Source organism: Dactylosporangium sp. NPDC051485, assembly GCF_040682015.1.
In the GTDB taxonomy this organism is placed as follows: domain Bacteria; phylum Actinomycetota; class Actinomycetes; order Mycobacteriales; family Micromonosporaceae; genus Dactylosporangium.
Window position 1 is genome coordinate 57,672 of sequence record NZ_JBFAZW010000013.1, and the last position, 57,671, is coordinate 115,342.

At 72.1% G+C, this 57,671-nt stretch carries 48 protein-coding genes and 2 pseudogenes (2 of these 50 cut by a window edge); 32 read left to right on the plus strand and 18 right to left on the minus strand.

What is annotated here, in order from left to right; genetic code table 11:
• Positions 1–418, minus strand: the 5' portion of a protein-coding gene (locus tag AB0M46_RS09855; protein WP_363334341.1) for an SDR family oxidoreductase. Its footprint begins 344 nt before the window's first position; the window shows 418 of its 762 coding nt (coding positions 1–418); its start codon is at positions 416–418; the stop codon falls past the left edge of the window.
• 37 nt (positions 419–455) lie between these two features.
• The gene (locus AB0M46_RS09860; RefSeq protein WP_363334343.1) at positions 456–1,985 is read right to left on the minus strand and encodes an altronate dehydratase family protein; all 1,530 of its coding nucleotides are present in this window, start codon (positions 1,983–1,985) and stop codon (positions 456–458) included.
• Positions 1,986–2,388: 403 nt separating this feature from the next.
• Here AB0M46_RS09860 and AB0M46_RS09865 point away from each other — a divergent pair, with 403 nt between their 5' ends.
• From AB0M46_RS09865 to AB0M46_RS09885, 5 genes are all read left to right on the plus strand, one after another.
• On the plus strand, positions 2,389–3,858 hold the full coding sequence (locus AB0M46_RS09865) for a sugar ABC transporter ATP-binding protein (RefSeq protein WP_363334344.1): 1,470 nt from the start codon (positions 2,389–2,391) through the stop codon (positions 3,856–3,858).
• Positions 3,855–4,844 (plus strand): ABC transporter permease, encoded by a 990-nt coding sequence (locus AB0M46_RS09870; protein ID WP_363334346.1) that lies wholly within the window; start codon positions 3,855–3,857, stop codon positions 4,842–4,844. The genes AB0M46_RS09865 and AB0M46_RS09870 overlap by 4 nt, the downstream gene beginning before the upstream one ends.
• Positions 4,845–4,881: 37 nt before the next feature.
• Entirely contained in the window at positions 4,882–5,889 is a 1,008-nt protein-coding gene (locus AB0M46_RS09875) for a sugar ABC transporter substrate-binding protein (RefSeq protein ID WP_363334348.1), read from the plus strand.
• Positions 5,879–6,904 (plus strand): ABC transporter permease, encoded by a 1,026-nt coding sequence (locus AB0M46_RS09880; protein ID WP_363334350.1) that lies wholly within the window; start codon positions 5,879–5,881, stop codon positions 6,902–6,904. Before AB0M46_RS09875 ends, AB0M46_RS09880 begins: the two co-directional genes overlap by 11 nt.
• Before the next feature lie 333 nt (positions 6,905–7,237).
• Positions 7,238–8,146, plus strand: a complete 909-nt coding sequence (locus AB0M46_RS09885; protein ID WP_363334352.1) for an amidohydrolase family protein — start codon at positions 7,238–7,240, stop codon at positions 8,144–8,146.
• Here AB0M46_RS09885 and AB0M46_RS09890 read toward each other — a convergent pair.
• Positions 8,082–8,501, minus strand: a complete 420-nt coding sequence (locus tag AB0M46_RS09890) for a hypothetical protein (RefSeq protein ID WP_363334354.1) — start codon at positions 8,499–8,501, stop codon at positions 8,082–8,084. The two genes, AB0M46_RS09885 and AB0M46_RS09890, sit on opposite strands and share 65 nt — an antisense overlap.
• Before the next feature lie 416 nt (positions 8,502–8,917).
• Positions 8,918–9,901 (minus strand): zinc-dependent alcohol dehydrogenase family protein, encoded by a 984-nt coding sequence (locus AB0M46_RS09895; protein ID WP_363334356.1) that lies wholly within the window; start codon positions 9,899–9,901, stop codon positions 8,918–8,920.
• An 87-nt stretch (positions 9,902–9,988) separates the two neighbouring features.
• Here AB0M46_RS09895 and AB0M46_RS09900 point away from each other — a divergent pair, with 87 nt between their 5' ends.
• A complete protein-coding gene (locus tag AB0M46_RS09900) occupies positions 9,989–10,372 on the plus strand; it encodes a helix-turn-helix domain-containing protein (protein WP_363334358.1) in 384 nt (127 codons plus the stop codon).
• 133 nt (positions 10,373–10,505) lie between these two features.
• Here AB0M46_RS09900 and AB0M46_RS09905 read toward each other — a convergent pair whose 3' ends face one another.
• On the minus strand, positions 10,506–11,795 hold the full coding sequence (locus AB0M46_RS09905; RefSeq protein WP_363334360.1) for an MFS transporter: 1,290 nt from the start codon (positions 11,793–11,795) through the stop codon (positions 10,506–10,508).
• 321 nt (positions 11,796–12,116) lie between these two features.
• Here AB0M46_RS09905 and AB0M46_RS09910 point away from each other — a divergent pair, with 321 nt between their 5' ends.
• Together AB0M46_RS09910 and sigJ are read left to right on the plus strand one after the other, a co-directional pair.
• Positions 12,117–12,539, plus strand: coding sequence for a carboxymuconolactone decarboxylase family protein (locus AB0M46_RS09910; RefSeq protein WP_363334362.1), 423 nt, complete (start codon positions 12,117–12,119; stop codon positions 12,537–12,539).
• Entirely contained in the window at positions 12,536–13,447 is a 912-nt protein-coding gene (gene sigJ / locus AB0M46_RS09915; protein ID WP_363334364.1) for an RNA polymerase sigma factor SigJ, read from the plus strand. Before AB0M46_RS09910 ends, sigJ begins: the two co-directional genes overlap by 4 nt.
• A 40-nt stretch (positions 13,448–13,487) precedes the next feature.
• Here sigJ and AB0M46_RS09920 read toward each other — a convergent pair whose 3' ends face one another.
• Positions 13,488–14,303 (minus strand): DUF3050 domain-containing protein, encoded by an 816-nt coding sequence (locus tag AB0M46_RS09920; RefSeq protein WP_363334366.1) that lies wholly within the window; start codon positions 14,301–14,303, stop codon positions 13,488–13,490.
• 231 nt (positions 14,304–14,534) lie between these two features.
• Here AB0M46_RS09920 and AB0M46_RS09925 point away from each other — a divergent pair, with 231 nt between their 5' ends.
• From AB0M46_RS09925 to AB0M46_RS09955, 7 genes are all read left to right on the plus strand, one after another.
• The gene (locus tag AB0M46_RS09925) at positions 14,535–15,197 is read left to right on the plus strand and encodes a helix-turn-helix domain-containing protein (RefSeq protein ID WP_363334368.1); all 663 of its coding nucleotides are present in this window, start codon (positions 14,535–14,537) and stop codon (positions 15,195–15,197) included.
• A gap of 211 nt (positions 15,198–15,408) precedes the next feature.
• Entirely contained in the window at positions 15,409–16,227 is an 819-nt protein-coding gene (locus AB0M46_RS09930; RefSeq protein WP_363334369.1) for an ABC transporter ATP-binding protein, read from the plus strand.
• Complete coding sequence (locus AB0M46_RS09935; RefSeq protein WP_363334371.1) at positions 16,224–17,021, plus strand: ABC transporter permease; 798 nt, start codon at positions 16,224–16,226, stop codon at positions 17,019–17,021. The genes AB0M46_RS09930 and AB0M46_RS09935 overlap by 4 nt, the downstream gene beginning before the upstream one ends.
• Positions 17,018–18,163, plus strand: coding sequence for a sensor histidine kinase (locus tag AB0M46_RS09940; RefSeq protein WP_363334373.1), 1,146 nt, complete (start codon positions 17,018–17,020; stop codon positions 18,161–18,163). Before AB0M46_RS09935 ends, AB0M46_RS09940 begins: the two co-directional genes overlap by 4 nt.
• The gene (locus tag AB0M46_RS09945; protein WP_363334375.1) at positions 18,160–18,786 is read left to right on the plus strand and encodes a response regulator transcription factor; all 627 of its coding nucleotides are present in this window, start codon (positions 18,160–18,162) and stop codon (positions 18,784–18,786) included. Before AB0M46_RS09940 ends, AB0M46_RS09945 begins: the two co-directional genes overlap by 4 nt.
• A 390-nt stretch (positions 18,787–19,176) precedes the next feature.
• Complete coding sequence (locus AB0M46_RS09950) at positions 19,177–19,929, plus strand: DUF4118 domain-containing protein (RefSeq protein ID WP_363334377.1); 753 nt, start codon at positions 19,177–19,179, stop codon at positions 19,927–19,929.
• A gap of 306 nt (positions 19,930–20,235) precedes the next feature.
• A complete protein-coding gene (locus tag AB0M46_RS09955; RefSeq protein WP_363334379.1) occupies positions 20,236–20,751 on the plus strand; it encodes an SMI1/KNR4 family protein in 516 nt (171 codons plus the stop codon).
• 42 nt (positions 20,752–20,793) lie between these two features.
• Here AB0M46_RS09955 and AB0M46_RS09960 read toward each other — a convergent pair whose 3' ends face one another.
• A complete protein-coding gene (locus AB0M46_RS09960; RefSeq protein ID WP_363334381.1) occupies positions 20,794–21,324 on the minus strand; it encodes a hypothetical protein in 531 nt (176 codons plus the stop codon).
• Between the two features lie 319 nt (positions 21,325–21,643).
• On the opposite strand from AB0M46_RS09960, the gene AB0M46_RS09965 reads away from it, so the two are divergent.
• Together AB0M46_RS09965 and AB0M46_RS09970 are read left to right on the plus strand one after the other, a co-directional pair.
• Positions 21,644–21,916, plus strand: coding sequence for a helix-turn-helix transcriptional regulator (locus tag AB0M46_RS09965; RefSeq protein WP_363334476.1), 273 nt, complete (start codon positions 21,644–21,646; stop codon positions 21,914–21,916).
• A 136-nt stretch (positions 21,917–22,052) separates the two neighbouring features.
• On the plus strand, positions 22,053–22,691 hold the full coding sequence (locus AB0M46_RS09970) for an HD domain-containing protein (RefSeq protein ID WP_363334383.1): 639 nt from the start codon (positions 22,053–22,055) through the stop codon (positions 22,689–22,691).
• Between the two features lie 384 nt (positions 22,692–23,075).
• Here AB0M46_RS09970 and AB0M46_RS09975 read toward each other — a convergent pair whose 3' ends face one another.
• The 3 genes from AB0M46_RS09975 to AB0M46_RS09985 form a co-directional block, all read right to left on the minus strand.
• Positions 23,076–23,723 carry an ROK family protein gene (locus AB0M46_RS09975; RefSeq protein ID WP_363334385.1) on the minus strand — a complete coding sequence of 216 codons (648 nt, stop codon included), beginning with the start codon at positions 23,721–23,723 and terminating at the stop codon, positions 23,076–23,078.
• The gene (locus AB0M46_RS09980; RefSeq protein WP_363334387.1) at positions 23,633–24,256 is read right to left on the minus strand and encodes an ROK family transcriptional regulator; all 624 of its coding nucleotides are present in this window, start codon (positions 24,254–24,256) and stop codon (positions 23,633–23,635) included. Before AB0M46_RS09980 ends, AB0M46_RS09975 begins: the two co-directional genes overlap by 91 nt.
• A 183-nt stretch (positions 24,257–24,439) precedes the next feature.
• Positions 24,440–25,381, minus strand: coding sequence for a LysR family transcriptional regulator (locus AB0M46_RS09985; protein WP_363334389.1), 942 nt, complete (start codon positions 25,379–25,381; stop codon positions 24,440–24,442).
• Positions 25,382–25,645: 264 nt separating this feature from the next.
• Here AB0M46_RS09985 and AB0M46_RS09990 point away from each other — a divergent pair, with 264 nt between their 5' ends.
• The 11 genes from AB0M46_RS09990 (at position 25,646) to AB0M46_RS10040 (ending at position 38,331) form a co-directional block, all read left to right on the plus strand.
• Entirely contained in the window at positions 25,646–26,140 is a 495-nt protein-coding gene (locus tag AB0M46_RS09990; protein WP_363334390.1) for a flavin reductase family protein, read from the plus strand.
• On the plus strand, positions 26,137–27,303 hold the full coding sequence (locus AB0M46_RS09995) for an SfnB family sulfur acquisition oxidoreductase (RefSeq protein WP_363334392.1): 1,167 nt from the start codon (positions 26,137–26,139) through the stop codon (positions 27,301–27,303). Before AB0M46_RS09990 ends, AB0M46_RS09995 begins: the two co-directional genes overlap by 4 nt.
• Before the next feature lie 14 nt (positions 27,304–27,317).
• A complete protein-coding gene (locus AB0M46_RS10000; protein ID WP_363334394.1) occupies positions 27,318–28,493 on the plus strand; it encodes an LLM class flavin-dependent oxidoreductase in 1,176 nt (391 codons plus the stop codon).
• A 32-nt stretch (positions 28,494–28,525) separates the two neighbouring features.
• On the plus strand, positions 28,526–30,148 hold the full coding sequence (locus AB0M46_RS10005) for an ABC transporter substrate-binding protein (RefSeq protein ID WP_363334396.1): 1,623 nt from the start codon (positions 28,526–28,528) through the stop codon (positions 30,146–30,148).
• Entirely contained in the window at positions 30,148–31,101 is a 954-nt protein-coding gene (locus AB0M46_RS10010; RefSeq protein WP_363334397.1) for an ABC transporter permease, read from the plus strand. The genes AB0M46_RS10005 and AB0M46_RS10010 overlap by 1 nt, the downstream gene beginning before the upstream one ends.
• Positions 31,095–31,910 (plus strand): ABC transporter permease, encoded by an 816-nt coding sequence (locus tag AB0M46_RS10015; RefSeq protein WP_363334399.1) that lies wholly within the window; start codon positions 31,095–31,097, stop codon positions 31,908–31,910. The genes AB0M46_RS10010 and AB0M46_RS10015 overlap by 7 nt, the downstream gene beginning before the upstream one ends.
• 2 nt (positions 31,911–31,912) lie before the next feature.
• Positions 31,913–33,559: an ABC transporter ATP-binding protein gene (locus tag AB0M46_RS10020; RefSeq protein ID WP_363334401.1), complete on the plus strand. Its 1,647-nt coding sequence runs from the start codon at positions 31,913–31,915 to the stop codon at positions 33,557–33,559.
• Complete coding sequence (locus tag AB0M46_RS10025) at positions 33,556–34,914, plus strand: NtaA/DmoA family FMN-dependent monooxygenase (protein ID WP_363334403.1); 1,359 nt, start codon at positions 33,556–33,558, stop codon at positions 34,912–34,914. Before AB0M46_RS10020 ends, AB0M46_RS10025 begins: the two co-directional genes overlap by 4 nt.
• Positions 34,911–36,113, plus strand: a complete 1,203-nt coding sequence (locus tag AB0M46_RS10030) for an acyl-CoA dehydrogenase family protein (protein ID WP_363334405.1) — start codon at positions 34,911–34,913, stop codon at positions 36,111–36,113. Before AB0M46_RS10025 ends, AB0M46_RS10030 begins: the two co-directional genes overlap by 4 nt.
• Positions 36,110–37,321 (plus strand): acyl-CoA dehydrogenase family protein, encoded by a 1,212-nt coding sequence (locus AB0M46_RS10035; RefSeq protein WP_363334407.1) that lies wholly within the window; start codon positions 36,110–36,112, stop codon positions 37,319–37,321. Before AB0M46_RS10030 ends, AB0M46_RS10035 begins: the two co-directional genes overlap by 4 nt.
• 176 nt (positions 37,322–37,497) lie before the next feature.
• Positions 37,498–38,331, plus strand: a complete 834-nt coding sequence (locus AB0M46_RS10040) for a class I SAM-dependent methyltransferase (RefSeq protein ID WP_363334409.1) — start codon at positions 37,498–37,500, stop codon at positions 38,329–38,331.
• Positions 38,332–39,390: 1,059 nt separating this feature from the next.
• Here AB0M46_RS10040 and AB0M46_RS10045 read toward each other — a convergent pair.
• The 4 genes and pseudogenes from AB0M46_RS10045 to AB0M46_RS10060 all read right to left on the minus strand — a co-directional run bounded on the left by AB0M46_RS10045 (position 39,391) and on the right by AB0M46_RS10060 (position 40,685).
• Positions 39,391–39,999, minus strand: a complete 609-nt coding sequence (locus tag AB0M46_RS10045; RefSeq protein ID WP_363334410.1) for a hypothetical protein — start codon at positions 39,997–39,999, stop codon at positions 39,391–39,393.
• 141 nt (positions 40,000–40,140) lie between these two features.
• Positions 40,141–40,269, minus strand: a pseudogene (locus tag AB0M46_RS10050) (carbohydrate-binding protein); the annotation flags it as partial.
• 7 nt (positions 40,270–40,276) lie between these two features.
• A pseudogene (locus tag AB0M46_RS10055) lies at positions 40,277–40,357 on the minus strand (hypothetical protein); the annotation flags it as partial.
• Between the two features lie 34 nt (positions 40,358–40,391).
• Positions 40,392–40,685 (minus strand): hypothetical protein, encoded by a 294-nt coding sequence (locus AB0M46_RS10060; RefSeq protein WP_363334412.1) that lies wholly within the window; start codon positions 40,683–40,685, stop codon positions 40,392–40,394.
• 216 nt (positions 40,686–40,901) lie between these two features.
• On the opposite strand from AB0M46_RS10060, the gene AB0M46_RS10065 reads away from it, so the two are divergent.
• Positions 40,902–41,465 (plus strand): hypothetical protein, encoded by a 564-nt coding sequence (locus tag AB0M46_RS10065; protein ID WP_363334414.1) that lies wholly within the window; start codon positions 40,902–40,904, stop codon positions 41,463–41,465.
• Between the two features lie 226 nt (positions 41,466–41,691).
• Here the strand turns inward: AB0M46_RS10065 and AB0M46_RS10070 are convergent, their stop codons facing one another.
• The 4 genes from AB0M46_RS10070 to AB0M46_RS10085 form a co-directional block, all read right to left on the minus strand.
• Positions 41,692–42,672, minus strand: coding sequence for an AAA family ATPase (locus AB0M46_RS10070; protein ID WP_363334416.1), 981 nt, complete (start codon positions 42,670–42,672; stop codon positions 41,692–41,694).
• 139 nt (positions 42,673–42,811) lie between these two features.
• Entirely contained in the window at positions 42,812–43,603 is a 792-nt protein-coding gene (locus AB0M46_RS10075; RefSeq protein WP_363334418.1) for a methyltransferase domain-containing protein, read from the minus strand.
• A 92-nt stretch (positions 43,604–43,695) separates the two neighbouring features.
• Positions 43,696–44,205 carry a hypothetical protein gene (locus AB0M46_RS10080; RefSeq protein WP_363334420.1) on the minus strand — a complete coding sequence of 170 codons (510 nt, stop codon included), beginning with the start codon at positions 44,203–44,205 and terminating at the stop codon, positions 43,696–43,698.
• Between the two features lie 64 nt (positions 44,206–44,269).
• Positions 44,270–45,595, minus strand: coding sequence for a condensation domain-containing protein (locus AB0M46_RS10085; RefSeq protein WP_363334422.1), 1,326 nt, complete (start codon positions 45,593–45,595; stop codon positions 44,270–44,272).
• A 76-nt stretch (positions 45,596–45,671) separates the two neighbouring features.
• Between AB0M46_RS10085 and AB0M46_RS10090 the strand changes: the two genes are divergently transcribed.
• From AB0M46_RS10090 to AB0M46_RS10100, 3 genes are all read left to right on the plus strand, one after another.
• A complete protein-coding gene (locus AB0M46_RS10090; RefSeq protein ID WP_363334424.1) occupies positions 45,672–47,129 on the plus strand; it encodes a class I adenylate-forming enzyme family protein in 1,458 nt (485 codons plus the stop codon).
• 101 nt (positions 47,130–47,230) lie between these two features.
• Entirely contained in the window at positions 47,231–53,308 is a 6,078-nt protein-coding gene (locus AB0M46_RS10095) for an amino acid adenylation domain-containing protein (protein ID WP_363334426.1), read from the plus strand.
• Positions 53,305–57,671: the 5' portion of an amino acid adenylation domain-containing protein gene (locus AB0M46_RS10100; RefSeq protein WP_363334428.1), read on the plus strand. It continues 1,015 nt past the right edge of the window; the window shows 4,367 of its 5,382 coding nt (coding positions 1–4,367); the start codon lies at positions 53,305–53,307; its stop codon lies off the right edge, out of view. Before AB0M46_RS10095 ends, AB0M46_RS10100 begins: the two co-directional genes overlap by 4 nt.

Consider the following 57,671-nt stretch of genomic DNA (forward strand, 5'->3'; position numbering starts at 1 on the left):
CGTGCACCGACGAGACGTTCACGATGCGCCCCGCGACCGCCTGCTCGACCATGATGCGGGCGGCGGCCTGGCTCAGGAAGAAGACGCCGGTCAGGTTCACCGCGAGCACCCGGTCCCAGTCGGCCCGGCCGACCTCCAGGAACGGGGCGATGTGCAGGATGCCGGCGACGTTGCACAGCACGTCGACGCGCCCGGCCTCCTCGCGCAGCCGGGCCGCCAGCCGCTCGGGGGCGCCCGCGTCGGCGACGTCGAGGTCGAGCCGGCGCAGCCGCCCGTCGCCGGTGTCGGGCCACGGGTCGGTGTGCCGCACGTCGGCGGCGTAGACGGTGGCCCCCTCGGCCAGCAGCCGCGTGGCGGTGGCCCGGCCGATGCCGGAGTCGGCGCCGGTGACCACGGCGACCTTGTCGCTGAATCTCATCGTGTGACCTCTCGTGCGGTACAGAACGGTTCGGCGCTCAGACGACGGCGCCCAGCCGCCACGGAACGATCTCCTCGGTGCCGAAGCCGAGGGTCTCGGACTTGCTCGGCGTGCCGGACGCCATGTCCACCAGGGCCTCGAACATGCGCACGCCATGGTGGATCTGCTCGTCGCGCGACATCGCGGGGCCGGCGTCGAAGTCCATGTCGCCGCGCATGCGCTCGTACAGCCGGGAGGTCGTACTGATCTTGAAGCACGGGGTGGGGCGGGACCCGAACACCGAGCCCCGGCCGGTGGTGAACGCCAGCAGGTTCGCCCCGCCGGCCACCATGCCGGTCGCCGACACCGGGTCGTAGCCGGGGGTGTCCATGAAGGTCAGCCCGGCGGTGGTGACCGGCTCGGCGTAGCCCACGACGTCGTTGAGGGGGCTGGTGCCGCCCTTGAGGACCGCGCCGAGCGACTTCTCCCAGATCGTCGTGATGCCGCCGGCCTTGTTGCCCGCGGACGGATTGCTGTCCATCGCCGCGCCGTTGCGGGCCGTGTAGTCCTGCCACCACGCGATCAGTTCGTCGATGCGCCGGGCGACCCCGGGCGTGGCGGCCCGGTCGCGCAGCAGGTGCTCGGCGCCGTAGATCTCCGGGGTCTCGCCGAGGATGACCCGGCCGCCGGCCGCGACGAGCAGGTCGGCCGCCACGCCGAGGGTCGGGTTGGCGGTCAGGCCCGAGTAGGCGTCGCTGCCGCCGCACTGCAGCCCCAGCACCAGCTCGGCGACGTCGATGGGCTCGCGGCGCAGCGCCGCGAGCCCGGCGACCATCTCCGCGACCCGCTCCAGCGCGGCGTTGACGGTCGACACCGTCCCGCCGAGCTCCTGGATGCCGAGCGTCGCGGCCGGGGCCTGCCCGCCGAAGACGTGCTCGGGCTGGTTGACCTCGCAGCCCAGGCTGATCGTCAGCACCGCGGCGATGTTCGCGTGCTCGGCGTACCCGCGCAGGGTGCGTCGCAGGATGTCGTCGCCGGCGGTGCCCTCGGCCATGCCGCAGCCCAGGTCGTGGGTCAGCGCGATGACGCCGTCGAGCCCGGGCGCGCCCGCATACCGGGCGTTGGCGGCCTGGGCGACCATCCGGGCGACCGTCGCCGAGCAGTTGACGGTCGGCAGCACGGCGACGTAGTTGCGCGTCGCCGCCCGGCCGTCGGCGCGGCGGTAGCCCAGGAAGTGCTCGCGCGTCGGCGCGGCCGGCGGGCTCCACGCGGCCGGCGCCCGGAAGGCGGCGCCCCCCGCGGTGTGCGGGCCGACGCCGAGGTTGTGCAGGTGGACGTGGGCACCCGGCGCGATGTCCCGCCGGGCCGTGCCGATCACCTCGCCGTACTTGCGCACCGGCGCGCCCGCGGCGACGGCCCGGACGGCGACCTTGTGCCCGGCGGGGATGTCGTCGGCCGCGGCGAGCACGCCGGCCGAGGTGCGCACCGGCGTGCCGCGGGCGACGTCGGCGACGACCAGCCCGACGTCGTCCACCCCCGCCATCGGCACCAGCGGCTCCACGGCGCCGGACGGTGCGGTTGTCGTCATGAAAACGCCCGCCGGGCGCCGTGGAATGCGGCCGCCTCGATCCCGAGGGAGTTGCTTTCCTGCTCGCCCGGAAACTCGCCGGGAAATCGACCGGGCCCGAATTCGGTGCCGCGAAGCGGGTGTGTCATGGCACCGACCATAGGTGGCCGCGACGTACCGGCGAAGCGTGACTAACGAAACGCCACGATCCGTATCTCGAATAGTCGCGGGGACGCGATCGGCCGATCCGAATTTCGGATCGGCGCGGCCCGAAACATGCGCTTCACCGGCATGATCGCCGGGCGTAACGTCGGCTGCACCTCGGGCCCGGACGGCGGCCCCGACGCGCACTGGAGGCTGTGATGTCCGTGTCGATCATGACGGCGAGCTGACCGTGGCGCATCCGGCGATCGCGGTCGGCAGCGTGTCGAAGTCGTTTGGCGGGATCGCCGCCGTGGACGGCGTGTCGTTCACCGTCTCCGGCGGCGAGGTCGTCGGGCTGGTCGGGGAGAACGGCGCCGGCAAGTCCACCATCAAGAACATCATCGGCGGGGCCCTGCGCCCCGACGCCGGCCACGTGAGCTACGCCGGGGCGCCCGCCGTCCACGGCGTCGGCGGCGCCAAGCACTCCGGCGTGGCCACCGTGCACCAGGAGACGAGCCTGTTCCCGGACCTCACCGTGGCCGAGAACATCCTCATCGACCGGCTCCGCTCGCCCGGCCGCGCCACGGTCCGCCCCGGACAGCTGCGCCGGGCGGCCGCCCCCGTGCTGCAGCGGGTCGGGGCCGGCTTCGGTCCCGAGGCGCTCGTGCGCGACCTGTCGGCCGGGCAGCGCCAGCTGGTGGAGATCGCCAAGGCGCTCGCCGCGCAGCCGCGCGCGGTCGTGTTCGACGAGCCGACCGCGTCGCTCAACCTCGCCGAGCGCGAGCTGGTCATGGGGATCGTGGAGCAGCTGCGCGCCGACGGCGTCGCCGTGCTCTACATCTCGCACTACCTCGAGGAGATCGCCCGGCTCACGCAGCGGATCGTGGTCATGCGCGACGGGCGCGTCGTGGCGGACCGGCCGACCGCCGAGCTCGACCGGGCCGCGCTGGAGTCGCTGATGGTGGGCCGGGAGCTCGCCCAGGGCCACCCGCCGCTGGCGCCGCCGCGGGAGGCCACGACGCTGACCGTGCGCGACCTGGGCGACGGCGCCCGGGTCGCGGGCGTCTCGTTCGACATCGCCGAGGGGGAGATCTTCGGGCTGGCCGGGCTGATGGGCTCCGGGCGCACCGAGGTCGCCCGGGCGATCTTCGGGCTGGCCGGCGGCATCGGCCGGGTCGAGGTCGGCGGGCGGCGGCTGCGCCGCGGCAGCGTGCGCGCGTGCATCGCGGCCGGCATGGCGTTCGTCACCGAGGACCGGCGGCATGAGGGGCTGTTCCTGGACCGGCCGATCCGGGAGAGCCTGTCCATTGTGGAGCTCGACGCGGTCTGCCGGTCCCGGCGCACCGGCTGGCTCGACGACGGCCGCGAGCGGCGCCTGACCGAGGAGCTGGCCCGCCGGGTGCGCCTGGTCGCCCGCGGCGGCCTGGGCGCCGCCGGCGGGTCGCTGAGCGGGGGCAACCAGCAGAAGGTGGTCATCGGCAAGTGGCTGGCCGGCCGCCCGCGCCTGATCATCCTCGACGAGCCGACGCGCGGCATCGATGTGGGCGCCAAGGCCGAGATCTACCGGCTGCTCGCCGACCTCGCCCGGGAGGGCACGTCGATCCTGCTCATCAGCTCGGAGATGGAGGAGGTCCTCGGGCTCAGCCACCGGGTCGGGGTCATGCACGACGGCCGCCTCACCGGCATTCTCGACCGCGCGCACGCCACGCAGGAGGCCGTGATCCGGCTCGCCACCGGCGGCGCCGCGTGAACCCGCCGGCCGTCGCCACACGGCTGCGCGCGGCCGTGCGGCGCGAGCCGCTGCTGCCGGTGCTGCTGGTCCTGCTGCTGGGCCTCTCGGCCGCTTACCACGAGTTCGCCGCCGTCGCCAACCTCCGCAACATCGCCGTGCAGGCGAGCCCGCTCGTCATCGCCGCCGTCGGCATGGCCTACGTGATCATGACAGCCGGGATCGACCTGTCCGTCGGGTCGATGCTGTTCCTGGCCGCGGCGATCGAGTCCGCCCGGGCGGTCGCCGGCCTGCCCACCGCCGCGGTCTTCGCCGTCGTGTGCCTGGCGGGCGTCCTCATGGGCCTGCTCAACGGGCTCGCGGTCGCCTTCACCCGGGTGCCGGCGCTCATCGTCACCCTCGCGACGATGCAGATGTTCCGCGGCGCGGGCGGCCACGTCACCGGCCAGCAGAACATCGACCTGCCCGCGAAGCTGCGCGGCATCGGTACCGCCGCCCTGCTCGGCGTGCCCGCGCCGGTCCTGCTCGCGGCGGCGGTGGCGCTCGCCGGCGCGTTCGTCTTCCGCCGCACCACCTTCGGCCGCTACGTGCAGGCGGTCGGCTCCAGCCCCGACGCAGCGCGCAACGCCGGCCTGCCGGTGCGCGGGGTGCTCGTCGGGGCCTACGTGGCGGCCGGCCTGCTGGCCGCGGTCGCCTCGCTCACCCAGACCGCCCGCCTCGGGGCCGTGCAGCCGTCCATCGGCCAGGGCTACGAGCTGACGGTCATCACGGCGGTCGTGCTGGGCGGGACGACCCTGCTCGGCGGGCGGGGCAGCATCGGCGGCACCGTCCTGGGCGCCCTGGTGCTCACCACGGTCCAGACCGGCCTGGTCTTCTCCGGCGCCTCGCCGTACGTCTTCGACATCGTCCGCGGCGGCGTGCTGCTCGCCGCGGTCCTGGCCGCCGCGGCGCGGTGGCGAAATCTTGCGCAGGCGGCGCGGCTGACCGGCCGCGCGACGCCGGCGTGACCCACACCCCCAGATGCAGCAATCGAATGGAGTTGTCGTGCAACGGTTCGCTGTCGCCCGTGTACTGGCCGCGCTCGCCGCGGCGTCGCTGACGCTCACCGCCTGCAGCTCGACCGGGGGCTCGGACGCCGCAAACGGCTCGGGCTCCGGCAAGAAGCGCACGATCGGTGTGAGCTTCGACCTGCTCAACGCCATCCGCCAGGCGGAGAAGGCGGCCATCCAGAAGGCCGCCGACGCCGCCGGGTACTCGGTGGAGTTCGCCGTCGCCGACCAGGACGCCCAGAAGCAGGCCTCGCAGATCCAGGACCTGATCCAGACGAAGAAGGTCTCCGCGGTGATCGTCATCGCGCAGGACGGCCAGCAGATCGCCGCGTCGGCGAGCCTGGCCAAGGCGCGCAACGTGCCGTTCCTGGCGATCGACCGCGCGGTCGCCGACCAGGCGAACGTCACGTTCCAGATCACCGGCGACCCGGTCGCCGACGGCAAGGCGGTCGCGGCCGAGTTCCTCGCGGCGGCCAAGACCGCGCCGCTGAAGGTACTGGAGCTGGTCGGCGGGCTGACCGACCAGAACGCGATCGGGCGGCGCGACGGGTTCAACGCGGCGCTCGCGGGCCAGCCCGGCGTCACCATCGTCAGCCAGGTGCCCACCGACTGGAACCCGGCGCAGGCGCTCGACGGGACCTCGAACGCGCTGCAGAAGGACCCCACGATCAACGCGATCTACGTCCCGTCCGACTTCCTGCTGCCCTCCGTGCAGTCGGCGCTGACCGCGGCCGGCCGGCTCGCGCCGATCGGCGACCCCAAGCACGTGTTCCTGGTGACCATCGACGGGGACCAGAACGGCTGCAAGGCCATGCAGGCCAAGACCCTCGACGCCGACATCGCCACGCCCGTCGATGAGTTCGGCAAGCAGTCGATCGCCGCGGTCACCACGGCACTGGGCGGCCAGCCGGTCGCGCCGAAGGCGGTCCAGGCCAAGGGCCTGACGCTCAACCAGGCCAACTACGCCACGACCAGCTCGCAGGTGTGGGGCTGTGCGTCCTGAGCCCGCTCGCGCGGAGGGCTCCGTCACGGAGCCCTCCGCCGCTCCCCCCGCCGCCGGGCGGCCGGTGCGCCGCCCGGAGTGGCTCGCCGACCTCGCGATGCTGCCGGCGCTGGTCGCGCTGGTCGCGGTGCTCAGCGTCATGACCGACGGCCTGCTCACCGCGTCGAACCTGACCAACGTGCTGAGCCAGTCGGCGGTCGTCGCCATCGCGGCGATCGGCGCGACGTTCGTGATCCTCACCGGTGGCATCGACCTGTCGACCGGCAGCGTGATCGGGGCCAGCGGCGTCGCCGGCGCCTGGGTCCTCACCAGCAGCGGCAGCCTGGCCGCCGGCATCGCCGCGGGGCTGCTCGCCGGGACCGCGATCGGCCTGGCCGTCGGGGTCGTCGTGGCGCGGCTCAACGTGGTGCCGTTCGCCGTCACGCTCGCCGCGCTGTACGTCGTGAGCGGATGCACCACCCTGCTCAGCCACGGCCGCACGATCGCGCCGGTGCCCATCGGCTTCATCCGCTTCAGCATCGACGGCCCCGCCGGGGTGCCCTACGCCGTGTGGCTCGCCATCGCCCTCTACGTCGTCGCGCAGGTCGCGCTGACGCGCACCGCCTGGGGCCGGCGCGTCGTGCACGTGGGGGCCAGCGCCGAGGTCGCCCGGATCAGCGGCGTCGACGTGGCCCGCACCCGGGCGAGCGTCTACGCCGTGGCCGGGCTGTTCTCGGCGATCGCGGGCATGGTGCTCACCTCGGGGCTGGCCGGCGCCGGGGCGAGCATGGGCAGCCCGCTGCTGCTCAACATCGTCGGCGCCGTCGTGCTGGGCGGCACCCGCCTCACCGGCGGGCAGGGCAGCCTCGTGCGCACCGGCATCGGCGTGCTGTTCCTGGGCTTGCTGTCCAACGGGATGAGCCTGCTCGGGCTGGCGAGTTTCGACCAGCAGATCGTCACCGGCGCGTTCATTTTCCTGGCCGCCGCCGCGGACGGGCTGCTGCGCTGGCGGAGCCGGAGATCCGGCGACTCCTAGGCATTCGCCATACGGATCGACGAGTTCCGAGAGACACCATCGACGCATTCGAATCACCTGGCCAGGTTCGGTTCCGGCTGGTTTACACCCCCCATTACCGGTGTCGAACCGGAAAGGAAGAACCATGCCAAAGCAATTGTCGTCAGTACATGTACTGGTCCCGCCTGGGCGACAACTTCAGCCCGGCGCGCAGCCGCTGATCGCCAACCGCACGGCCGTCGGCCCCTGGGAGTCGTCCGACCTGCTCGTCTAGCCCGTCTCGGCCGGCCGCGGCGTGGCGATCTATGCTGCGGCCGACCGGCACACCCCCGACGCCGCCGTCAGGAGGCCACCGTGCACCGCATCGACGCCCACCAGCACTTCTGGGACCCGGCCCGCTACACCTACCCGTGGATGGCGGGCGAGGCGATGGACCCCGTGCGCCGCGCGTTCGGCCCGCAGGACCTGCTGCCCAGCCTGCGCGCCGCGGACGTCGACGGGACCGTGCTCGTGCAGACGCTGTCCAGCCTCGCCGAGACCCGCGAGTTCCTCGAGGTGGCGGCGGCGAACGACGCCGTGCGCGGGGTGGTCGGCTGGGTCGACCTGACCTCCCCGTCCGTCGGCGACGACCTCGACGAGCTGCTCGGCGGCCCGACCGGCCGGTGGCTGGCCGGGGTACGCCACCAGGTCCACGACGAGCCGGACCCGGACTGGCTGCGGCGCGAGGACGTGCGGCGCGGCCTGGCCGCCGTGCAGCGCCGCGGGCTCGCGTACGACCTGCTGGTCCGGGCCCGGGAGCTGCCGGCCGCCACCGACGCGGTCCGCCGCTTCCCGCAGCTGCGCTTCGTCCTGGACCACATCGCGAAGCCGCGCATCGCCGAGGGCCGCGACGAGGAGTGGCTGCGGGCGATGCCGGCCCTCGCCGCCGAGCCGAACGTGTCGGTCAAGCTGTCCGGGATGGTCACGGAGGCGGACTGGGGCGCGTGGACGGCCGAGGACCTGCGCCCGTTCGTCGGCCGGGTCGTGGACTGGTTCACGCCGCAGCGGCTGCTGTACGGCTCGGACTGGCCGGTCTGCCTGCTCGCCGGCTCGTACGAGGCGATGCTGGCGGGCCTGACCGCCGCGCTGCCCCCGCTGGACGCGGGCGAACTCGAGCTGCTCTTCGGCGGCAACGCGGCGCGCGTCTACGGCCTCACGCCTACGGGATCTGGTACTCGGTGGCGACCACCTGGTCCGTCGGCAGGATCTCCATCCACTGGCTGAACACCGCGAACGGCGCCGCGCCGAACTTGATGCCGCCCTCCAGCGGGTCGAAGCCCTTGCTGAACACCGTCTCGGTGGGCAGGGTCAGCTCGTTGTTCAGCGCCGGGACCGGGGTCAGCGAGGCCTCGTGCTCGGCGCGGATCTTGTCGGCGATGAGCAGCAGCACCTGGCCGATGCTCTGGCCGCGGTACTCCGGCGGGTCCTGGGCGGCGTCGAACGGATACGGCTCGTCCAGGCCGTCACTGCCCGCGACCTCCGGGCGGCGCAGCCACGCCATCGCCTCGCGCTCGCGGCCCGGGCGGATCGGCAGCACCGCCTTGACCCACGGCGAGTTCAGGAAGGCGTTGCGGTGCACGTCGCCGTCGAGCTGGATGAGCCAGCCCAGCGACGCGCCCTGCGGGGCGGGCGCGGTCTCCTCGGTGATGAGGTAGTACGGCCGGTGCCCGGGGATGACCCGCGGGCGGACCTTGCCCAGGCCGGTGACCCGGGCGCCAGGCGGACGACCGGCCCGTGCGGCTCGCCCGGAGCGGGGGCCGGCCGGGGCTCGAACATGGCCGGGTCGACGCGCCCCCTAACCGAGTTTGGTGAGGCCGGGCGGCGGGCAGGCGCGGCGCTCCAGCGTCCGGCCGCCCGTTGACGGCCTCGACCCGCACCATGCACGTGACCGCCACGTCGCCCAGTGTCACCTTGGCGGCGACCTGGGCCGACGCAACTGGCGGGTGTGAGACAGCAGACCTGACCGAACAGCCGTCCCCCACGGGCGGTCCGTTCTCAGACCGTGACGACGATCTTCCTCCCGGCGTGGAGCCCCTGCTCGAGGTGGCGGTGCGCCTCGACGACGTCGTCGAGGGTGAACACCCTGTCGATGGCGGGCCGCAGTGCACCGAGGCGTACCCCGGCGTTCAGGAAGGCCGCCATGCGCCGCACCACGACGGCGTCGAGGGTGTGCTCGAAGCTGCCGTAGCTGAAGATCGTGAGCGGCGCGCCGCTCGGGAAGGGGGTGGGCCGAGGGTCCAGGAAGCCCGCGGCGACCAGCGTTGCGCCGGGGCGGGCCGCCTTGAGGAGATCCTGCTGGCCGGGGCCCATGACAAGGTCGAGGACGATGTCGGCGCCGGTCCCGCCGGTGTGGTGGCGGACGGCTTCGACGACGTCCGCGTGGTCGGTGGCGATGACCGCGGCGGCGCCGGCGGCGAGCAGCTCGTCCCGCTTCGCAGTGTGCCGGGTGACGGCGATGGGCACGGCGCCGATCTGGTTGGCGATCTGCATCGCCGCCCGGCCGACGCCGCCGGACGCGGCGGTGATGAGGACGTGGTCGCCGGGCCGCATCCTCGCCTTCTCGACGAGCGCGCCGTAGGCGGTGGAGTACGCGACCCAGATCGCCGCCGCCTCGGTGATGCCGAGCCCGGCCGGCCGGGCGAGGACCCGGCTCGCGGGGACCGTGGTGTACTCGGCGTAGCTGCCCGTGACGCTCGCGTCCGGAATGGCCGCGAGGATGACCGGATCGCCGATCTCCAGCCCGGCGACCTCGGGGCCCAGCGCGTCGATGACGCCGGTTCCTTCGACGCCGAGGCGAGCGTGTGGCAGGGGGACGGGTGCGGGCGAGGCGCCGGAACGCATCATCTGGTCGAGCGGGTTGACGGCGAACGCTTCGATCCTGATCCGCACCTCGCCGGCCGCGGGCTCGACGACCGGCTCCTCGACGACGTGCATGACCCCCGGCCCGCCGAACTCGTCGAACACGACGACTCGTGACATGGTGACTCCTTCGCATCCGGTGCTGGTTTCGTTGCTCGCGGATGACGGTACGGAGCCGTGGGTTACCTCCTGGTACCTTCGACGTTCATGCAGAACGCGGCTGGACCAGCCTTTCTCGCCGACTGCCCCACGCGCCTGGCGGTCGAGATCATCTCCGACAAATGGGCCGTGCTCGTGCTCTTCGGTCTCAGCCATCAGCCTCGCCGGCACGGTGAGCTCGTCGACCTCATCGGCGGCATCTCGCGCAAGGTCCTCACCCAGACGCTGCGCCGGCTCCAGCAGTACGGCCTGGTCGAACGCCGTGCCGAAGCGCCACGGCGGGTCGAGTACAGCCTCACCGACCTGGGCCGGACCCTCGTCGAGCCCATCGAGGTCCTGACGAACTGGGCGAGGGACTACGGCGGGGCCATCGTCGACTTCCAGGAGGCGGCGGACGCCGCTACCGCTGCCCGGGCTCGCGCGACCGGTTGATCCTGGCGGCCGGGCGAGGAGGGTCACGGCCGGGACAGGAGTCCTTGCACGCCCTGCTCATCGCCGTCCTCGTGATCAGGACGCCCAAGCAGCCCTGATGGCGCTCGATGGCGGGCCCCCGCCGACGCCGTTGTCAGCCGGCCTCCGGCCGGGGAAGGTCCCGGCCGAGGCGGGCGAGCGGGGACAGGCCAATGATCAGGGGGGACAGCATCAGGCCGGCACCGGCCACCAGGATGGCGGTGCGCAGCCCCAGCTCGCCGGCGAGGAAGCCGCCGAGCAGCGAGCCGAGCGGGGTCAGGCCCATGCCGACGAACGTGATCGTCGCGGAGGCCCTGCCCTGCATCCGGTCCGGGGTCACGGCCTGCCGGACGGCCATGACCGTGACGTTGACCAGCTGCCCGAAGGTGCCGTACCCGAAGTTGACCGCGATGAGCAGGGGGATCGTCACCGCCGGGGGGCCGTGCAGCGCGGGCACGAACAGCAGCACGCCGTCGCCGGCCGCCGCCGCGGATACCAGCACCGCGCCGTAACCGAACCGGCCCGGCAGGCGGGCGGCGAGCAGCGAGCCTACGAGGGCCCCCGGGCCGGTCGCCGCGAGGGCGAGCCCGACGGCGCCGCCCGGCAGGTGCAGCTCCCGGGTCAGGAAGATCAGGTAGGCGGTCATCAGGGCGGCGAACGAGCACTGGAACGCGGCCGAGGCGAGGCAGATGGTGCGCAGCCAGGTGTCGCCGACGACGAAGCGGAGGCCCTCGTGAATCTGCCGCCACAGCCGGGCGGGCCGGCCCGCGTGCTCGGGGATCGCTTCGCGGTGCCGGATCCGCGCGATCGACACGCACGACAACGCGAACAGCAGCGCGTTGGACGCGGCCGCGATCGGCGCCGACAGCAGCGACACCAGTGCCCCGCCGAGCGCAGGGCCGCCGATCTGGGCCGCGGACCGGCTCCCCTCGATCGCGCTGTTGCCGCGCAGTAGCTGGTCGCGTTGCAGTAGCCGTACCAGAAAGGCTTGATAGGCAACGTCGAAGAACACCGACATCGTCCCGACGGCGAAGGCCACGACGAGCAGCGTCGGCAGGCCGGTCCCGCCGATGACGGCGGCCGCGGCGGCTCCCCCGAGCGCCAAGGCCCGGCCGAGGTCCGCCAGCACCATGACGGTCCGGCCGCGCCATCGGTCCACCCACGCGCCGGCGAGGAGCGACAGCAGCAGCAGCGGCGCCTGCCCGACCGCGCGCAGGACGCCGAGCTGGCCCGGGTCGACGTTGAGCGTCAGGACGGCGATCAGCGGCAGGATCACCAGGCTCGCGTGCTCGCCCAGTTGTGAGGACGTCTGAGCGACCCAGAGCCTGCGGAAGTCGGCGTTGCGCCACAGGGGCGACGCAACGGGCTGCCCGGAATCGGATACGGCTGAGGAAGCGGACGACACAGGAGACCCCTTTGGGGTAGCCGAAGACAAGGGCCCGTCCATCCGCATCGCGAACGACGCAATGCCAATGCAGACGGGTGTACTCGCTGTGCCGCGCGATTCGGGGCAGCACGCGATGACCGGGCCGATGTACGGCCGATGCGTCAACGCGTGCGCGGACGACCGGGCATCCTCAGCTCCTTGCGGGGGTCATTCGGCCCACCGACCCTAGCATCGACGGCCGGGAGCCCGGTTCACCGCTATGACGCGCGTCACAGGCGGTGGTGTCACGCCGGGGCCCGCGGGATCCGTCGTTGCCGTATGAGTCAACGGATGTCCTGGATGGACCTGGTACCGGCGGGTTACGCCGCACTGTCACAGCTGGAGAAGTACACGCGGTCGACGGTCGATGCGACGGTGCTGCACCTGATCAAGGTGCGCGCCTCGGTGCTCAACGGGTGCGCGTTCTGCCTCGACATGCACGCCCAGGAGGCCCTCGCCGACGGCGAGGACCAACGCCGGTTGCTCGCGGTGGCGGCGTGGCGGGAGGCGCCGTTCTTCGACGCGCGAGAGCGGGCCGCGCTCGCGCTGACGGACGCGGTGACCCGGCTCGGCGACCACGGGGTGCCCGACGACGTGTGGGATGACGCGGTCAAGCACTGGTCGCAGGAGGAGGTCGCCAACCTCATTCTCGCGATTGGCACCATCAATGTGTGGAACCGGATCGTCATCTCCGTCCGACGGCAGCCGCCGGCCCTGACGTGACCACGTATCCGGTGATCGCGCCGGATGCGGACGAGTTCGTCCGGCATCGACCCATGCTGTTGGGGCTGGCGTACCGGCTGCTGGGCAGCGTGCACGACGCCGACGATGTGCTCCAGGATGCCTACCTGCGCTGGACCGGCACCGACCGGGCGGCCGTCACGCAGCCGCGCCGCTACCTGACCAGGGTGGTGGCGCGGCTGGCCGTCGATCAGCTCCGGGCGCGCCGGGCCCGGCGGGAGAGCTACGTCGGCGAGTGGCTGCCGGAGCCGGTCGCCACCGACCCAGGCCCGTTCGGCGCGGTGGACACCTCAGACCTCTCGATCGCCGTGCTGCACCTCATGGAGCAGCTGACCCCGCCGCAGCGCGCCGTGTTCGTGCTGCGCAGCGCCTTCGACCTGACGTACGACGAGATCGCCGGCATCGTCGAGCGCACCGTCGAGGACTGCCGGCAGCTGCACCACCGGGCCGAACGGGCGCTGCGCGACGGGCGGGCCCGGTTCACGCCCACGCCGGCCGAGCACCGGCGGCTGCTTGGCGACTTCGTCGCCGCCGCCCGCGAGGGTGACATGACCCGGCTGCACAGCCTGCTGCACGCGGACGTGGTCAGCTGGTCCGACGGCGGCGGCCGGGTCCGGGCCGCGCTGCGGCCGATCCGCTCGGCGTCGAAGGTGGCCCGGCTCTTCGCCGCGATCTACTCGCGCCAGCCAGCACTGCGGGCCGTGCCGCTGGAGGTCAACGCCGCACCGGCCATGCTGATCATGTACCCCCGGTCGCGGCACCTGCTGGTGCTCGACGTGGACGCCGACGCGATCCGGCGCATCTTCCTGCTGGCCAACCCCGACAAGCTCGGCGCCGTGGCCGGCGCGCCAGAGATTTCCTGGGCGCCGGCGCCCGACGCTGCCCGGTAGCCCACACCGTGACCCGGGCGACCTGCCGGTCCAGGTCCGGCTACGAAGCCTGCCCGGCCAGGCTGGCCGCCGGCTCCTTGATGGCTGCGGTGATCCCGTCCCAGAGTCGCACGCGGGCGTTCAGGGTGGCGATGACGGCCCCGACGCACTCCTGCCACTTGGCCTCGTCGTCACCGCACAGATCCGCCAGCATCTGCATGGCCATCGGGGTGTGTTCCTCGTCGTCGACCTGGATGTGCCGGCGCAGGTAGTCGACGAAGAGGTCGAGCCGGCCGACGCTCTCGTTGACGTCGACGACCTGCTGGAACATATCGGGGATGAGGTCTTCGCGGCCGAACGCGAACGCCGCGGCCTGGCAGTGCAGCGGCAGGGTCTGGATGAATGTCCAGGTGCCGCGGACGAACTCGGCGGACGGCGCGGGCACGGGCAGCGCCAGCAGGGCTTCCGGCACCGGCGTGCCGGCGCGGATCAGGTCGATGAACGGCTCGATGACCGTCGTGTCGGCCCCGGCCTGGGTCATACCCTGCAGGTAGAGCTCGAAGTGGCTGATGAACCCGCCTCCCAGTTCGTCGCTCTCCTCCACCAGGACGATGTCGTTGATCAGGCGCCGGCTCGAGGTCGGGCCGGTCGGCACCCACGGAACATCGACGCAGGTCAGGCTGCGCTGCAGCGACTTCAGCAGCGACATGAAGTCCCACACGGCGTACACGTGGTGCTCCATGAAGGTGACGATGGCCGCGTGCGAGTTCAGGCGGGAGTACATCTCGTGGGTGATGACATTCGAGCGGGTCGCGGCCACGGCCGCCTTGAGCCGGCTGATCCCCGGGTTGGTTTGATTCCACTCGTACCGTGACATGGTGCTTCCCTCCGCGGGGTGCAATGAGTCAGCTCGATGTGCGCACTGTGCCGCCGGACCCGCCGCACCGCCCGGGTGCGGGATTCGGCGTCCTGGTCGGGTTGACGAAAGGCTAGGCCGCTTCGGTGTTGTCCCGCAATGGGCCGGAGCACTGGTTTTTGTCCGAAATCGAGGCATGCCTCATCTTCGTCGACTAAATATGAGGGTGTCCTCAGGTTGTAGGCTGCGCGAGTGACGACACGCAAGCCATCGATCGCTCCACTGCGCAAGGACGCCCAACGCAACCGGGCCGCACTGCTCGACGCCGCCAGGACGGTGTTCGCGGAGGAGGGCCTCGACGCGCCGCTGGAAGGCATTGCCCGCCGGGCCGGGTTGGCGATCGGCACGCTGTACCGCCACTTCCCCACGCGGATGGACCTGGTGGGGGCCGTCATGGCGGAGAAGAAGCGGGCCTGGATCAAAGCGGCAGAGGCCGCCGTGGTGATCGAGCCGGCCTGGGACGGACTCACGTTCTTCCTCGAGCGCGTCTGCGAACTGCAGGCCGGCGATCTCGCCTTCAACGACATCGCGTCGATGCGCTTTCCGTACGCGGCCGGGATCGAAGCAGCCCGGAAACGTGCGTACGACCTCGGCCGCCGCATCGTCGAGCGGGCCCAGGCCGAGGGCAGCCTGCGCCCCGACATCACGGCCGAGGACGTGGCGTTCATCGTCTGGGCGCACTCGCGGGTCAGCGAGGCGACCTATGCCATCGACCCTCACGCCTGGCGCCGCTACCTCGCCCTGACCCTCGACGGCTTGCGGGCGACCGCGGCCCACCCGCTACCCGTCCCGCCGCTACGCCCACGCCAGGTGCTGCGTGCCCAACTCCGCCTGGGCCGCCGCCGGCTCCGGTGACGCCATCGGCGTTCGCCTGCACTCCCCCGCCCCGGACGGCAATCCCACGATCATCCCGCCGGCTCGTCGCGCACGGGGTGAGCGGCCCGTCGTAGGCTCCCGCCGGTCTTTCGCTCGACTGTCCAACTGCTGGTGTCCGTCGATCGGTTGACAACCGGGTTCAGTCCATCGGTCGTCCCGTCGGCCGGCCGTGATCGGCAGCATTTTCGGTATGACACCGATCGAAGTACAAGGGCTTCGCAAGGCGTACCGCGGACGGGTCGCCGTCGACGGCATCGACCTGGCGGTGCCGGCGGGCGAGGTATTCGCGCTGCTCGGCCCGAACGGCGCCGGCAAGACGACCACCATCGAGATCCTCGAGGGCCACCGCCGCCGCGACGCCGGCACCGTCGCGGTCCTCGGCGAGGACCCGGGCACCGCCGGCCGTCGCTGGCGTGCGCGGATCGGCATCGTGCTGCAGGGCGCGGCCGACGCCGCCGAGCTGACCGTGCGCGAGACGGTGCGGCACTTCGCCGGCTTCTACCCGGCACCGCGCGACCCTGACGAGGTCATCGCCGCCGTCGGGCTCACCGGACAGGCCGGCGCCCGGATCCGGACCCTGTCCGGCGGTCAGCGGCGCCGGGTCGACGTGGCGCTCGGCGTCGTCGGCGGGCCCGAGCTCGTCTTCCTCGACGAGCCGACGACCGGGTTCGACCCCGAGGCGCGACGGCGGTTCTGGGAGCTGATCCGCTCGCTCGCCGCGAACGGCACGACGATCCTGCTGACCACGCACTACCTCGACGAGGCCGAGGCGCTCGCGGCGCGGCTCGCGGTGATCGCGAACGGGCGGATCGTCGCGTCCGGCACCCCGGCGACGATCGGCGGCCGGGACCACGCGCAGGCGACGGTCAGCTGGCGGGACGCGACGGGGGCACGCGAGGTACGCACCGACGAGCCGGTCCGGTTCGTCGGCCAGCTCCCCGCCGACGCGGCCGACGTCCGGGTCACCCGGCCCACGCTGGAGGACATCTACCTGGGGCTGATCGCATGATGCCGTCGACGCTGCGCATGGGGCTCTCCCGCGGGCACATCGAGATCCGCCAGCTGCTGCGGCAGAAGGACGCGATCGTCTTCACGTTCGCGTTCCCGGCGCTGCTGACGATCCTGCTGGGGTCCATCTTCTCCGACCCCGTCGATCCCCCGCTCGCCACCACCCACAGCCAGGTCTTCGCCGCCGGCATGATCGCGTACGGCATCCTGTCGACCGCGTTCATCAGCATCGGCATCGGCATCGCGGCCGACCGGGAGGACGGCACCCTCAAGCGACTGCGCGGCACGCCGGTGAACGCGGGCGCGTACTTCCTCGGCAAGATCGTGCTGGTCCTGTTCGCGGCCGTGGCGGAGGTCGCGCTGCTGCTCGCCGTCGGCGCATGGCTCTTCGACCTTCCGTTGCCGTCCGGATACGCAGGGTGGTTGACGTTCGCTTGGCTCCTGGTGCTGTCGGTGGTCGCCTGTACCCTCCTGGGCATCGCCACAAGCTCGCTGGCCCGATCGGCCCGCAGCGCCCCCGCGGTGCTCAACCTGCCCGTGCTCGTCCTGCAGTTCACGTCCGGCATCTTCGTCCACATCGCCGCACTGCCTGCGGTGATGGTCAACATCTCCGCAGTATTCCCCGTCAAGTGGATGGGGCAGGGATTCCGCTCCGTGTTCCTGCCCGACCGACTCGCCGCACAGGAGGTTGCCGGCTCATGGGAGCACGGAAAGACCGCGCTGGTGCTCGTCGCCTGGTGCCTCGCCGGGCTGGCGTTGAGTCTGGCGACGTTCCGCTGGCACGATCGACGGTGACGCGCTGGCACTGGGACCTGTTCTTCGTCGTCGCGGTCGGTGCGGTCGTGGCATTCCTGGCGATCGACAACGGACCGGGTCCCCGCCACGCACTTGCCGCTTCGGTACTGCTGGTGCTCGCCCTCTGCGGCTACTACACGTTCGGCCGGCGCGGCATGTTCGGCGGCGCCGGCCGGGCCCGGCAGTGGGCCTTCGTCGCCGGGTTGGCGACGCTGTTCCTCGGCGCCGTCTGGCTCGACCACACCGCGTCGTTCGCGCTGTTCGGGCTCGGGCCGATGGTCTTCATGACCCTGCCGGTCCGCCCCGCCGTGGCCGTGGTCGTCGTCCTCGGCCTGCTGCCGATCGGTATCGCCCTGCTCCGCGACGGCACCACCGGCAGGGTGCACGGACTGTTGCCGATCACCGCGCTGGGCCTGGCTTTCGCGGTCCTCGTCGGCACGTACGTCGACCGGCTCAGCCGGCAGAACGAGGAACGGGCCGCGATGATCGCCGAACTGTCCGCGAGCCGGGCTGAGGTCGCCCGGCTCTCGCACGAGGCGGGCGTGGCGGGGGAACGGGCTCGCCTGGCCGCGGAGATCCACGACACTCTGGCACAGGGCTTCACCAGCATCATCGCCCTGGCCCAGGCGGCCGAGTCGGAGCTTGCCACCGACCGCGCCGCGGCCGGCCGGCGCCTCAGCCTGGTGATCCGGACCGCCAGGGACAACCTGGCCGAGGCGCGCACCCTGGTCGCCGCGCTCGCGCCGGCCGACCTGCACGCGTCCGGGCTGGCCGCGGCCGTCCGGCGGCAGGCCGCGCGCCTGGCCGAGGAGGCCGGCATCCGCGCGCTGGTCGAGGTCGCCGACGGCCTCGAGGACGTGCCGACCGCAACGAAGGTTGTCGTGCTGCGCACCCTGCAGGAGTCCCTGACGAACGTCCGGCGGCACGCGGTGGCCTCGGCGGTCCAGGTGCGGCTGGCGCGCTCCGGCGGGGCGCTGACGCTCACCGTCGCCGATGACGGCGTCGGTTTCGACTCCACAGTGGATGGTTCCGGCTTCGGCCTGCCCGGCATGCGGGCCAGGGTCGCCCAGGTCGGCGGGGTGCTGACCGTGGCCAGCGCGCCGGGCACCGGGACGACGGTGGTGCTGGAGGTGCCGAAGTGATCACGGTGCTGCTGGTCGACGACCATCCGGTGGTCCGCGACGGCCTGCGCGGCATGCTGCAGGCCGAGCCCGACCTGACCATCGTCGGCGAGGCCGGATCCGGCGACGAGGCGGTCGTCGCGGCCCGCGCCCACCGGCCCGACGTCGTCCTCATGGACCTGCGCATGCCCGGCCTCGACGGCGCCGGTGCGACCGGCCGGATTCTCGCCGGGCAGCCGTCGACGAAGGTGGTGGTGCTGACGACGTACGACACCGATGCCGACATTCTGCGCGCGGTCGAGGCCGGCGCCTGCGGGTATCTGCTCAAGGACGCCACGCGCGCCGAACTGACCGCCGCGATCCGCGCCGCCGCCCGCGGGGAGACGGTGCTCGCCCCGTCGGTCGCCGGCCGCCTGGTCGAACAGGTCCGCAACCCGGCCCCCGCCGCGAAGGTGCTGTCCGCCCGCGAGGTCGAGGTGCTGTCGCTGGTCGCCCGTGGCCACACCAACGCCGAGATCGGCAGCGCGCTGCACATCAGCGAGGCCACCGTGAAGACCCACCTGCTGCGCGCCTTCAACAAGCTCGGCGTCGCCGACCGCACCGCCGCCGTGACCACCGCGATGTCGCTGGGCCTGCTGCCATGAGCGGCCCTTCCGGCTGCGCTCCACGTCCCGGGTGCTCTCCGCACGGCCCCGTTCCACCATGCCGGCAGCGGCCGGGCGGGTGGCACGGCGATCCGCCACCCGGCCATGAGGACCGGCCCCGCCTGGTAGCGGAACCTCGCCTCGCCAACAGCCTCACTGCTGCAGCAGGCGCGCAGCCACCGAGCAACCACGCAGACCGTCCCGGCCGGCCACCTGTCGAGCACCAGTCGTTCGGCGTAGGGATTTCGCCAAGGCGGCTGGGCAGCCGGACCGATGCGGAGTTGACTGGGAGTAACCGGCAGATCCGGCCGTCCGTGCCGCGGTATGGCCGATGTGGGCGCGTCGCGGCTGCGAACACGTGGCGGTGAATTGGAAGGCAGGCGGCGGGTCATGCGCAGACAGGTGGGTCGGGATCACATCGCGATCGTGGCCGCGGTCGTGGCACCATTCGTCGTCGCGGTGGCGCTGGTGCCGGTCCGTGCCAGCATCTCCGGCGCCAACCTGGCCTTGGTACTCGTCACGGTGGTCGTCGCGGTGGCGACCAGCGGCAACCGCCCGGCCGGTGCGCTCGCGGCCCTGTCCGCGGCGGTGTGGTTCGTCTTCTTCCTGACGCAGCCTTACCAGCACTTCACCATCGCCACGCGGACCGACATCCTGACGGCGGTGCTGCTGCTCGCGGTCGGGCTGGCGGTCTCGCAGCTGGCCGCCCGGGCCCGCCGGCTCCACCTGGTGACGGTCACCGACGCGCAGCAGCTCGCCCTGATCCACCGCATCACCCAGCTGGTGCAGTCCGGCACCGCACCGAACCTGGTGGTCGAGCAGGCCCGCACCGGCCTGGTCGAGCTGCTGCACCTGCGCGAATGCCGATTCGAGTTCGGCAAGCTCCTGGGCCGCCCGCCACGCCTGCACGCCGACGGCAGCGTCACACCGAGACCGGCCCACCCACCGACGGCGCAGGACGCCCTTCCAGACGACGAGACCGAGCTGAGAGTGTCGGCGGGCGGACGGTACTACGGCCGCTTCATGCTCCGCGCCACGCCCGACCAGCCCGTCCCGCTGCAGGCCCGCATCGTCGCGGTGACGCTCGCCGACCAGGTCGGCTCCGCCTTCGACGCCGCACGGACCGCCCAGCCCAGACGCTGAACCCGCACCAGCCGCGCATGCGCGAGGCCATCCGGCACCAGCTGCGCCGCGCGCCGTCGGCAGCCTCGCGATCCACTCGGACCGGCGCGCCAGGGGCCCCGAACTCCCGAACAAAACCAACTCGCGAGAAAGGACACGACGGCCCCTCGACCACGACCGGAGCCAGACGAATACCGTGAGCCGACCCCGGGTCGTCGGCCTGGTGGAGTCCAGTGGCGACCTGGTAGCGGAGGACCGGAACCTCGCCACCGAGGTCACCGCGCCGTCCAAGTGATAGCTGGCGCCTGCCCGAAGGACGATGGCAGCATGATCGGCATGGCGCCGTTCGAGCAGGTCATAGCACGTTTCTGGCACGCGGATGAGAAGCACGGGATGCTTCCGCCACTGACACAGGACATGATCGCCGCGGCAGAAGGCGAGCTGGGCGTGACCCTGCCCGCCGACCTTCTCCGGCTACTTCGGGTCCAGAACGGCGGTCTTGTGGCCGAAGCATGGGATGCCAGCCCCGCTGAGGCAAACTTCTACGCTGAAGATCACGTTCCGTTCGACCACCTTGCGGGCATCGGACCTTCGCATAACGCTGGCGCCGTGACGTTGCTCGACACCCCGTATCTCGTGCAGGAATGGGACCTTCCCTCACCGATCGTCCTGCTCAGTGGGCAAGGGCACTACTGGGTAGCACTGGACTACCGGGCGTGCGGCCCGCGCGGAAACCCATCGGTGGTCTGGCTCGATGACGAGATGGAGCAGGAGCTTCGCCTCGCGCACGACTTCCGAGCGTTCGTTGAGCAGCTGGCCTCATCAGCCAGCTACCTCAACTGACCAACTTCACGCAGATGCCCAACGACGCATCCACCGTTGGCGTCACCGTCCTGTGGACGCCGCCGATCCGCCAGCCACCGGCGCATGTTCGACCACATGCCCGGCGGCTAATTCTGGCAGCTGGACGTACACCAGCACAGCCCTGGCCGCCGACGGCGCACAGCTCGACGCCGGCAGCGAGGGGTCGCCCATGACCGCGACCACGACTGTGGTCGCGGTCATCGCCATCGTGACCCCGCGAACCCGTAGCGGACAACCCGTCACCGGCACGCTCACCTCGAACCCGACGTTGGCCTGAGCGACCTGCGGCGAGGACACCGGCGAAAACAGCGTCCACGGCAAACTCACCAGCCCCTTGGCGTCCTTCTCGGTCAGGACCGGCGCCGGCGGCTGCTGCGTGGTCAGCGACGGGCTCCGAACCACACCTGAGGTACACCCGGCCAGCACCCACAACATCGCAACCGCCAACCCGGTACGAGCCGCGGACAAGTCGCGCCGGCTCACCGTCCGCCCCTTGCACCATGCCCCCATGCTCATACGACGTACCAGCCCCGCGGCGAGTTCCTCGGTCAAAGCCAGCAGAGGACATCGTCGTCGGGTACGAGGCGCAGCGCCGGTTCGACGCCGACGCGTCCCAGCTCGAACCCCCGCCTTTCAGGGCCGCGTCGACGGCGGTCGGAAGGCCGCTTTGCCTCGCTCCCGCCTGAACTGACGACGTCCAGTTTCTGGGAACGAGGCAAAGAACGGATCCGGCTGATGAGCCGTGGATCCCACAGATGCGGACATATTCTTGGCTGCCACGGGCGGCGGGCGAGAAGAGAGATGGGGCCGTGCGGTAACCATTGCCGCGCATCCGGAACTCGATCACAGCGCTCAATCGCTTGCCGCTCACGTGGGGGTCAGTCCACGTCATCTGGCCCGCCTCTTCGCGGCAGAGCTGGGCACATCGCCCGCAAGGTTTGTTGAGCGGACTCGACTTGACCATGCGAAGGCGCTGCTGGACGCCGGGCACAGCGTGGCTGAGACGTCGCGGCGCGTGGGTTTCGGCAGCGCCGAGACGATGCGACGACTCTTCGTCGCTCGGCTCGGCGTGTCACCGAGCCAGTACCGCGCCCGTTTCGCGACGACTTCCCCCCGGACCGAGTTGCCGGGGAACGCGACGTAGCTCAGGCCGGCGCCAGCTCGGAACTCGTCCGGATCTTTGCGATGTCCGTCCTGGTCGGAGGGTTCAAAGGCCGGGCTGCCCGGTCAGTCTTGTGGCAGGCCCCGGCAACCGTCCAGGAACACGCAAGGAGGACGCTGTGCCGGAGACCATTGGGACCGTTGAGGTTCCTGACACCGCGCTCATTCGTGAAGCCACCGCGCTCGTACGCGAGGCCGCCGACGACACGCTGTACAACCACTCTCGTCGGGTCTTCCTGTGGGGATCACTCAAGGCACGGGCTCGCGGCCTGGCGGTCGACCCCGAACTCGCGTACGTCGGCGGCATGTTCCACGACCTCGGCCTCACCACGAAGTACCGCACCCGCGACCAGCGCTTCGAGATCGACGGCGCCAACGCCGCCAAGTCCTTCCTGCTCGCCCACGGTCGCACCGAACAGGAAGCCACCAACGTCTGGCTCGCCATCGCGCTCCACACCACCCCCGAGGTGCCCCTCCACCTCGCCCCGGAGGTCGCCGTCGTCACCCTCGGCGTCGAAACCGACGTCCTCGGCTTCGACCTGGACCAGATCAGCCACGCCGACCGCGCCGCTGTGACCGCCGCACACCCGCGCCCCGACTTCAAGAACCAGATCCTCAAGCACTTCTACGACGGTATGGCTGACCGTCCCGGCACCACCTTCGGCACCATGAACGACGACGTACTCGCGTACTTCGACCCCGGCTTCAAGCGCGGGAACTTCGTCGACCTCATCCAGCACAACGCCTGGCCCGAGTGACCCAAGCAAGAGCGCATCGAACCGCGATGGACCGCCGCCACGCCGAAGCTGTGTTCGTCTCCCAGCCGTCGTTGCTGGCGAAGCGGGTGCGAAACCACGGCGCCAGGCTCGCCGCCGCAACGAGCACAGGACGGGTCGCTCGTCCGGATAGGCCGAGGCCGCGCGTGGACCGGATGCCGGTGGTGGCGTAGCGGCGTCGTTCCCGGTCTGGGATGCGGCGGAGCAGGGCCGGTTGTTCGAGGTACGCGATCTGGGCTGGCTGGTGTCATCGGTCCAGCCGGCGCACGCCTTCGCCGCGTCGTGCTATCTGGTCCCGCCCGTGACGCGCTGCCGGCTGGTGGAGCGTTAGCGGGTGCTGCGCGGTCGTCGGCGGTTGTCGGCCGGTCAGCCCCGGTGGGCGAGGCGGTCGGCCGGTGACACCGCGGTCGGATCGTCGATCATCCGCGACAGCATCACGCGGGCGCCGCCGCGGACGGTGGCGGTGAACCCCAGGTGGGAGGCGACGAAGAGGCAGGGTGCGGCGGTGGAGGCGACCGCGAGCCGCGCCATGTTGGCCTGCGCGGCGGGGATCAGATGGTCGGCAAGGTCGGCGAAGTACCCGCCCAGCACGATCACCCGCGGGTTGAACAGGTTGGCCAGGATCGCGCCGCCGTACCCCAGCCACCAGCCGACCTCCGCCATCGCCTCCGCCGCGATCGGGTCGCCCTCGGCCAGCCGCCGGGAGATCTCGGCGATGCGGTCCTGCGGGTCGGGGATCGGGCCGCCGGGCGCGTGGTAGGCGGCGTCCGGCGTGACCCGCCGTACCAGCGCGGCCAGGCCGACCTTGGTCTCCCAGCACCCGGTCCGGCCGCACGCACACGGATCTCCGCCCGGCTCGACCGGGATGTGGCCGACCTCGCCGGAGAAGCCGTCCGCGCCCCGCAGCAGCCGGCCGTTGACGATCACACCGCCGCCGACCCCCACCTCGCCGGTGAGGTAGACCAGATCGTCGGTGCCGGCGGCGACACCTGCCGTGTACTCCGCCCGATCCACAGATCCGGGTCCAGCTCGTCGGATAGCCGGGCGGCCACCGGCACATCCCGCCAGCCGAGGTTCGGCGCCAGCACGACTCTCCCGCGAGCGACGTCCACCAGCCCCGGCACCGCGACGGTCAGCCCGACCGGGATCACGCCCCGCCGGGACAGCTCGGCCAGCGAGCGCTGCGCGGCCTCGACCAGGTCGTCCAGGCACTGGTCCACCGAGCGGTGCAACGCGTCGAACGGCACGCGCTTCTCCATCACCGGACGGCCGGTCAGGTCGCTGCCGTGCACCCCGAGGTAGTCCACGTTGATCTCCATGCCGATCGCGCCGAGGTCCGGGTTCAGCGCGATACCGCGGCCCGCAAACCCCATCCGGGCCGCGTACTCGGCGTCCATCTCGCGCACCAGGTGCCGCGCCACCAACTCGTCGACCAGGCTGGAAACCGTCGTCTTGTGCAGCCCGGTCGCGAGCGTGATCGCGGCCCGCGAGCGCGGGCCGTCGGTCTGCACGAGCCGCAGGATCCGGCTCAGGTTCGCCCGGCGCACGGCACGGTGTTCCGTGGGGTCCGCGGCGGATCCGGCTCCGGCCCGTTCCTTGCTCGCCATCGCCAGCCCTCCTCCCGCCGAGCCGCCGGTAGCCACCGCGACCTGCCCTTTTCCGGCTCGTTGCGGGCCATTGTGTCGCCAGTGGATCATTCCTTCCCTCACACAAACAGGTGAGGGAAGTGCTCATGATCCGTCGAGGGGTTCTGGAACGGGGACGGGATTGGTCCGCCGGACCCGCACCGACTGCTCGACGAGGGCGCGGTGCAGTTCGCGGACCGCGTCGGGCATGCGGGGTTCGCGGCGGCTCTGCAGCAGCAGCCGGACGTTGGTGTCGGCGGCGTCGAGGGGGCGGGTGGTGATCGCGCCGTACCGCTCCAGCGGGTCGCCGGTGATGCTGTAGTCGGGCAGCACGGTGACGCCGAGGCCCTCGGCGACCAGGAGCTTGCCCATCTCCGCGCCGTCGGTGGAGTAGTTGGAGGGCGGGATCGTGCCGCCGAACAGCCGGTGGACGTACCGGTGCATGAGATAGCCCGCCCGCATGAGGATGAGGGGTCCGGTCAGCAGGTCCTCGCGGGTGAGCGACGTCCGCCGGGCGAGTGGACTGCCGGTCGCGACGCAGGCGACGATCCTGCCGTGCAGCAGCAGCGTGCTGTCCAGGTCATGCGGCGGGTCATCACCGGCGAGGACGTTGACGAGCCCGAGGTCGAGGGAACCCTCCAGCAGGAGCCGGTGGATGTCGGCCTGCTGGGCCGGGAGCACCTCCACGCGGGTGTCGGGATGGCGCTGCACGAAGGAGCGCAGTGCCGGAGCGAGCAGTGAGACGGTGGCGGCGTTGACCGTCCCCAGCCGGACCATGACCTTGTTCTGATGCTGCTGGTCCGCGGCCCGCATGAGGCGGTCGACCGATTCCAGGACCCCGGTGACGTACGGCAGGAGCGCCCGCCCGTCGGCGCTGAGACTGGCGCCGGACCGCCGGCGGTCGAGCAGTTGCACCGACAGCTCGCGTTCTAGATTGCGGATGGTCTCGCTCAGCGCCGGCTGCGAGACGTGGAGTTCCAGTGCGGCCTGGCGGAGCGATCCGAGCCGGGTGATCACTGCAAGGTATTCGAGCTGTTCGATCCGCACGGTGCGCGCCTCCGAGGTTCAAGGGTTTCCCTATCGGCCTGCCGTCAACATCGATTTGACGGTGTCGAAGATCCGCCGAATACTCGATTATGCCCATCAGCATAGTAGGAAAAGCACCCGCTGGTAGCGGGCCGGCTCGCACGAGGTATGCGCGACGCGATCACGCCGAACGGCATCGGTCGGTGCGCCGCAGTGCCCGCCCGCCGTACGGCGGTATGTCGATTTTGCGATCACGACGGGTCGCCTGAGCACCTGGAGTCCACCGTGACAGATTCCCCTGCACCGCCGATATCGCCGGCCCGCCGGTTGCGCACCGTGTTCGGCGCGTTCCCCAGTGGTGTGACCGCACTGGCGGCGGAGCTCGACGGGGTCCCGGTCGGCATCGCCGCCAGCTCCTTCACGTCGGTCTCGCTCGACCCGCCATTGGCGTCGGTGTGCGTCGCGGCCTCCTCAACCACGTGGCCGGTCCTGTCCAGAGCGCCCTACCTCGGCGTGACCATCCTGAGCGAGGCCCACGAGTACGCCTGCCGGCAGCTGGCGGCCAAGGACGGCGACCGCTTCGCGGGCCTCGCCTGGCGCGCCACCGACGAGGGCGCGGTACTGCTGGAGAACGGCAGCGCCTGGTTCGTCTGCGCGATCGAGCAGTGCCTCGTCGCCGGGGACCACCGGATCCTCGTGCTCGGCATCCACGACTACGCCGGCGACGAGTCCATTGCGCCGCTGGTGTTCCACCGCGGGACCTTCCGGGGGCTGCGGTGACGCACGACGCGGTCCAGGCCGCCACCCGGTTCGCCGCGGGCCTCGCCGAGGGCGCCGGCGAGCGCGACCGGGGCCGGGTCCTGCCGTACGCCGAAGTCGGCGGCATGTCGGCGGCAGGCCTGTTCGCCCTGACCGTGCCGCGCCGCTTCGGCGGCCCTGACCTCGACGTCCCGTCCCTGGTGGAGGTCTTCCGGGTCATCGCCGAGGCGGACCCGAGCATCGCGCAGATCCCGCACAGCCATTACGTCTTCCTGGAGGCGCTGCGCCTGCAGGGCACCGAGGCTCAGCAGCGCCGCTTCTTCGGCGAGGTGCTGGCCGGCCGCCGGATGGCCAATGCCCAGACCGAACGTGGGAGCCGGACCGTTACCGAGGACGCCACGACGCTAACGCCCGACGGGGCCGGCGGCTACGTCCTCAACGGCGAGAAGTTCTACGCCACCGGTTCATTGTTCGCCGACTGGCTCGCCGTGCGTGCGGTGCTGCCCGGCGCTGAGCGGGCCAAGGCGGTCGCGTTCGTGCCGGCCGGTGCCGCCGGTGTCACGATCTGCGACGACTGGGACGGGTTGGGTCAGCGCACCACCGGCAGCGGCACCGTGCGCCTGACGGACGTGACCGTTCCCGCCGACGCCGTCGTGCCGTACACGCCGATCTTCGCCCGGCCCACGTCCTACGGCGCCTTCGCGCAGGTCCTGCATGCCGCCCTGGACGCCGGGATCGCCCGGGGTGCGCTTGCCGCGGCCGTTGCGCACGTCAAGCGGGCCCGGCCCTGGTTCGAAAGCGGTGCCGACCGGGCCGTCGGCGACCAGCTGCTGGTCCAGCAGGCGGGCGAGGTTGAGATCGCGGTGCGCGCCGCCGAGGCGCTGCTGCGCGAGGCGGCACACGCGGTGGACCTCGCCCGCACCGACCCGACCGACGAGTCCACCGCCCAGGCTTCGATCGCGACGGCTATCGCCAAGGTCGCCACCGCCCGCGCCGCCGTGGACGCCTCCTCGGCCTTGTTCGAGCTCGCCGGAGCCCGTTCGGCGGCCGATGCCCTGAACCTTTCGCGCTTCTGGCGCGACGCCCGCACGCACACGCTGCACGATCCGGCCCGCTGGAAGGTCCAGCACGTCGGCCGCTGGCTGCTCGACCGGACCCGGCCGCCCCGACACGGCCTGCTCTGAAGGGAACGACGACCATGAGCTTGGATTTCCACTGGTTCCTGCCGACGTACGGCGACTCCCGATTCATCGTCGGCGGCGGCCACGGCGCCAAGGCCGGCACCGCGGCCGGCGACCGCAGAGCGAGCATCGGCTACCTGTCATCGATTGTCCGTGCCGCCGAGGAGTTCGGCTTTCTCGGCGCCCTCACCCCGACCGGGGCGTGGTGCGAGGACGCCTGGCTGACGACGGCCATGCTCGCCCGCGAGTCCGAACGGCTCGCGTTCCTGGTGGCCTTCCGCCCCGGCCTGGTCAGCCCGACGCTGGCCGCGCAGATGGCCGCGACATTCGCCGCCCACGCTCCCGGCCGGCTCCTGCTCAACGTGGTGACCGGCGGCGAACCGCACGAGCAGCGCGCCTACGGCGACTTTCTGGCCAAGCAGGAGCGCTACGAACGTACGGCAGAGTTCCTGACCGTCGTACGGCGGCTGTGGCGCGGCGAGACGGTCACCTACGCGGGACGGCACCTGCGGGTGGACGAGGCCACCCTGCCGTCCCTGCCGGACCCGGTGCCGGCGGTGTACTTCGGCGGGTCGTCCGCCGCGGCCGGTCCGGTCGCCGCGGAGCACGCCGACGTCTATCTGACCTGGGGCGAGCCGCCTGACGCGGTCGCGGAGAAGCTCGCCTGGATCCGGGGGCTGGCCGCGCAGCAGGGCCGGACGCTGCGGTTCGGTATCCGGCTGCACGTCATCACCCGGGACACCGCCGCCGAGGCGTGGCGCCAGGCGGCCGCGCTGCTCGACGCCCTCGGCGACGACGTTGTCGCCGGTGCGCAACAAAACCTCGCCCGCAGCGAGTCGACGGGCCAGGCGAGGATGACCGCGCTGCACGCCGACCTGACCAACGGCCAAGCGTGGCGCGACGTGCGTGCCCTCGAGGTGTCCCCGAACCTGTGGGCCGGGGTCGGCCTGGTGCGGGGCGGGGCGGGTACCGCACTGGTCGGCAGCCACACCGAAGTCGCCGACCGGATCGCCGACTACGCCGCCCTCGGGATCGACGAGTTCATCCTGTCCGGATATCCGCACCTGGAAGAGCTGTTCTGGTTCGGCGAGGGGGTGCTGCCGCTGCTGCGGCGGCGCGGGCTGTTCAACGGACCCGCCATCCGGTCCGCCGCCGCCGGGCATGTTCCCTTCCTCCCAGCCACGCAACGCTGACCGCCGCACCGTCCGGCAAAAGGAATCCCACTGTGAACCGACACCGCTACGCGGTCTGCGCCCTGCTGCTCGGCTCGCTGACGCTGAGCGCATGCGGCGGTACCGCCGCCGACGCCGGCGACCAGCCGCGACAGGGCGGCACTCTGGTCTACGCAACCGGTGACGACGAGCCCACCTGCCTCGATCCGCAGAAGGGCGGCAACGTCGCCCAGGCGCTGCTGGGCACCCAGCATCTCCAGACGCTGTTCTACCAGAACAGCTCCGGTGAGATCCTTCCGTGGCTGGCGACCAGCTGGAAGCAGGCCGCCGATGGCCTCAGCTGGACCATCGAGATCCGTGAGAATGTCAAATTCTCTGACGGCACTGCGCTGGACGCCGATGCGGTCAAGGCCAACCTCGACCGCATCGCATCGCCGCAGACCCTCTCCAACACCGGACGGCTCGCCTTGGCGAAGGTCGCGAGTGTCGAGGTGACCGGCCCGCACACCGTGCGTGTCGATCTCAAACAGCCGGATGGGGCACTGCTGGAGTCGCTTGCCCAGGTGTGGCTGCCGATCGAGTCGCCCACCGCATTCGCTCGGGGCCTGGACACCAACTGTCTCCACCCGGTCGGCACCGGGCCGTACATGGTCGAATCCTGGACCAAGCAGGACTCGGTGACGCTGGTGCGCAACCCCTTCTTCACGACCCCGCCGCCCGACGTGGCACACACCGGCCCCGCCTACCTCGACAAGATCGTGTGGCGCTTCGTGCCGGACGGCACCTCCCGGTTCGCCGCGCTGCAAAGCGGCCAGGTGCACGTCATCGACGTCGTCGAACCGCAGAACGCCGTCGCGGCCAAAGGCAACCCCACGCTGCGGACCCTGATCGCGCCCCGGCCCGGCGAGCCGGTCGAACTCGAACTCAACACCGGGCGGGCGCCGTTCGACGACATCCGGGTGCGGCAGGCTTTCTTCGCCTCCATCGACGTCGCCGGTGCCCTGCGCAGCGTCTACCTCGGCACCGTACCGCAGTCCACCTCATTGCTGAGCTCGGCGACCAGGTTCAACGTCCCGGCCCCGCGGCACGCCTACGATCCGGCCGCCGCCGCAGCGCTGCTGGACCAGGCGGGCTGGGCCGGCCGCGACGCCGACGGCTACCGGGTTCGCGACGGCAAGCGCCTCAGCGTGGTACTGCCCTACAGCAGGTTCATCCCGCTGGAGAACGGCTTCTACGAACAGCTGCAGGCAACGGCGAAGAAGACCGGATTCGAGGTGAAGCTGCAGCCGCTGGAGACCGCCAAGTGGTGGATCGCCAACAACACCTGGGCCTATGACGCCATCCCGGTCTACTACACCAAGAACTCGCCCGACGTCCTGCGCATCACGTACACCACAGCCGCCCTCGCCGAGTCCACGCCGGGCTCCTACCACGCCAACACGGTGCACCTGAAGAGCGCCGACCTGGACCGGCTGCTGGAGGAGGCGAGCCAGACCAGCGACGACGCCCGCCGCGGCAGTCTCTACCAGCAGGCCCAGGAACTCCTCGGCGCCGGCTCCTACACCCTGCCGATCTACGACCAGCAGACCCGTCTGGCCCACCAGACGAAGGTCAGGGGCCTGCGGCTGCAGCCGTCCCTGGCCATGCCGGACCTCTACGACGTGTGGATCGCCTGATGTCACGCCTCGCCTTGCGGGTCCTCGGCGCCGTGTTCGTGCTGTGGGCGGTCGTCACGCTGACGTTCTTCGGGACGCAGGCGATCCCGGGTGATCCCGCCGAGGCGGTCCTCGGCGGGCCCGGCTCGCGCTCCACCGCGGCGCAGCTGGCACAGATCCGCGCTCAGTACGGCTTCGACCGGCCGTTGTGGGTCCGCTACCTCGACGAGCTGCGCCACCTGGCGCAGGGCGATCTCGGCGTCTCCTACGCGTTGAAGACCCCGGTGACGACCCTCGTCGGCCAGACGATCGGCGCAACGCTCACGCTGGCCGGCCTGTCCCTCGTCGTCGCCTGGGCGGTCGCGGTGGTGGTCGCGGTGGCCGCCACCCGCGAGAGCCGGATCGGCGCCGCACTCGCGTCGCTGCTGGAGATCACCGCGGTCGCGGTCCCCCACTTCTGGCTCGGCAGCATGCTCATCCTGGTGTTCAGCGTCGGCCTCGGCTGGCTGCCACCGATCAGCACGCCGGGCGTCGCCGGCCTGGTCCTGCCCGTGCTCAGTCTCGCCCTGCCGCTGGCCGGGTTCCTCGGGCAGCTGATGCGCGAGTCGTTCCTGGCCGCCCTCGATGCCCCGTTCACCCTGTCGGCGCGGGCCCGCGGGGAGTCCGAGACCCGGGTCCGCCTCGTGCACGCGCTGCGGCACGCGGCGCTGCCCGCCATCAGCCTGTCCGGCTGGGCGTTCGGCTCGCTGATCAGCGGGGCGGTGGTGGTGGAGGCGCTCTTCGCCCGGCCCGGACTGGGGCGCACGCTGCTCAGCGCCGTCCTGGCGGGTGACGCTCCGGTCATCACCGGGGTGGTCCTCGTCGTCGCCACGGTGTACCTGGTCCTGACCGTGGTCACCGAGGCCGCCGATCGGCTCGCGGACCCCCGGTTGCGCTCCGCCTCCGGGCAGCGTGCTGGAGCGCCGGCGTGGTAGGCCGCCTGCGCGCGGTACGCCTGGCCGACGTGTTCGGTGTCGTGCTGCTGTTCGTCCTGCTCATCGCGGCCGCCGCACCCGGCCTCGTCGCGCGCCGGGATCCGTACGAGATCGAGCCCTCGGCGGCCTTCCAGGCACCGTCGACGCTGCACTGGTTCGGCACGGACGAGTCCGGGCGCGACACGTTCAGCCGGGTCGTGCACGGCACCCAGTCCTCGGTGCTCATCGGGATCGCCGCGATGGCGATCGGGCTGGGCCTGGCCGCCGCGCTGGGCACACTGTCGGGACTGGGCGGACGCCTGGCGGACTACGCGGTTGGACGCCTGCTCGAGGTGCTGTTCTCCGTGCCGGTCCTCCTCGTGGCGCTGCTGGCGATCGCCGTCCTCGGCGCCGGCGTGGTCCCGTCGGCGGCGGCCGTCGGCATCGCGGTTGCCCCGGGCTACGCCCGGATCGTGCGCAGCCAGATCATCAGCGCCCGGGCCTCCGGCTACGTGGAGGCCGCGGTCGTCCTCGGCCGCAGCCGCGGCGTCGTGCTGCGCCGGCACATCCTGCCGAACGTGACCGCCCGGCTGTTCGCCCTCGCCACGCTCGGCGTCGGCCAGGCGGTCGTGTGGGCCTGCTCGCTGAGCTTTCTCGGCCTCGGTGTGGTGCCGCCGAACACCGAATGGGGCGCGATGCTCGCGGCCGGCCGGCCCTACCTCACCAACGCATGGTGGCTGACGGTCTTCCCCGGGGCGTTCATCGTGTTCACCGCCGTGACGCTGACCCTCCTCGGCCGCACGCTGCAGCAGCGCAACAGGGAACGGTGACCATGCCACAGTCGACCACCCCCGAGACGGTCCTCGACGTGCGCGACCTGCGGATCGGCTTCGCCGACGCCGACGTCGTGTCCGGCGTGTCGTTCACGCTCCAGCGCGGGCAGTGCCTGGCCCTCGTGGGCGAGTCCGGATCGGGCAAGAGCGTGACGGCCCGGGCGCTGCTCGGCCTGGCCGGGCCTCGATCCCGGGTCCGGGCGCAGCGGCTGCACGTGCTGGGCCAGGACGTCCTGCGCCTGTCCGGGCGGGCGCTGCGGGCGATGCGGGGACGCGATGTCGGCCTCGTCCTGCAGGACGCTCTGGTCGCGCTCGACCCGCTCCGGCCGGTCGGCCGGGAGATCGCCGCGGCGTTGCGTGGCATACCGGCCCGCCGCCGGCGGCAACGCGTCTGGGAACTGCTCGCCGCGGCCGGGGTACCGCAGCCGCAGCGGCGCGCCGCGCAGCGCGCCGACGAACTGTCCGGCGGGCTGCGCCAGCGCGCGCTCATCGCCTCGGCGATCGCCCTGAACCCGCCCGTGCTCATCGCCGACGAGCCGACGACAGCGCTGGACACGACCGTCCAGGACCAGATCCTGCAGCTGTTGCTGGGCCTGAAGCAGGCCGGCACCGGCCTGCTGCTGATCAGCCACGATCTGGCCGTCATCGGCCGCGTCGCCGACACCGTCGCGGTCATGCGAGACGGTGCGATCGTCGAACACGGTCCGGCCCGGGACGTGCTGGCGACCCCGACCCACCCGTACACCCGGCAGCTGCTCGCCGCCGTGCCGGCCGACCGGCCGCGGGGCACGAGACTCTCGGATCGCCCCGGACCGCCGGCGGACGCCGTCCCGCGCCCCCTCAACGACGTGGCACTGCTGAGCGCGGCGGCGCTGACCAAGCGCTACGCACTGCCCGACGGTTCCCACCACCTTGCCGTGGACGACGTCTCCTTCACGCTGCACCGCGGCCGCACGCTCGGCCTGGTGGGCGAGTCCGGGTCGGGCAAGACCACCACCGCGCGCATCGTGCTCGGGCTGACCCGGCCCGACACGGGTGAGGTGCGGCTCGATGGGCAGCCCTGGAGCACGCTCCCCGAGTCCCGGCGCCGGCCCATCCGCCCCCGGATCGGGGCGATCTACCAGGACCCCCTCGGCTCGTTCGACCCGAGGATGACCGTCGAGGAGATCCTCGCGGACGCCGCCAGCCTCGGCCACAGCACCCGCCCGGCCGGCTACCGCAAGGAGATCATGGGTCTGCTCGACGCGGTCGGCCTCCCCGCGGCAACGGCCGGGCGCCGGCCGGCGCGGCTGTCGGGCGGCCAACGCCAGCGGGTCGCCATCGCCCGCGCGCTCGCGCCGCGACCCGACGTCCTCATCTGCGACGAGCCGGTGTCGGCCCTGGACGTCCTGGTGCAGGCACAGATCCTGGACCTGCTCGATGACCTGCAGCGCGAGTTCGGGCTCGGCTACCTGTTCATCTCCCACGACCTCGGCGTCGTGCGGCACGTCAGCGACGACGTCGCGGTCATGACCAACGGCCGGATCGTCGAGGCGGGCCCGACCGAGCAGGTCCTCACCGCGCCCAGCCACCCGTACACGCGGCGCCTGCTGGCGGCAGCACCGCGGCTGGCCGGCGCCAGCGCCCGAAAGGAACTCCTGCCATGACCCTGCTCTTCAACGCCTTCGTCATGAATACCGGCTCGCACATCCAGCATGGGCAATGGCGGCATCCCGCCGCCCGGCAGGCCGACTTCAACGACGTCACGGTCTGGATCGACCTCGCCCGCCGGCTGGAGGCCGGCCGCTTCGACGCGATCTTCTTCGCCGACGTGTCCGGACTGTACGGCCCCGCTGACGCCGACTACGAGGTCTACCCGCGGGAGGGACTGCAGATCCCCAGCAACGACCCGGCGGTCCTGCTCTCGGCGCTGTCGGTCAACACCGAGCACCTCGGCCTGGCGTACACCAGCAGCGTCCTGCAGACGCCGCCGTTCACGTTCGCCCGGCAGATCTCCACCCTCGACCACATCTCCCGTGGACGCGTGGCGTGGAACATCGTCACCAGCACGCAGGAAAACGCCGCCCGCAACTTCGGGCTGCCCCGGCTCACCCCGCACGACGAGCGGTACGCATGGGCGGCGGAGTACGTCGACGTCGTCTACAAGCTGTGGGAGGGCTCCTGGGACGAGGGCGCCCTCCTGCGCGACCGCGACCGCGGTGTGTTCGCCGACCACTCCAAGATTCATAAGATCCGGCATCGCGGGCCGCGCTACTGCGTCGAGGGCCCCCACCTGCCCTCGCCCTCACCGCAGCGGACCCCGTTGCTGTTCCAGGCCGGGGCCTCCCCGGCCGGGCGGGCATTCGCCGCCGCCCACGCCGAAGCGGTCTTCATCGCCGCGCCCTCGCCGCAGGTCGCCGCCGAGGGCATCGTCGAGACACGCCGGCTCGCGGTGGCGGCGGGCCGGCACCCGGACGACCTGAAGTTCTTCCAGGCGATCTCGTTCGTCATCGGCAGTACCGAGGAGGAGGCACGCCGCAACGAGCGCGAGCTCGAGCAGTACGCCAGCGCCGAGGGGTACCTGGCGCACATGAACTTCGGCGTCCGGGCCGACGGCACCGTGTATCCGCCGGACACGCCCCTGTCCGAGGTCCAGACGGAGGGAAGCCAGGGCATCCTCGAATGGCTGCGGCGCAGCGTCACCGACCGGGTCCCGGTCGTCGGCGACCTCGCGACGCTGCTGTCCCGTCGCGCGCGGATCGTCGGCACACCCGAGCAGATCGCGGACGCCCTGCAGGAGTGGCAGGCCGCCGGCGTCGACGGGATCAACGTCGTCAACTGGCGTATCCCGGACTCCTACACCGACTTCATCGACCACGTCCTGCCCGTCCTGCGCGAACGGGGCCTCGCCCGGCACGACTATTCGCCCGGCACGCTGCGCCGCAAGCTGTTCGGGCACGACCTGATCAACGAACGACACCCGGCAGCCCGCTACCGCGGTGCCTTCAAGGAGGACCTGTGACCCGCCCGGACGAGACCTACGAGCTGCTCGCCAGCCGCTTCAGGCCGGTCTTCGCCAGGATCGCCGAGGGGGCGGTCGCGCGCGAGCTGAACCGCACGCTCGCCCACGAGGCCGTCACGCTGCTGCGCGATGCCGGGTTCGGCGCGGTGCGCGTCCCGGCGGAGTACGGCGGCTCCGGCGCATCGATCACCGACCTGTTCCGGCTGCTCATCGAACTCGGCGAGGCCGACTCCAACCTGCCACAGATCCTGCGCGCGCACTTCGGCATCGCCGAGGAGCGCCTGCACGACCCCGATCCCGCCCGTCGGGAGCGCTGGCTGCGCCGGATCGGCGCGGGAGCCATCATCGGCAACGCCGTGACGGAGACCGGCCACGGCGCGGTCGGCGCCGTGGCCACCACGATCGACGACGAGCACGCCGACGGCTGGCGCATCACCGGAGCCAAGCACTACAGCACCGGCAGCCTCTACGCCGACTGGATCGCGGTCCTCGCCAGCCGCGGCGAAGAGGGCCAAGGCTTCGCGATGGTGCGCGCCGACGACCCCGGCCTGAGCCGGATCGACGACTGGGACGGGTTCGGCCAGCGGCTCACCGCATCCGGCACCACCCTGCTGAACGGGGTCACGACGCAGCCGGAGGACGTTTTCTGGTACGCCGACCGCGGCCCCAACTACATGATCGCGTTCTATCAGCTCGTCCACCTCGCCACCCTCAGCGGCATCGCCCGCGCGATCGTCACCGACGCCACCGCCTACGTCCGCGCACGGCAGCGCGTGTTCAGCCACGGCAGCGGCGACACCCCGGCCGGCGACCCGCTCGTCCAGCAGGTCATCGGACGGTTGTCGGGGCTGTCATTCGCCGCCGAGGCCACCACGCTCGCCGCGGTCGGCCGCCTGGAGCACGTCAACCGGCTCCGTGCCCACGGCGAGGTGCCGCAGACCGCCTACGACGACGCCGAGGTCACCACCTCGCGGGCCTACATCACCGTCGCCGACACCGTCCTGCGTGCGGCGAACCTCCTGTTCGAAACCGGCGGCGCATCGGTGGTTCGCCGCACGGAGGCCCTCGACCGGCATTGGCGCAACGCCCGCACCCTCGCCGTGCACAACCCGGTCATCTACAAGGAACGCGCCGTCGGCGACCACCTGCTCAACGACGCCGCCCCAAGCTATTCATGGACCGTTGGAGTGAAGCCGTGACCAGCATCGACCTGATTGCCGACCCCACCGCACCGGACGACCCCGAGGTGGACCGCTGGACCGCGGTCGCCGTCGAGGTCGCCGGCATCCTTCGCAAGGACGTGGTGGACCGCGACCGCGCCAACGCCGAGCCCGTCGCGGAGATCGCGCTGCTGCGCGAGCACGGGCTGCTCGAACTCACCGTCCCGCACGCGTTCGGCGGCCACGGTGCGCCCTGGCGGGCAGCACTGCAGGTAGCCCGGATCATCGCCCGTGCCGACACCTCGATCGCGCACATCCTCGCCTACCACTACGGATGGCTCAGGATCGTCGAGTCGTTCGGCACCGACGCCGCCCGCGACGAGCTGCGCCAGACGGCCGCGAAGCGGTGGCTGTGGGCCAGCCCGGGCACGTCCCGGCTCGGCCTGCCAAAGCTGATCCCGATCGACGGTGGCCACGTCGTCACCGGCGAGTCCGGGTTCGCCACCGGCGGGCCGGTCTGCGACCGCCTGTTCACCAGAGCCCTGCACCGCGACACCGGCGACCTGCACATCGTCGCCCTCGACCCCCGAGCCCCCGGGCTCGCCTTCACCGGAACCTGGGACGTGCTCGGCCAGCGCCTGACCGCCAGCCGCTCGGTAACGCTCAACGACGTGCCGGTCCCCGCGCACCTGGCCGCGTTCGGCCCGCTCGATCAACCGCCGGCCCCGATATGGTCACTGGCCGTGCTCAACTTCCAGCTGATCTTCAGCGTCCTGCACCTCGGCACCGCCGAAGGGGCCCTGCTGGAAGCGGCCGACTACACCCGCCAACACACCCGCCCCTGGTTCCACTCACTGGTCGAGCAGGCCAACGACGAGCCCTTCATCCTCCAGTCGTACGGCAACCACCTCGCCCGCGTCCAGGCCGTCTCCGCGCTCACCGAACGCGCGGACGCCGCACTCACCAGGCTCTACGCCCTCGGCGACCAGGTGAACGCCGACCAGCGAGCGGCCGTCGCGGAGCTCATCGCCGCCGCCCGCGTCAACGCGATCGACGTGGGGCTGGCCGTCACCTCGGGCCTGTTCGACCTGACCGGCGCCCGCGCGACCTCCGCCGCCCACGGCCTCGACCGGTTCTGGCGCAACCAGCGCACCCTCAGCCTTCACGACCCGGTCGCCTACAAGCAGCACGAACTGGGCGGATACTTCGTCAACGGCACCCGTCCGGCACCGTCGGGCTACCGGTAGACCAACCCCCGAGCTTTCGGCGCCGCCGGGCCGGTGTCGTACGGTCCCGGCCCGGCCTGCTGCCCATCGGGCAGCAACGACGTCGACCGCGCTGATCGTGCACGGCTCGGCACTGCGCATCGGTGCCGAGCCGTGCTCCACCCAGGTCCGGACAACAGCGCGGTTGCATCGTCACGATGACAACGTCGCGCCGTAGATCCCGGCCATCTCATGTGGCTGGCTACTACGCTGCGACGATGGAACGCGCAGCCGACGTGCCCGAGAGTGTCGCCCAGCCTGCAGGTCGGGATCAGGTGAATGACTACGACAGTTTCGCTGAGGCGTATTCGGCTGAGAACGAGCACAGCCTCGCGAACGCATACTACGAGCGACCCGCGATATTGGCCCTCGCCGGGGACGTGGCCGGCCGCCGGATCCTGGACGCCGGTTGCGGCTCGGGCCCCCTGTCCGCCGCACTACGTGACCGCGGCGCGGTCGTCACCGGCATCGACGCCAGCGCCGGGATGCTGGCGCTGGCAAGGCGGCGGCTCGGTGACGACGTAGCCCTGCACGTGGCCGACCTGAGAGACCCGCTGCCGTTCGCCGACGGCGCGTTCGACGACGTGATCGCGTCGCTCGTGCTGCACTACCTGGAGGACTGGGGACCGACGCTGGCCGAGTTACGGCGAGTACTCCGGCCCGGCGGCCGGCTGATCGCGTCGGTGGACCACCCTTTCGTGGCCTACACGATCCAGGACCCTCGGCCCGACTACTTTGCGACCACCAGCTACACCTTCACCTGGACGCTCAACGGGCAGTCCGCCCCGATGAGGTTCTGGCGCAAGCCATTGCACGCGATGACCGATGCCTTCACCACCGCCGGTTTCCGCCTTGCCGTCATCAGCGAGCCGCAGCCCAGCCCGGCCACCCGCGAGCTGTTCCCCAACGACTTCCACGACCTTTCGACCAAGCCCGCCTTCCTGTTCTTCGTCGTCGAGGTACCACCGCCGGCTACCGGCCCGGACGACTGAGCCAGTTGCGAATCACGAGCGAAGCAAGAGTCGGATCGGGGACCACACCAAGATCCTCCGATTCCGCAAGGTAACTCCGGATAGCCCGGCTCGCGGTCGCTCGGATCTACTTTGCGGGCCGCACCTGCCGCCTTGATCATCCGCAACGTTCATCGGATCGGGGCATGAGCGTGCACCATTTGACGTTGTCGTTACCGTCCGGGGCGGTGATTCTGGGCGAGGTCGGGGATAATCAATGACATGGGGCAGCTGTCATTCTTCAGTCGCACGGAATTGGCTGCCATGCGTGACCGCACCAGGTCCCGGCGGTATTGTCCGGCAACGGAGCAGTTCCGTCGGGAACATGAGCGGCATCGAGCGTGGGGCCTTGCGCAACGGCACGCCCAGAAGCTACGCCGCATCCATGGTGGCGTCCCGCCGGTGACCGCGGCCGACGATCGGCAGCCCGACCCGGCCCCCGCGCCGGTCCCGCCTGAACAGGCTGAACACCACGCCGACCGGGTCATCGCCGACCACACCGATCCCGCGCCGCCGGACCGGAACGGCGGCGCCGCAGCGTCCGGGCACGCCCGTGCGGGCCGTCGCGCACCAACACCACCGCCGCCGTCACGCCGGCCCGCCGGTGCGGCAACGCGTCGAACAACCGGCCGCCATCCGCGCTCACCGGCAACATATTGCAGCCGGTTCTTACATCTGCCACATCCGGCCGGCTGCCAAATCCGCCGAAGCCTGCGAAAGGTCGAGCACCATCCCAACGCGCCACCGGCGGAGCATTGCAGTGAATACACGTTCATCGGCAGGACAGGGTGCCTCTGCCTCGCCGAGCCAGTCACCATCTGTGACGAGCACTGGCCAGCCGCCGCGCACCAACGGCGGCTATCAATCGGTAGAAAGCGCGACTTGACCAACCGGCAGGGCGGGAAAGAGCCGCAGCACGGCACCGAACCCAACGGCCCCAGCCGACAGTACGACCAGTAACGAGCGCGGCCGACGGCCTGCGCTCCAAGTCAGCGGCAAATACGGTCACCAGGCCGAACGTCCGACGCTGACCGGTGTTCGTCAGTGCAGAAGCCGTTGCGCCCAATAGACCTGGCCGTCGGGACCGACGCTGATCAGGGCAATCAACAGGTCTTCCACCGCCGCGGGCGCCGTAGGCGCCATTTGCTCGGGCGGTGTTCCCGGGCGCCCGGCGCGGAGCACAGTCTGGAACGTCACCGGTGATGCGTCTGCCGACCGCACGGAGATGGCGCAGCCCGAGTCCCAGAACGACCCGTTGATCTTTCGCAGGCCGATGCCTCGCAGCCACGGGTAGCGCTTCTGGGCGATGTCGAGCGATCTGTCCGCGCCTGCGGCGACCTCGTCGGGCCGGGCCGAGGTCACCGCGATGTAGCCAGGCATGAGATGACTACGCTTGTCCAGCAGAACGATGCGAAAGGAACTGCTCTTCTGCGGGTTTGGCGGCCGGGTCCAGGTGACCCGGCCGAGGAAGATCTGGTCGCCGACATACGCCACTACCGCGTTGACCGGTTTGAGTGCGGCGTTTGCCGTTGCCTGGTCAACGAGTCGAAGCGTCGCTTGGGCGTTCAGCGCATCGGGGCCATACGGCGGCCGATTGTGCCACCAGCGCCAGCCGCCCACGCCAGCAGTTCCGGCGAGGAGAATTGCCACGCATAGAATCAGACCCGCCCGCCGCTTCATACCGGCAGTAGAGCACAGCATGTGTCGATTGCTCACCGACCCGGCAGACGTCGGGGCGCCACCAGTTGACGTTGAACAGGTAGCCGGAGGTGCCGGCCGGTTGCGGGCGACGAAGTACAGCTTGCCGCTGCCGTTGGGTGGGTTGGACAGGTTGACGGTGACGTCGGTGTACGTCTGCCAGCCGCCGGTCGCCGGGATGGTGGCCGATCCGAGCAGGGTGCCGGTCGGTGGGCGCCTCAGGCGATGATCAGTGGGTGTCCTCGGCGCGCACGATGTTGCTCAGCTGGACGCGTGAGCGCACGCCGAGTTTGCTGAACGCCGACCGGAGGTGGGTGGCGACGGTGTTGACGGAGACGCCGAGCTCAGTGCTCGCGGGCCGAGATCAGCCGCGCCACCCGGACCTCGGCCGGGGTCAGCGACCCCCAGCCGTTCGCGGGCCGCGCGGCCGCTGGCGCCCAGCGGGCACGATGGAACCCGGCCTTGCGCATGGTGTCCTGCAACGCCAGCAGCGGCCCGGTCGCGCCGATGTCGTGGTAGATCTCCCACGCGCGGTCGAGCAGGACCGCAGCCTCGTCCCGTCCGTCCCGCTCGAGCAGCGCCACGCCGAGGTCTTCGTAACCGCCCGCCCGCAGCAGCGGTCGCGGGCAGCCGGCCAAGATCCGAAAAAGACCTCGATGCCGATGGCGCGTGCGTCCGGCCCGGCCTCCTCTACGATCCGGCGTGACAGGCGCTACGGCGGCCGGCAAGCCCACGCACATGTCGCGCGATCGCGCCTGAAACGCCCCGTCTTGCCGATACTCGACAACGCCTCGGTTGTGAAGATTCGCCGGTCGGGGTCGACGGTGGCTGCGGGTCGACCGACCATATACATCGTGAAGGCTGATCGGAGCATCCCGGCCGCCGTGGCGCTCGCGGCCGGCGTCGGCATGCTGGCGCTCGACCTTGCCGTGCAGCTCCAGGCGCACGCCGGGCCGTGGCACGTGGTCGCGCTCGCGCCGGTGGAGCGGCCGTCCCGGGCGGTGCTGCTCTTCGCCGCCGGGCTGGTGCTGCTCGCCGCGGCGACCTGGCGGGTGTTGGACGGGCGCACTGCGGCGCGGGTGCTGGCCGTGTCCGCTGGGGTGCTCGCGCTGCTCGCCCTTGTAGCGGCTGCCGCCGCCAACGTCTTCGAGACAGGCTTCGACGAAGACTCCCCGTCGTATCGTGTGGCGGTCGCGGCCGACGGCCGGCACGCGCTGTACGCCCGGTCAGTGTATGGCTCGGGCTACGAAACCTGTTACCGGCTGCGCACCACCGGCCACCTCGTGCGCGAGAGCCGGGTCGACGTGGCCTGCGTAACAGGCGTCCAGGTCGGCTTCGCCGACGACAGCCACGTCCGGATAGGAGCCCGAACGATCGCCTTCTCCGGCGTGGCGACGGCCGGGACCGTCTATGACTAACCGGCCAAAATGCTCGTACGGCGCGGCGGCCGATCTGGCCCTGGCCGCGCCGACCAACCCGGATCGCCCACTTCATCGCCAGCCACACCGGCCGAAACACAGTCGCGTGGGCCGAGGCACAAGTAATGGAGAACGCGGCCGCCGAATCGCGCGATGCCGAGTGTTCGCGCTCTCACGGCCACCCGTCAAGAGGGCTCCGGTAAGCAAAGTAGGACGCTTGGGCGCCTCAGGCGATGATCAGTGGGTGTCCTCGGCGCGCACGATGTTGCTCAGCTGGACGCGTGAGCGCACGCCGAGCTTGTTGAACGTCCAGCGCCGCCGCGACCGCCGCGGCCGGCTGGTCGGCCAGCAGCGCGGTCATGTCCTCGACCGCCAGCGGCCGGCCGAAGACGGCGGTGGCGCGCAGCACGCGCGTCGGGAGCTCGCCGAGCTCGGCGAGGCGCCGGCGTACGCCGAGGACGAACCCGGTCGGCAGGTCGATACGGTCGTCGTCGCCGGACGGGGAGGCAACCACACCGTCGAGGATCTGGGTCGCGAAGAACGGGTTGCCGCCGACGCGCTCGAGCAGGCCGACGAGCTCGGGTGACGGTTCACGGTTGAGCCGGTCCTGGGCCATGGCGACGATGTCGGCGGAGTCCAGCGGGCCGAGCTCGATCACCTCGACCGGCGGGTCCGGCCAACCGGGCCGCATCAGGTCCTCGACCAGGCCGTGCTCGACGTGCCGGCTCGCGAACATCCAGACGACGGGCGAGCGCGCCAGGCGGGCCGGCAGCGACCGCAGCACCAGCCGGCTCACCGGATCGGCCCATTGCACATCGTCGACGGCGATCAGCAGCGCCCCCTCGTCCGCCCGTCGCTGCAACAGCGCGGTCACGTCCTCCAGCAGCAGGATCGGCTCGGCGGTCGCCTGCCGGGCCAGCGCGGCGATCCCCTCGGCCGTGGCGATCGGGCGCGGGCCGGACCGCAACGCCAGCAGCAGCGGCGCGGCCGGGGAGATGCCGGTGATCTGGTCGGCCTTGCTCACCGCGCACGCGAAGCCCATCGCCACGGCGTGGTCGACGACGGCGGCGAGGACGGCCGACTTGCCGATCCCCGGCTCGCCCTCGAACACCAGCGTGGAGCCGCTGCCCGAGGCCCGCGCGCGCCGCAGCGCCGCGAGCGCGGTGGCTATCGCCGCGGAACGGCCCCGCAGCACCGTCTTCGCCATGGCACCCCCGACGCGGCAACATACTACCTCGCGGCGGCCGGAAGCCCGCCGCAAGCGATCTTGCCCGGCGGGCGCGGACGCCACTCCAATGGGTCTTTCGACGCAAGAACGCCCAGCGTGCGGCCGGGCGCGCGGCGCGTTAGCCGTCCGTGGCAGGAGCGCGGCCGATGGCGGTGAAGAACGTGACCGCGGCCAGGAAGGGGCCGTCGGTCAGCCGGAGAAGCCAGGCTCGTGCGGCTTGTTCGTCGAGGGCGCCGGCCTGCCAGGCGCGCTGGGCGACCGACGGCATCCGCAGGATGGCTTCCGCGCTGTGGTAGTCGCGGAACAGGACGACGCTGGCGTCGACGGAGGCGATCTCGAACCCGGCGTCGTCGAGGAGCCGGGCAAGCTGCCGGCCGATGGCCGCGTTCCGCACGACGCTGCTGGTGATGTAGCGGGTGTAGGCCCGGCTGGTTGCGGTGTCCGTGTCGTCGATGACGAGGGTGTCCCAGTCCGGATCAGCCAGCGCGACCAGGCCGCCGGGGCGGACGACCCGCCGCAGCTCGGCCAGTGCCTGCGCCGGGTCGGCCAGGTGCTGGAACACACGGTCGGCGCGGGCTCGGTCGATGCTGGCGTCTCCGAGGGGCAATGCGTGCGCGTCGCCCGCCCGGACCTCCACGCGGGAATGTGCCGCGGTACGTTGCTGGGCTCGCTCGACCATCACGGGGTCGCGGTCGACGCCGATGACGGTGCCGGCGTCGCCGACGGCGCTGGCCAGCGACGGGAGGTCGGTTCCCGGTCCGCATCCGACGTCGAGCACCGCGTTGCCCGGCCGCAGGTCCAGTGCCGCGAGGAGGTTGCGCTTGTACTGGCGGCCGGCGTCGCTGGCGGCGGCCTGGTCGAGGTACGCGATCTCGTCCGCGGCTTCGGGCGTGGTGCTCGACAGGGTCATAGGTGCAGGGAACCACAGTGGCGGCCTGATGTGGTGATGGTCTTGTGACGGTGCTGTGAAAAGCGGCCGGGTCCAGCCGACGGTAGTCCGCCTCAGTCGGGGTCGCCCGGCTGCCACTCCTCCAGGCTGAGCATCAGCTGGGTGCATGAGGACACCTCGGGGCAGGTGCTCTCGTGGGCGAGGTTCCGGTCGTCGGCGTCGATGGTCATCCGGTACTTGGGCGGGTAGACCAGGCTGACGCAGTTCGGACTCCCGTTGCAGCGATTCTTCCCGGGCAGCGCGCCGACCAGCTGGAACCGTTCGGAGAGGGCACTGAGCGCCGCCGGCCCCTGCAGGTCCGGCGCGATGTAGAAGCGCGTCCAGTGCGGATCTCCGGAGGAATACTCGTCCTTCAGCGTGTCGGTCACCCGCCACCCGGCCGGCAGCGTGATCCTGTCGAGGGCGGCGTACGCAGCGTCGTTGCGCTGCGCGGCGGGCCGGTACGAGAAGTACCAGTAGCCCCCGCCGATCAGGGCGAGGGCCACCACGACGGCGGCCACGATGATCCACTGCTCTCGGGTTTTGATGGCGCACTCCACGACGTCGAACGGTCTCCGGCGCACGCAGTATCCCCCATCGATACTTCGCCGTGGGGGCGCCGTGGCGCTCGAGCCGCAAGGACAGGGTCTACTCGGACGCGCGTACCAGCACGTCCTCGACGTGGCGGAGCATGTCGCCGGCCGCCGGCGCCCACGCCGTGTCGGCGTGACAGGCGATCGTCATCAGCGCCGCGGTCGGCCGGTGCTGGACCGACAGAATGTACCGCGACCCGCCGGGCCGGTCGGGCTGCTCGGTGATCCGGTCCTGCACGGCTGGATCGGTGAACGGGATGGCCTCGGCGCCGAGCGACCGGCTGTTCGCCGCGCTGCCCACGATGGACGCGTCGATGTAGTTGAATCGAGCCACGGCCGCGCCCGTCTCAGCCAGTTCGCCGAGGACTTCGGCGCTGATCGCCGCGGCCCGCGCCGGGTCGATGTTGGCGAAGCGGTGGCCGTGCAGCTGGTTGCTGGCCGTGGCTGCCAGCCGCGCGGCCAGGTCGCCGGTCCCCGGCACGAGGACGGGCACCGGCATGACCGCCTTGCGTACCGACGCCTGCGTGCCCGCCGACAGCCGGTTCGCGGCGAGTGACCGGATGCCGGCGCACGGCGAGCCCTCGACCAGGCTGATCGCCGAGCCGAACGCGGCCAGGTACACCGCCGATACCGGTATGCCGGCGCGGGCGGCGACGGCCTGTGCGGCCCGGGCGGCGTGCGCCGAGGCGAGCCACCGGGACTGCAGCACCGGGTCCGCCGGCGCCGTCCCGCTGGTCGGGCGCCAGCCGGACAGCCCGTCCCGCAGCGCGCCCAACTGGCGCCGCCAGTACGCATCGGCACGTTCGGCATAGGCCCGGCCCGGTTCGGACGTCTCCCACTCGGCCGTATCCAGGGGCTGCTCCGGCGCGGGCTGGCCGTCGAACGCCGGATGTCCGCTCGTGCGAGCCCGCAGGGCTTGCAGGAGGTCGTTGCGCAGCACCCGCATGCCCCACCCGTCGACCGCGCAGTGGTCGACGACGATGCCGATGCGGTGTACTTCGCCGGCGGCGGTCTCCAGCACGAAGCGCACCGGCGGTTGCTCCCCGAGCCGGAACGCCGTGGCCGTGGCCGCCGCGATCGCCTGGTCCGTTTCCGGGCCGGCCGGCACGACCTGCACCACGTCGCCGAGCCGCTCGGCCGTCGGCAGCACGTGCTGCTCGCGACGGCCGGGGGCGGTCGTGGGCAGCAGCGTCCGCAGCCCCTCGTGCCGTTCGAGCAGGTCACCGATCGCGGCCAGCACGACATCCGCCGATGCGCCGGCGCCGTGGACCCCGCCGGTGAAGTTCGCGGCGTTCGACCACGGCGAGTCCGCGTCGATGCCGACGTCCATGAACCACTCGCGTTGCGCCCATGTCAGCGGTCCACGCCGAGTCGTGTTCATTCTCGTTCCTGTTCACTTTCTAAGGTCGCTTGGGTGGAATATTGCAGGACATCGCTGATCATGCAACCCTGTTGCCGTGGTTGTGCACGCAGCTCCGACAACGGTTCCACGCCTCCTCGCCGACCGGTCCACATCGGAGCCGGACCGCGAGGCGCTGGTCGTTGACGGCATCGGCTCGTTGACGTTCGGCTCCTGGCAGCGACGTGCGGCCGACCTCGCCGAGCGGCTGCGGGAGCGCGGTGTCGCGCCGGGCGATCGCGTTGGCCTGCGGTTCGGTGCCGCCGAGTGGCTCGACTACGCGGTCGCGTACGTGGCGGTGCAACGCCTGGGCGCGGTCGCCGTGCCGATCTCCGACGACGCGGCACCCGCCGAGCTGGCGCATGTGCTCGCCGATTGCGGTGCCGCCGGGCTTGTGCACGCGGGCGACGCGCCCGGCTGGCAGGGCGGATGGACCCACGCCGTCGACGACGGCGCCGGCTCGCGCTGCGGCGAGGACCGGTCCACACCGCACGGCCTGGCCCAGATCCTGTACACCTCCGGCACGACGGCACGGCCCAAGGGTGTCGCCGCCAGCCACGCCAACGTCACGTATGCCTCGGACGCCCGGCACCGGCCGTTCCGGCACTCGCGCCACCTGTTGCACGCGTTCGCGATCGGCACGAACGCGGCCCAGATCATGCTGATGAACGCGCTGGTCGCCCACCCCGCCGTGGTGACGTTGCCGAAGTTCACACCGTTGCGCTTCGCGCGCGCCATCGCACGCTGGTCCGCCGGCACGGTGTTCGTGGTCCCGGCCATGGCCATGGAGCTGCTCACCGTGGCCGAGGGCCATGACCTGAGCAGCGTGCGGCTGCTCGGGTCGGCCGCCGCGCCGCTGCCGGCGCCGGTCGCCGCCCGCCTCGTGGCCGCGTTCCCGAACGCGACGATCGTCAACTACTACACCTCGACCGAGGCCGCCCCGGCCCAGACCGCCATGACGTACGACCCGGAGCGCCCGCACAGCGTCGGCCGGCCGATCGCCGGCGGTGGCGTCCGCGTCCTCGACGACAACGGGCGACCCTGCGGGCCCGGCGAGACCGGCGCCATCTGGATGCGCTCGCCCGCCCCGACTCGCACGTACTTCGGCGACGTGGCGACCAGCGCCGCCGCGTTCCAGGACGGCTGGGTCCGGATGGGCGACGTCGGCTACGTCGACGCCGACGGTTACCTGTACCTCGTCGAGCGGGACAGCGACGTGGTCAAGACCGGCGCCCACCGGGTGTCGACGCTGCAGATCGAGGCGGCCATCCACGAGCATCCGGCGATAGCCGACGCCGCCGTCGTCGGGCTGCCGCACGAGGTCCTCGGCGTCGAGCTGGCCGCCGTGATCGTGGTCAGCGGCGACGGGGCGCTGACCCCGCAGGCGCTGCGGGCGTTCCTCGCCGACCGGCTCGCGCCACACGAGATCCCCTCCCGCGTCCACGTCATGGACAAGCTGCCGAGCAACCGCGGCGGCAAGGTCGACAAACGCTCCCTGCGAAGGAGCCTGACGTGATCCAGGCATCCCGGAGCGGCCCAATTCCTGGCCGCGCCGCACCGCGCACACAACGAAACGCTGGTTCAAACGTTGAACATCCGCCACACGGGGAGCCCGCGATGAGCGCACTGCGAGCTGCCCAGGAACGACTGTGGTTCCTGCACCAGCTGGATCCGGCCGACGCCTCGTACCACCTGCCGCTCGTCATGCACGTGCGCGGACGCCTGGACCGGGCGGCGATGCAACGCGCGCTGGATGCGTTGACCGGCCGGCACGAGACGCTGCGGACCCGGGTCGCACTGGTCGACGGCGCGCCCGTGCTGGCGCCGGCCGCTGACGGCGTCCGGCTGGAGACCGCCGTCGCGACCGGCCTCGAGGACGCCCGCGACATGGTCGCCGCGTTCGTCACGCGGCCGTTCGACCTCACCGCCGGCCCGATGCTTCGCTGCCTGCTGATCGACGTCGGACCGGATGAGCACGTGCTCGCGCTCGTTGCCCACCACATCGCGGCCGACGGCTGGTCGCTGCAGGTGCTGCGCCGCGATCTCGACGCGCTGTACCACGCGTACGCCACCGGCGCCCCGGCCGCGCTGCCCGAGCTGCCGGAGCTGCCGCCGGCTGCGGTTGACGACGCGCCGGACCTCGGATACTGGACCGAACGGCTGGCCGGCGCCCCGGTGCTGGACCTGGCCACCGACCGGCCCCGGCCTCCGGTGCGCCGCGGCCATGGCAGCTCCGTCGTCTTCGACATCCCCGTCGACCTGCTGCGCCGCCTGGAGACCGTGGCCCGGGCCGAGCGCACCACCGTGTACACCGCGCTGGTCGCCGCGTTTTCGCTGTTGCTCGGCCGGATGAGCGGCCAGGACGACATCTGCCTCGGCACGCCGGTGCTCGGCCGCGACGACCCGGATCTCGACAACCGCGTCGGCTGCTTCTCGGAGACGCTGGTGCTGCGGACGGATCTGTCGGGCGATCCGACGTTCCGCGCGCTGCTGCGGGCCGTGCGCCGCGGTGTGCTCGGCTCGCTGGGCCACGCCGCCCCGTTCGAACGCGTGGTATCGGCGCTCGGCGCACCCCGCGACCGCAGCCGCACCCCGCTGTTCCAGGCCATGATCATGTACCTGCGCCAGGAGCAGGACCGGCCGCACCTCGGCGACCTCGACGTCGAGTTGCTGGACCATCCGTTCGACTCCGCCCGCACCGACGTGTCCCTCGACGTCATCCAGGGCCCCGCGGCCGCGGTCGGCGTGCTCACCGTCGATCGCGACCTGTTCGACCCCGGCACCGCGCAGCGCTGGATCCGCCGCCTGCTCGTCCTGCTCGACGACGCGGCCGAGCGGTCCGACACCGCGATCGGTGACCTGCGCTGGCTCGACGACGACGAACGGCGCGAGGCCCTGACCGGATGGAACGACACCGGCGCTGGGCAGCTCACGCCGCTCGTCGCCGAGATGTTCCGGGCACAGGCCCGGTCCACCCCGGACACGGTCGCGGTCACCGGCGACGGCGTCGCGCTCACCTACCGCGACCTCGACGCCGAGGTCGACCGGCTGGCCGCCCGCCTGCGCGGACGCGGACCGCTGATCGGCGTCGGGCTGTCCCGGTCCCCGGCGATGGTGGTCGCGCTGCTGGCGGTCTGGCGGGCCGGCGCCGCGTACCTGCCACTCGACCCGGCGTACCCGGCCGACCGGCTCGCGTTCGTCATCGCCGACGCGGGCGTGCGCACGGTGCTCACCGAGTCCTCGTTCGCCGAGCGGTTCGGCGCGGCGTCGCTGCTGATCGACGCCGCCGACGAGGACCCCGTGCACGAGGTGGCGCCGGTTGCGGCGATCGGCCCCGACGACCCGGCCTATGTGCTGTACACCTCGGGGTCCACCGGACGGCCCAAGGGCGTGGTCGTGCCGCACGGCGCACTCGCCGCGTTCATCGCCGCGATGGCCGACATCACCGGTCCGCAAGCGGGCCGCGCGTGGCTCGCGCTCACCTCGCTGTCGTTTGACATCTCCGGACTCGAGCTGTACCTGCCGCTCAGCCGTGGCGGCCGGGTCGTCGTCGCCGATGACGCGCAGACCAGCGACGGCGCGGCGTTGCGGGCGCTCATCGCCGCGAACGGCGTGACCGATGTGCAGGCCACCCCGTCCGGCTGGCGGATGCTGCTGGCCGCCGGCTTCGACCATGACGTGCCCGCCGCGCTGGTCGGCGGCGAGGCGCTGCCGGCGGCGCTCGCGGCGGAGCTGCGCGGCAAGGTCGGCCGGCTGACCAACGTGTACGGCCCGACCGAGACGACGATCTGGTCGACGTACTGGCCGGTGCCCGAGCGTCCGGCGGCCATCGCGATCGGCGGCCCGATCCCGGGCACACAGGTGTACGTCGTTGACAGTCGGATGCGACCCGTCCCCGCCGGCGTGCCCGGCGAGCTCGTCATCGCCGGTGCCGGCGTCGCGCTGGGCTACCTACGCCGGCCGGGGCTGACCGCCGACCGCTTCGTGCCCGACCCGTGGGGTCCGGCGGGAGCACGGATGTACCGCACCGGCGACCGCACCCGCCGGCGGGCGGACGGCACGCTGGAATTCCTCGGCCGGCTCGACACCCAGGTCAAGGTGCGCGGCCACCGCATCGAGCTCGGCGAGGTCGAGACCGTGCTCGCCGGTTGCCCGGGCGTCGCCGCCGCGGTGGCCGCGGTCCGCGACGATGCCCTCGCCGCGTACGTCACCGCCCGCCCCGGCGCCGCCATCGGCGTCGACGGCATTGACCCAGCCGCGATCCGCGACGCGGTCCGCGCCAAGCTTCCGGCCTACGCCGTGCCGGCCACGGTCACGGTGCTCGACGCGCTGCCGCTCACCCCGAACGGCAAGGTGGACCGGGCCGCCCTGCCCGACCCGCGACCGCACGCCGCCGCCGTGTACGTCCCGCCGCGCACCGCGGCTGAGACGCGCGTCGCCGCCGTGTTCGCCGAAGTGTTCGGCGCCGCCGAGGTGGGTGTGCACGACGACTTCTTCGCGCTGGGGGGCCACTCGCTGCTGGCCGTCAAGGTCGCGGCGCGGCTGCCCGGCCTGACGGTCCGCGATCTGTTCGACCACCCGACGGTCGAGGCGCTGGCTGCGCGGATCCCGGACGCCGGCCACGTCGACGGCGACGCGTCGCTGGACGGCACACCGCCGCTGTCCGACGCCCAGCGCCGCCTCTGGTTCCTGCAGCGGCTGGACCCGCACGACGCCTCGTACAACATGTTCCTGGTGCTCCGCCTGCTCGGCCCGCTGGATCGCGGCGCGCTGGGCCGAGCCCTGAACGCGCTGGCCGCCCGGCACGTCGCGCTGCGTTGCGCCTACCCGGAGGCCGGGGGCGACCCGACCGTCGAGGTCGGCCCCGCCACCGTGCCGATCGAGGAGCTCGCCGTGGAGTCCGAAGCGGCGGCCCGAGCCGCCGTCGCGCAGCGGACGAACGCGCCGTTCGACCTTCGCGCCGGCGCGCCGGTGCGGGCCTCGCTGATCCGGATCGGCCCGGACGATCACGTCTTCTGCCTGGTCGTGCACCACATCGCCGGCGACGGCTGGTCGCTCAACGTCCTGCGTGAGGACCTTGCCGCGCTCTACGCCGGCCGGCCGCTGGCGCCGCTGCCACCCGTCCCGGCGGCGACCGGCGACCCGGAGGCCGATCTCGCGTACTGGCGGGAACGGCTGGCCGATCCGACCGTGCTCGACCTGCCGACCGATCGGCCCCGTCCGGCCGAGCCCACGCACCGCGGCGCGTTCCTCGGCACCCACCTGCCGGCCGACGTCACCGCCCGCCTCGAGGACCTGGCCGGCCGCGCCCGGACCAGCCTCTTCGCCGTGCTGCTCGCGGCCTACCAGGTGCTGCTCGCCCGGCACACCGGCCAATCCGATGTCCTGGTCGGCTCGACCCTGGCGGCCCGGGACCGGGTCGAGATCGAGCGGGCCGTCGGCTACTTCGCCCGGACCGTCGTGTTGCGCAACCAGGTCGACACGGCTGAGCCGTTCACCGACCTGCTCGGCCGGGCCCGCGAGTGCGTGCTGGACGCGCTGACCCATGCCGAGGCGCCGTTCGAGCACTTCGTCGCGGAGGCGGGCCGGGACGCGTCGACGCCGCCGGTGTTCCAGACCATGTGCATCCTGCACACCCAGGACGACGGCGCCCCGGTCGACCGGTTCGCCGACCTGCACGCGTCGTTCTTCGACTCCGGCTACCGCCAGGCCAAGTTCGACCTGATGCTGGAGGCATGGCGGGCCGCCGACGGCCTGACGCTCGTCTTCGGCTACGACGCCGACCTGCTCGACGCGACGACGGTCGAGCGCTGGGCGCGCCGGTTCGAGGTGTTGTGCGCCGCGATCGCCACCGATCCGACCACCGTGGTGGGCGCGCTGCCGCTGCTGAGCGCCGACGACAAGGCGCTGGTCGACTCGCTGGCCGCCCCGGCGACCGGCGCATCGATGCAGCCACTGGCGGCCTGGCTGCCCCGCCTCGCGGTGCCGGACACGGTCGCGGTCCGCTGCGGCGCCGAGTCGCTGACGTACGCCGAACTCAACCGCCGAGCCGACATCCTGGCCGCCGCGCTGCAAGCGTCCGGAGTCCGGGCGAGCGGCTTGCCGGTCGTCGCCGTCGCCGCGCGCCGGGACATCGACACCATCGTCGCGCTGCTGGCGATCTGGCGCGCCGGTGGCGCGTACCTGCCGATCGATCCCGAACAGCCGGCCGAGCGGATCGCGAGGCTCATCGCCGGCAGCGCGACCGTGCTGGCCATCGGGGACGCGCCATGGCCTGCCGGCCTGCGGGTGCTCGCGCCGCCGAACGCGACGCCGGAGGGCGCCGCGATCGACCACGCGACATCGGACGGCGCCGCGTACGTGCTGTACACATCCGGATCCACCGGCGCCCCGAAGGCCGTCGTCGTCGATCACGAAGCGCTCGCCGCCCGGGTCGACTGGATGCGCCGCGACTACCAGCTCGGCCCGAGCGACACGGTCGTGCAGTTCGCGCCGCTCGCGTTCGACACGCACGCGGAGGAGATCTGGCCCGCCCTCGGCGCCGGAGCCACGCTGCGGCTGCTCCCGGACGGCCCGCTCAGCCTGCCCGACGTGCTCGCCGGTCCGGCCGGAGCCGACATCACCGTCCTCGACCTGCCCACCGCGTACTGGCACGACCTGGTCGCCCAGATCGACGCGATCGCCTGGCCGCCCCGGCTGCGGCTGGTCATCCTCGGCGGCGAGGCGGTGCACGCGGCGGCCGTGGGCCGCTGGCGAGCCCGGTTCGGCGACACCGTACGGCTGGTGAACACGTACGGCCCCACCGAAGCCACGATCATCGCGACCGCGACCGACCTCGGCCCCGACGACACGGCCGGCCCGCCGGCGATCGGCGTGCCGCTGCCCGGCGTGCGCGCCGCGGTGGTCGACGCCGGCCTGCGCCCGGTGCCACCCGGCGCATTCGGTGAGCTGCTGCTCGGCGGCGCCGGCCTCGCCCGCGGCTACCTCGGCCGGGACGACCTCACCCGGGACCGGTTCGTCACGTGGCGCGGCGCGCGCTTCTACCGGACCGGCGACCGCGTGCGGATGCGGGCGGACGGCCGCCTCGACTTCGCCGGCCGGTTGGACGATCAGCTGAAGGTGCGCGGGTTCCGGATCGAGCCGGCCGAGGTGGAGAGCCACCTGCTCGCGTGCCCGGGTGTGACCGGGGCGGCGGTGGTCGCACACGACGGAGCCCTGGTCGCGTACGTGGCCGGCTCCGCACCGGAAGAGGCGCTGCGCGCCCGGCTCGCGGCCCAGCTCCCCGGCCACATGGTGCCGGACCGGTGGGTCGCGCTCGACTCGCTCCCCCGCACGTCCACGGGCAAGATCGACCGACGTGCCCTGCCGGCGCCCGTGGCCGACCGGCCCGGACCGTCCGCGCCGCCGAGCACCGATGCCGAGCAGCTCATCGCCGACGTCTGGGCCGAGGTCCTCGGCCTCGAGCGCGTCGGCGTGGACGACGACTTCTTCGCACTCGGCGGTCACTCCCTGCTCGCCGTTCGCGTGGCCGCCCGGCTGCGCGCCATGATCGACCTCGACCTGCCCATCCGCCTGCTCTTCACGCATCGCCGGCTGGCCGACCTGGCCGCCGCGGTCGAGCAGCGGCTGCTCGACGACCTGGCCGAACTCAGCGACGACGAAGTGGCCAGCCTGCTGGAAGCGGAGACCCGATGACCGTCGACGACGCCCGCCAGGCGCTGCTGGCCCAACGACTGCGCCAGCGCACCGCGGCCCGGACCATTCCCGCCCGCCCGGCCGGCACGGCACCGCCGCTGTCGTACGCGCAGGAACGGCTCTGGTTCATGGAGCAGTACGCCCCCGGCAACCGCGCCTACCTCGTGCCGGTGGCCAGGCGCATCCGGCGCGCGATCGACGCCGACCGGCTGGCCGAGGCGCTCCGCCGCGTCGTGGCCCGCCACGAGGCGCTGAGAACCCGGTTCCCGGCCCGCGACGACGGGATACCGACGCTGGTCATCGACGAGGAACCGGCCGTCGACCTGGAGGTCGTCGATGCCGCCGACGACGACGCCGCCCGAACCGCGGTCGAGGCGGTGCACGCCCGCGGTTTCGACCTCGCGGCCGAACAGCCGCTGCGCGCCGCGCTGATCCGGCTCGCCCCGCACGACGCGATCCTGGCGATGACCGTGCACCACATCGCTATCGACGGCTGGTCGGTGCCACTGCTGCTGACCGAGCTGATGAGCGCGTACGACGGCAGCGACCTGCCCCCGCTGCCCATCCAGTACGGCGACTACGCGGCCTGGCAGCGCGACCGGCCGGCGACCGACGTCGCCCACTGGGCGGCGCACCTGGACGGCGTCGAGCCGCTGGCGTTGCCGACCGACCGGCCGCGCCCGGCCGAGATGACCTACGACGGCGGCAGCGTCGAATTCGAAATCGACGCCGACCTCGCGGCCGGCGTGCGGGCGCTGGCCGACAATCACGGCGCCTCGCTGTACATGACGATGCTGGCCGCGTACGGCCATCTGCTCGGCCGGCACGCGCACCAGACGAACCTCACGATCGGCTCCCCGGTCGCCGGTCGTGGCGTCCCGGAACTCGAGAACGTCATCGGCTGCTTCGTCAACACGCTGGTCATGCGCCTCGACCTGAGCGGCGACCCGACGTTCACCGACCTGCTGCTGCGGGTACGGGAGACCGCGCTCACCGGGTACGCCCACGCCGACACGCCCTTCGAGCGCATCGTCGCCGACCTCAACCTGCCCCGCGACGTGTCCCGGTCACCGTTGTTCCAGGCGCTGCTCGCGGTGCAGAACTACGGCCGGACCGACGGACCCGCGAGCCGCGGTGACGGTCTCGACGGGTACGAGATCACGTCGTGGGCGACCCGGTACGACCTCGAGCTCTACGTCAGCGACACCGCCGACGGTGGGCTGTGGGGCCAGTTCATCTACAACACCGCGCTGTTCGACGCGGCAACCGTACAGCGGCTGGTCGGCCACCTGACCGCGCTCCTGCGTGGCGCCGTCGCCGACCCGCTGTCGCCGGTGGCCGCGCTCGACCTGCGCGACGACGGCGAACGCGCGGCTCAGGCCGCCTGGAACGCCACCGCCGCCCCGTTCGACGCCGATGCCACCCTGCCCGGCCTGTTCGCCGCGCAGGTCGCCGCCACGCCGGGCGCGCCAGCCGTGACATTCGAGGGCACCACGTGGAGCTACGCCGAGCTGGACCGGTACGCCGACCAGGTGGCCGCCGCGCTGCGGTCAGTGGCCGCGGGACCGGGGACGCGGATCGGCGTGTGCGCGCCCCGCTCGCTCCAGCTGCCCGGCGCGCTGCTCGGCGTGCTGCGCACCGGAGCCGCGTACGTGCCGCTCGACCCGGACTACCCGGTCGAGCGGCTGGCGTTCATGACGGCCGACGCCGGCCTGCGTGCCGTGCTGGTCCTCGACCCGCCGGCCGAGCTCGACGGCGCGTTCGCCACCTGCTCGGTGATCCGGCTCGACGCCCTGCCGGCGGGCGAGCTACCCGGCGCGGTTGATCCGCGGCCCATCACCGCGACCGCCGCCGACACCGCCTACGTCATCTACACCTCCGGTTCGACCGGACGGCCCAAGGGTGTGCCCAACGGCCATCGCGGCGTTGTCAACCGGCTTGCCTGGATGCAGGAACGATTCCGGCTCACCCCCGGCGACGTGGTCCTGCAGAAGACCCCGGCCGGTTTCGACGTGTCGGTCTGGGAGTTCTTCTGGCCGCTGATCATCGGCGCGCGCCTGGTGCTGGCCAGCCCGGGCGGGCACAAGGACGCGTCGTACCTGCGGGCCCTGATCGACCGCGAAGGCGTCACCACCGTCCACTTCGTGCCGTCGATGCTCGCCGCCTTCCTGGCGGAGGAGACCACGCCCGGCGGCGCGACGCTGCGCACCATCGTCTGCTCCGGTGAGGAGCTGCCGGCCGACCTTGCCCGCCGCTGCCTGGCGGCGCTCCCCGCCGAGCTGCACAACCTGTACGGCCCGACCGAGGCCGCCATCGACGTCAGCGCCTGGGCCGTCACCGCCGAAGCGCTCGGTGACGCCCACCGGGTGCCGATCGGCGCCCCGGTCGCCAACACCACGCTGCACGTGCTCGACGACCGGCTCCGGCCGCAGCCCGTCGGGGTGCCCGGCGAACTGCACATCGGCGGTGTCCAGGTGGCCGAGGGTTACCTGGGCCGCCCCGGGCTGACCGCCGAGCGCTTCGTTCCCGACCCGGGTGGCCGGCCCGGCGCCCGGTTGTACCGCACCGGCGACCTGGCCCGCTGGCGGCCGGACGGCACGCTGGAGTTCCTCGGCCGCATCGACGGCCAGGTCAAGCTGCGCGGCCTGCGCATCGAACTGGGCGAGATCGAGGCGGTGCTGCGCGAGCAGGCGGGCGTGCGGGACGCCGCCGTCATCGTGCGCGAGGACCGGCCCGGCGACCAGCGGCTCGTCGCGTACGTGGTCGGCGCCGCACCGGATCGCGCCGCGCTGAAGCGTCTGCTGCCCGACTACATGGTCCCGGCCGCGTTCGTCGAGCTGGACGTGCTGCCGCTGTCCGCGAACGGCAAGCTCGACCGGCGCGCGCTGCCGGCCCCGGTCCGCACGGCGAGCGGCGGCGCCACGCCGGCCACCGCGACCGAGCAACTCGTCGCCGACGTCTGGAAGGCCGTGCTCGATCTGCCGTCGGTCGGCGCCGACGACGACTTCTTCGACCTCGGCGGCCACTCGCTGCTGGCGATGCAGGTGGTGGCCCGGCTGCGCAAGCTCGGCGCGGCGGTCGGCGTCATCGACCTGTTCCAGAACCCGACCGTCCGGGAACTCGCCGTCCTGATCGACCGGCCGGCCGACGGTCCGCGGGCGCTGATCCACCGGCTCACGCCGAAGCGGCCGCAGGCCGACATCTCGCTGGTGTGCGTGCCGTTCGGCGGCGGCAGCGCCGTGGTGTACCAGCCGCTGGCCGACGCGCTGCCGGAGCGGTACGAGCTGTGGTCGCTCGCCATCCCCGGTCACGACGTCGGCGTCATCGAGGACCGGCTCGACTTCGACGCGCTCATCGACCGCTGCGTCGAGGAGATCAACGCGACGATCACCGGGCCGATCAGCCTGTACGGCCACTGCGGCGTCGGGTCGGCGCTCGCCGTCGCGCTGGCCCGGCGGCTCGAAGCGGCCGGCCGCGACGTGCGCACCGTCTACATCGGCGCGATGTTCCCGTTCGCCGAGCCGCGCGGTCGCCTGGGCCGGACGCTGTCCAGGCTCGCGCGGATGGAGGGCCTGCGCGGCGACCGGATCTACCAGAACTGGCTGACCTCGATCGGCTCCGACATCGGCGACCTCGACCCGGCGGAGGCTCGCCGGATCGTGCGCAACATGCGCCGCGACTCCATCGATGCCGAGCGGTACTACACGGAGATGTACGCGACCCGGGCCGAGCGGCTGCGCGCCTCGTTCGTCACCATCGTCGGCACGCGCGATCCGGCCACCGAGTTCTATGAGGAGCGGTTCCGTGAGTGGCACTTCCTGTCCGATCACAGCGCCGTCGTGGTACTGCGAGAGGCTGGCCACTTCTTCCTGAAGTACCGGGCCACCGAGATCGCCGAGATCATCGACACGCCCATGTTCGAACCTGAGGCGCCGGCCGACGAGCCGGGTCGCACCTGGTACCGGCACGCGGTGTCGCACGGCCGCGAGGTCGCCACCGGCCCGCAGCCGAGCCTCAGCCGGTTCGCGGCCGTCTCCGCCGGCCAGCTGGTCTCGATGTTCGGGTCCGCGCTCACCGAGTTCGCGATCCCCGTCTGGATCTACCTGACCACCGGGTCGGTCGAGCGGTTCGCGTTGTTCGCGGTGCTCGGCCTCGTGCCGGGCCTGATCACGTTGCCGATCGCCGGGGCGCTGGTCGACCGGTACGACCGGCGCCGCATCGTGCTCGCCGGCGATCTGGCCGCCGGCGGAGTCCAGGCGGTACTGGCTGCTCTATTGTGGACCGGGCACATGAGCGTCGCCGCCCTCTATCCGGCCACCGTCGCGCTGTCGGTCGCGCTGTCGTTCCAGCGCATCGCATACAC

Bases quoted from the DNA above. Each gene is read 5' to 3' on its own strand.
- AB0M46_RS09910 (WP_363334362.1), top strand. From the start codon at position 12,117: ATGGACCTGGTACCGGCGGGTTACGCCGCACTGTCACAGCTGGAGAAG.
- AB0M46_RS10085 (WP_363334422.1), bottom strand. From the start codon at position 45,595: ATGAACACGACTCGGCGTGGACCGCTGACATGGGCGCAACGCGAGTGG.
- AB0M46_RS10070 (WP_363334416.1), bottom strand. From the start codon at position 42,672: ATGGCGAAGACGGTGCTGCGGGGCCGTTCCGCGGCGATAGCCACCGCG.
- AB0M46_RS09955 (WP_363334379.1), top strand. From the start codon at position 20,236: ATGATCGGCATGGCGCCGTTCGAGCAGGTCATAGCACGTTTCTGGCAC.
- AB0M46_RS09930 (WP_363334369.1), top strand. From the start codon at position 15,409: ATGACACCGATCGAAGTACAAGGGCTTCGCAAGGCGTACCGCGGACGG.
- AB0M46_RS10010 (WP_363334397.1), top strand. From the start codon at position 30,148: ATGTCACGCCTCGCCTTGCGGGTCCTCGGCGCCGTGTTCGTGCTGTGG.
- AB0M46_RS09950 (WP_363334377.1), top strand. From the start codon at position 19,177: ATGCGCAGACAGGTGGGTCGGGATCACATCGCGATCGTGGCCGCGGTC.
- AB0M46_RS09900 (WP_363334358.1), top strand. From the start codon at position 9,989: ATGCAGAACGCGGCTGGACCAGCCTTTCTCGCCGACTGCCCCACGCGC.
- AB0M46_RS09935 (WP_363334371.1), top strand. From the start codon at position 16,224: ATGATGCCGTCGACGCTGCGCATGGGGCTCTCCCGCGGGCACATCGAG.
- AB0M46_RS10040 (WP_363334409.1), top strand. From the start codon at position 37,498: ATGACAACGTCGCGCCGTAGATCCCGGCCATCTCATGTGGCTGGCTAC.
- AB0M46_RS09895 (WP_363334356.1), bottom strand. From the start codon at position 9,901: ATGTCACGAGTCGTCGTGTTCGACGAGTTCGGCGGGCCGGGGGTCATG.
- AB0M46_RS09920 (WP_363334366.1), bottom strand. From the start codon at position 14,303: ATGTCACGGTACGAGTGGAATCAAACCAACCCGGGGATCAGCCGGCTC.
- AB0M46_RS10020 (WP_363334401.1), top strand. From the start codon at position 31,913: ATGCCACAGTCGACCACCCCCGAGACGGTCCTCGACGTGCGCGACCTG.
- AB0M46_RS10075 (WP_363334418.1), bottom strand. From the start codon at position 43,603: ATGACCCTGTCGAGCACCACGCCCGAAGCCGCGGACGAGATCGCGTAC.
- AB0M46_RS09860 (WP_363334343.1), bottom strand. From the start codon at position 1,985: ATGACGACAACCGCACCGTCCGGCGCCGTGGAGCCGCTGGTGCCGATG.
- AB0M46_RS10000 (WP_363334394.1), top strand. From the start codon at position 27,318: ATGAGCTTGGATTTCCACTGGTTCCTGCCGACGTACGGCGACTCCCGA.
- AB0M46_RS10025 (WP_363334403.1), top strand. From the start codon at position 33,556: ATGACCCTGCTCTTCAACGCCTTCGTCATGAATACCGGCTCGCACATC.
- AB0M46_RS10095 (WP_363334426.1), top strand. From the start codon at position 47,231: ATGAGCGCACTGCGAGCTGCCCAGGAACGACTGTGGTTCCTGCACCAG.